The organism is Pseudomonas sp. ICMP 561, from assembly GCF_002699985.1.
Classification (GTDB): Bacteria; Pseudomonadota; Gammaproteobacteria; order Pseudomonadales; family Pseudomonadaceae; genus Aquipseudomonas; species Aquipseudomonas quasicaspiana.
The window spans coordinates 170,266-227,936 of record NZ_LKBT01000067.1 but is presented as its reverse complement, the minus strand read 5'-3'; the positions used below and the strand labels follow the sequence as shown (position 1 = coordinate 227,936).

47 protein-coding genes, 1 tRNA gene and 1 riboswitch (2 of these 49 only partly in view) are annotated in these 57,671 nt (G+C 58.5%); of the genes, 29 read left to right on the top strand and 19 right to left on the bottom strand.

The features are described 5' to 3' along the window. The 4 genes from AO242_RS26520 to AO242_RS26505 form a co-directional block, all read left to right on the top strand. Window positions 1-102, top strand: the 3' portion of a protein-coding gene (locus AO242_RS26520) for an alpha/beta fold hydrolase (protein ID WP_099271004.1). 762 nt of this gene lie to the left of the window's left edge; the window shows 102 of its 864 coding nt (coding positions 763-864); its start codon lies beyond the left edge, outside the window; it ends in the stop codon at window positions 100-102. 99 nt (window positions 103-201) lie between these two features. After that, complete coding sequence (locus AO242_RS26515) at window positions 202-1,416, top strand: efflux RND transporter periplasmic adaptor subunit (RefSeq protein WP_099271003.1); 1,215 nt, start codon at window positions 202-204, stop codon at window positions 1,414-1,416. Further along, window positions 1,413-2,513 (top strand): efflux RND transporter periplasmic adaptor subunit, encoded by a 1,101-nt coding sequence (locus AO242_RS26510; RefSeq protein ID WP_257153513.1) that lies wholly within the window; start codon window positions 1,413-1,415, stop codon window positions 2,511-2,513. Before AO242_RS26515 ends, AO242_RS26510 begins: the two co-directional genes overlap by 4 nt. Then, window positions 2,510-5,551 carry an efflux RND transporter permease subunit gene (locus tag AO242_RS26505; protein WP_099271002.1) on the top strand — a complete coding sequence of 1,014 codons (3,042 nt, stop codon included), beginning with the start codon at window positions 2,510-2,512 and terminating at the stop codon, window positions 5,549-5,551. The genes AO242_RS26510 and AO242_RS26505 overlap by 4 nt, the downstream gene beginning before the upstream one ends. 277 nt (window positions 5,552-5,828) lie before the next feature. Here the strand turns inward: AO242_RS26505 and AO242_RS26500 are convergent, their stop codons facing one another. After that, a complete protein-coding gene (locus AO242_RS26500; RefSeq protein ID WP_099271001.1) occupies window positions 5,829-7,223 on the bottom strand; it encodes an ATP-binding protein in 1,395 nt (464 codons plus the stop codon). Continuing rightward, window positions 7,220-7,882: a response regulator gene (locus AO242_RS26495; protein ID WP_099271000.1), complete on the bottom strand. Its 663-nt coding sequence runs from the start codon at window positions 7,880-7,882 to the stop codon at window positions 7,220-7,222. The genes AO242_RS26500 and AO242_RS26495 overlap by 4 nt, the downstream gene beginning before the upstream one ends. A gap of 169 nt (window positions 7,883-8,051) precedes the next feature. Between AO242_RS26495 and AO242_RS26490 the strand changes: the two genes are divergently transcribed. The 6 genes from AO242_RS26490 to mntP all read left to right on the top strand — a co-directional run bounded on the left by AO242_RS26490 (window position 8,052) and on the right by mntP (window position 13,955). Continuing rightward, window positions 8,052-8,321 (top strand): PepSY domain-containing protein, encoded by a 270-nt coding sequence (locus AO242_RS26490; RefSeq protein ID WP_027900126.1) that lies wholly within the window; start codon window positions 8,052-8,054, stop codon window positions 8,319-8,321. After that, window positions 8,321-8,866 carry a cytochrome b/b6 domain-containing protein gene (locus AO242_RS26485; RefSeq protein ID WP_099270999.1) on the top strand — a complete coding sequence of 182 codons (546 nt, stop codon included), beginning with the start codon at window positions 8,321-8,323 and terminating at the stop codon, window positions 8,864-8,866. The genes AO242_RS26490 and AO242_RS26485 overlap by 1 nt, the downstream gene beginning before the upstream one ends. Before the next feature lie 38 nt (window positions 8,867-8,904). Continuing rightward, on the top strand, window positions 8,905-10,203 hold the full coding sequence (locus AO242_RS26480; RefSeq protein WP_099270998.1) for a sialidase family protein: 1,299 nt from the start codon (window positions 8,905-8,907) through the stop codon (window positions 10,201-10,203). Next, window positions 10,200-10,829: a hypothetical protein gene (locus AO242_RS26475; protein WP_099270997.1), complete on the top strand. Its 630-nt coding sequence runs from the start codon at window positions 10,200-10,202 to the stop codon at window positions 10,827-10,829. Before AO242_RS26480 ends, AO242_RS26475 begins: the two co-directional genes overlap by 4 nt. A gap of 23 nt (window positions 10,830-10,852) precedes the next feature. Then, the gene (locus AO242_RS26470; RefSeq protein ID WP_099270996.1) at window positions 10,853-12,886 is read left to right on the top strand and encodes an LTA synthase family protein; all 2,034 of its coding nucleotides are present in this window, start codon (window positions 10,853-10,855) and stop codon (window positions 12,884-12,886) included. Window positions 12,887-13,210: 324 nt separating this feature from the next. Next, window positions 13,211-13,383: riboswitch (yybP-ykoY riboswitch) on the top strand. A 5-nt stretch (window positions 13,384-13,388) separates the two neighbouring features. Then, window positions 13,389-13,955 (top strand): manganese efflux pump MntP, encoded by a 567-nt coding sequence (gene mntP / locus AO242_RS26465; RefSeq protein WP_099270995.1) that lies wholly within the window; start codon window positions 13,389-13,391, stop codon window positions 13,953-13,955. Between the two features lie 148 nt (window positions 13,956-14,103). Here the strand turns inward: mntP and AO242_RS26460 are convergent, their stop codons facing one another. The 4 genes from AO242_RS26460 to AO242_RS26440 form a co-directional block, all read right to left on the bottom strand. Beyond that, window positions 14,104-15,609 (bottom strand): methyl-accepting chemotaxis protein, encoded by a 1,506-nt coding sequence (locus tag AO242_RS26460; protein ID WP_099270994.1) that lies wholly within the window; start codon window positions 15,607-15,609, stop codon window positions 14,104-14,106. A 310-nt stretch (window positions 15,610-15,919) separates the two neighbouring features. Continuing rightward, the gene (locus tag AO242_RS26455) at window positions 15,920-17,218 is read right to left on the bottom strand and encodes an NAD(P)/FAD-dependent oxidoreductase (RefSeq protein ID WP_099270993.1); all 1,299 of its coding nucleotides are present in this window, start codon (window positions 17,216-17,218) and stop codon (window positions 15,920-15,922) included. A 282-nt stretch (window positions 17,219-17,500) separates the two neighbouring features. Further along, window positions 17,501-18,010 carry an MOSC domain-containing protein gene (locus AO242_RS26445; protein WP_099270992.1) on the bottom strand — a complete coding sequence of 170 codons (510 nt, stop codon included), beginning with the start codon at window positions 18,008-18,010 and terminating at the stop codon, window positions 17,501-17,503. Continuing rightward, entirely contained in the window at window positions 18,007-18,636 is a 630-nt protein-coding gene (locus AO242_RS26440; RefSeq protein ID WP_027902141.1) for a DUF1780 domain-containing protein, read from the bottom strand. The genes AO242_RS26445 and AO242_RS26440 overlap by 4 nt, the downstream gene beginning before the upstream one ends. 429 nt (window positions 18,637-19,065) lie before the next feature. Between AO242_RS26440 and AO242_RS26435 the strand changes: the two genes are divergently transcribed. Further along, window positions 19,066-19,533 carry a hypothetical protein gene (locus AO242_RS26435; protein WP_099270991.1) on the top strand — a complete coding sequence of 156 codons (468 nt, stop codon included), beginning with the start codon at window positions 19,066-19,068 and terminating at the stop codon, window positions 19,531-19,533. A 37-nt stretch (window positions 19,534-19,570) separates the two neighbouring features. On the opposite strand, the gene yacG is transcribed toward AO242_RS26435, so the two are convergent. From yacG to pilB, 5 genes are read right to left on the bottom strand one after another with little or no spacing between them, the layout of a single operon-like run. Further along, entirely contained in the window at window positions 19,571-19,771 is a 201-nt protein-coding gene (gene yacG / locus AO242_RS26430; RefSeq protein ID WP_027902143.1) for a DNA gyrase inhibitor YacG, read from the bottom strand. Beyond that, on the bottom strand, window positions 19,768-20,391 hold the full coding sequence (gene coaE / locus AO242_RS26425; protein WP_099270990.1) for a dephospho-CoA kinase: 624 nt from the start codon (window positions 20,389-20,391) through the stop codon (window positions 19,768-19,770). The genes yacG and coaE overlap by 4 nt, the downstream gene beginning before the upstream one ends. Beyond that, window positions 20,388-21,260, bottom strand: coding sequence for a prepilin peptidase (locus AO242_RS26420; protein ID WP_099270989.1), 873 nt, complete (start codon window positions 21,258-21,260; stop codon window positions 20,388-20,390). The genes coaE and AO242_RS26420 overlap by 4 nt, the downstream gene beginning before the upstream one ends. Window positions 21,261-21,262: 2 nt before the next feature. After that, window positions 21,263-22,483: a type II secretion system F family protein gene (locus AO242_RS26415; RefSeq protein ID WP_099270988.1), complete on the bottom strand. Its 1,221-nt coding sequence runs from the start codon at window positions 22,481-22,483 to the stop codon at window positions 21,263-21,265. 2 nt (window positions 22,484-22,485) lie between these two features. Continuing rightward, entirely contained in the window at window positions 22,486-24,180 is a 1,695-nt protein-coding gene (gene pilB / locus AO242_RS26410) for a type IV-A pilus assembly ATPase PilB (protein ID WP_099270987.1), read from the bottom strand. Between the two features lie 224 nt (window positions 24,181-24,404). On the opposite strand from pilB, the gene AO242_RS26405 reads away from it, so the two are divergent. Both AO242_RS26405 and AO242_RS26400 read left to right on the top strand, forming a co-directional pair. After that, a complete protein-coding gene (locus AO242_RS26405; RefSeq protein WP_099270986.1) occupies window positions 24,405-24,839 on the top strand; it encodes a pilin in 435 nt (144 codons plus the stop codon). 61 nt (window positions 24,840-24,900) lie between these two features. Further along, a tRNA-Thr gene (locus AO242_RS26400) sits at window positions 24,901-24,974 on the top strand. 356 nt (window positions 24,975-25,330) lie between these two features. Here AO242_RS26400 and nadC read toward each other — a convergent pair. Continuing rightward, on the bottom strand, window positions 25,331-26,179 hold the full coding sequence (gene nadC / locus AO242_RS26395) for a carboxylating nicotinate-nucleotide diphosphorylase (protein ID WP_099270985.1): 849 nt from the start codon (window positions 26,177-26,179) through the stop codon (window positions 25,331-25,333). A gap of 358 nt (window positions 26,180-26,537) precedes the next feature. Here nadC and AO242_RS26390 point away from each other — a divergent pair, with 358 nt between their 5' ends. The 3 genes from AO242_RS26390 to ampE all read left to right on the top strand — a co-directional run bounded on the left by AO242_RS26390 (window position 26,538) and on the right by ampE (window position 30,436). Continuing rightward, window positions 26,538-28,790: a DUF1631 domain-containing protein gene (locus AO242_RS26390; protein ID WP_099270984.1), complete on the top strand. Its 2,253-nt coding sequence runs from the start codon at window positions 26,538-26,540 to the stop codon at window positions 28,788-28,790. Between the two features lie 244 nt (window positions 28,791-29,034). Continuing rightward, window positions 29,035-29,583, top strand: coding sequence for a 1,6-anhydro-N-acetylmuramyl-L-alanine amidase AmpD (gene ampD, locus AO242_RS26385; protein ID WP_099270983.1), 549 nt, complete (start codon window positions 29,035-29,037; stop codon window positions 29,581-29,583). 16 nt (window positions 29,584-29,599) lie between these two features. Next, window positions 29,600-30,436 carry a regulatory signaling modulator protein AmpE gene (gene ampE, locus AO242_RS26380; protein WP_099270982.1) on the top strand — a complete coding sequence of 279 codons (837 nt, stop codon included), beginning with the start codon at window positions 29,600-29,602 and terminating at the stop codon, window positions 30,434-30,436. Window positions 30,437-30,570: 134 nt separating this feature from the next. On the opposite strand, the gene AO242_RS26375 is transcribed toward ampE, so the two are convergent. After that, window positions 30,571-31,356 (bottom strand): TatD family hydrolase, encoded by a 786-nt coding sequence (locus AO242_RS26375; RefSeq protein WP_176560701.1) that lies wholly within the window; start codon window positions 31,354-31,356, stop codon window positions 30,571-30,573. After that, window positions 31,353-32,348, bottom strand: coding sequence for a catabolite repressor/activator (cra, locus tag AO242_RS26370; RefSeq protein ID WP_099270980.1), 996 nt, complete (start codon window positions 32,346-32,348; stop codon window positions 31,353-31,355). The genes AO242_RS26375 and cra overlap by 4 nt, the downstream gene beginning before the upstream one ends. Window positions 32,349-32,675: 327 nt before the next feature. Here cra and ptsP point away from each other — a divergent pair, with 327 nt between their 5' ends. From ptsP to AO242_RS26345, 5 genes are all read left to right on the top strand, one after another. Continuing rightward, a complete protein-coding gene (ptsP, locus tag AO242_RS26365; RefSeq protein WP_099270979.1) occupies window positions 32,676-35,537 on the top strand; it encodes a phosphoenolpyruvate--protein phosphotransferase in 2,862 nt (953 codons plus the stop codon). After that, window positions 35,537-36,478 (top strand): 1-phosphofructokinase, encoded by a 942-nt coding sequence (gene pfkB / locus AO242_RS26360; protein WP_027902208.1) that lies wholly within the window; start codon window positions 35,537-35,539, stop codon window positions 36,476-36,478. Before ptsP ends, pfkB begins: the two co-directional genes overlap by 1 nt. A gap of 149 nt (window positions 36,479-36,627) precedes the next feature. Then, window positions 36,628-38,358 carry a PTS fructose-like transporter subunit IIB gene (locus AO242_RS26355; protein ID WP_099270978.1) on the top strand — a complete coding sequence of 577 codons (1,731 nt, stop codon included), beginning with the start codon at window positions 36,628-36,630 and terminating at the stop codon, window positions 38,356-38,358. Window positions 38,359-38,770: 412 nt separating this feature from the next. Then, window positions 38,771-40,333, top strand: coding sequence for an alkaline phosphatase D family protein (locus AO242_RS26350; protein ID WP_099270977.1), 1,563 nt, complete (start codon window positions 38,771-38,773; stop codon window positions 40,331-40,333). 263 nt (window positions 40,334-40,596) lie between these two features. Then, complete coding sequence (locus tag AO242_RS26345) at window positions 40,597-41,538, top strand: AEC family transporter (RefSeq protein ID WP_099270976.1); 942 nt, start codon at window positions 40,597-40,599, stop codon at window positions 41,536-41,538. Here the strand turns inward: AO242_RS26345 and AO242_RS26340 are convergent. From AO242_RS26340 to gatC, 5 genes are all read right to left on the bottom strand, one after another. Next, window positions 41,535-42,602: a calcium/sodium antiporter gene (locus AO242_RS26340; RefSeq protein ID WP_099270975.1), complete on the bottom strand. Its 1,068-nt coding sequence runs from the start codon at window positions 42,600-42,602 to the stop codon at window positions 41,535-41,537. The two genes, AO242_RS26345 and AO242_RS26340, sit on opposite strands and share 4 nt — an antisense overlap. Window positions 42,603-42,631: 29 nt before the next feature. Beyond that, window positions 42,632-43,009, bottom strand: a complete 378-nt coding sequence (locus tag AO242_RS26335) for a septal ring lytic transglycosylase RlpA family protein (protein WP_099270974.1) — start codon at window positions 43,007-43,009, stop codon at window positions 42,632-42,634. A 150-nt stretch (window positions 43,010-43,159) separates the two neighbouring features. After that, entirely contained in the window at window positions 43,160-44,605 is a 1,446-nt protein-coding gene (gene gatB / locus AO242_RS26330; RefSeq protein WP_027902214.1) for an Asp-tRNA(Asn)/Glu-tRNA(Gln) amidotransferase subunit GatB, read from the bottom strand. Between the two features lie 12 nt (window positions 44,606-44,617). Continuing rightward, window positions 44,618-46,069, bottom strand: coding sequence for an Asp-tRNA(Asn)/Glu-tRNA(Gln) amidotransferase subunit GatA (gene gatA, locus AO242_RS26325; protein WP_099270973.1), 1,452 nt, complete (start codon window positions 46,067-46,069; stop codon window positions 44,618-44,620). Window positions 46,070-46,084: 15 nt separating this feature from the next. Next, a complete protein-coding gene (gene gatC, locus AO242_RS26320) occupies window positions 46,085-46,372 on the bottom strand; it encodes an Asp-tRNA(Asn)/Glu-tRNA(Gln) amidotransferase subunit GatC (RefSeq protein ID WP_027902216.1) in 288 nt (95 codons plus the stop codon). Between the two features lie 208 nt (window positions 46,373-46,580). On the opposite strand from gatC, the gene mreB reads away from it, so the two are divergent. From mreB to tldD, 8 genes are all read left to right on the top strand, one after another. Beyond that, window positions 46,581-47,618 carry a rod shape-determining protein MreB gene (gene mreB, locus AO242_RS26315; RefSeq protein ID WP_020292894.1) on the top strand — a complete coding sequence of 346 codons (1,038 nt, stop codon included), beginning with the start codon at window positions 46,581-46,583 and terminating at the stop codon, window positions 47,616-47,618. 219 nt (window positions 47,619-47,837) lie between these two features. Continuing rightward, window positions 47,838-48,923, top strand: coding sequence for a rod shape-determining protein MreC (mreC, locus tag AO242_RS26310; protein ID WP_231675241.1), 1,086 nt, complete (start codon window positions 47,838-47,840; stop codon window positions 48,921-48,923). Further along, window positions 48,916-49,407: a rod shape-determining protein MreD gene (gene mreD / locus AO242_RS26305; protein WP_027902218.1), complete on the top strand. Its 492-nt coding sequence runs from the start codon at window positions 48,916-48,918 to the stop codon at window positions 49,405-49,407. The genes mreC and mreD overlap by 8 nt, the downstream gene beginning before the upstream one ends. Window positions 49,408-49,479: 72 nt before the next feature. Beyond that, on the top strand, window positions 49,480-50,079 hold the full coding sequence (locus AO242_RS26300; protein WP_099270971.1) for a Maf family protein: 600 nt from the start codon (window positions 49,480-49,482) through the stop codon (window positions 50,077-50,079). Then, complete coding sequence (gene rng, locus AO242_RS26295; RefSeq protein ID WP_027902220.1) at window positions 50,076-51,533, top strand: ribonuclease G; 1,458 nt, start codon at window positions 50,076-50,078, stop codon at window positions 51,531-51,533. Before AO242_RS26300 ends, rng begins: the two co-directional genes overlap by 4 nt. A 177-nt stretch (window positions 51,534-51,710) precedes the next feature. Then, complete coding sequence (locus tag AO242_RS26290; protein ID WP_099270970.1) at window positions 51,711-55,529, top strand: YhdP family protein; 3,819 nt, start codon at window positions 51,711-51,713, stop codon at window positions 55,527-55,529. 202 nt (window positions 55,530-55,731) lie between these two features. Continuing rightward, window positions 55,732-56,583: a carbon-nitrogen hydrolase family protein gene (locus AO242_RS26285; protein ID WP_099270969.1), complete on the top strand. Its 852-nt coding sequence runs from the start codon at window positions 55,732-55,734 to the stop codon at window positions 56,581-56,583. A 2-nt stretch (window positions 56,584-56,585) separates the two neighbouring features. Beyond that, window positions 56,586-57,671: the 5' portion of a metalloprotease TldD gene (gene tldD / locus AO242_RS26280; protein ID WP_027898155.1), read on the top strand. 354 nt of this gene lie beyond the right edge of the window; only the first 1,086 of its 1,440 coding nucleotides appear in the window; its start codon is at window positions 56,586-56,588; its stop codon lies off the right edge, out of view.

Genomic DNA, 57,671 nt, shown 5'->3' with positions numbered 1-57,671 from the left:
GAGAGCAAGGCCGCCTGGCTGAACTCGCAGAAAATCGTACTGAGTTTTCTCGGTGCACAGAAAGAAATCAGTCATGCCTGGCCTGAAGCCGCGATTGCCTGAGGCGCAGAACGGCCCTTTGGCTGTTTGGTAGCGGGTCTTCGTTCTGACACCTGGTCTTCGGGTGTGGCGATACTTCATTGGGCTGTGGCTTTGTCGTTGATGAATATTTCTTGTGCTGTGCATTTGTGCGGGTGTTGTCGTGTGGCCGGAAATTCCCGGTTTTTGAATCCTGGAAGGGTTGTTCGCCAGCCTTGGCTGGCGCTGGGACTCAACGTTTTGCTGTTGCTTTCCCTCAGTGGCTGTTCTGACGATAAGCCTGTGTCGAAAACACTGGTCCGTGTGGCGGTTCAGGAAGTGGTTTCTTCCGACATCCTGACCAGCGTCGAGCTGACAGGCGATATCCAGGCGCGCAAGGTCACGGAGCAGGCTTTTCGGGTGTCCGGCAAGCTGGTGCAGCGCTTTGTCGATGTGGGCGATCGTGTGCGAGCGGGGCAGCGGTTGGCAAAGCTCGACCCGCGAGAGCAAAACACTGAACTGGCGTCGGCCGATGCAGAAGTTGCCGCCAGAGAATCGCGACTGCGTTTGGCGCAAACCAATTACCAGCGTCAGCAAACGTTGCTGCCCAAGGGCTATACCAATCTCAGCGAGTATCAAAAAGCGCAGTCTGCGCTGGAGAGTGCGCGGGGCGATCTTGCCGCGCTGAAAGCGCAGCAGGCCAATGCGCGCGACCAATTGAGCTACACCGAACTGGTTGCGGTGGCCGACGGAATCATCACGGCACGTCATGCCGAAGAAGGTCAGGTGGTGCAGGCCGCCACACCTGTTTTCAGTCTTGCCCATGATGGCGAGCGAGAAGCGGTATTCGCGGCCTACGAATCGTTGCTGGAATCTGACCAGCCAGGTCGCCGCGTAAGTGTTCGCGGGCTGGGCAATCCGGCCCTGACGCTGTCCGGCAGGATCCGTGAGATCACTCCGATTGTCTCTTCCGCCAGCGGCACCCTGCGGGTACGGGTCGCGCTGCAAGACGCTCCCGCCAATCTTGCTCTGGGTACCGTGGTCAGCGCGAAGCTGGATTCTCAGGCCCGCAAGGCTTTCACTCTGCCATGGTCGGCTCTGAGTCGCAGTCACGGCAAACCTGCAGTCTGGCGCGTAGACGAGCAGAGCCGTGTGCGTCTGGTTGAAGTGCAGGTGTTGCGTTATGAGCAGGGTCACGTAGTCATCGCATCCGGAGTAGCAGAGGGTGACTGGGTGGTATCCCGCGGTCTGCAGTTTTTGTATCCGGGGCAGAGAGTCGATGTCGCTGCGCGCGAGGGCCATGACAAGAACGATGACAACAGCAAGGTCATCGCCTTGGCAGCGGAGACGAGTCGATGAAGGTCACCGTCATCCGTATCCTTTTGATCTGCAAAGTCTGGTTGTTTTGCATCATTTTCATGATGGTCGCAGGCTGCCGTGACAAGCCTGTACGCGAGGTTGTCGAGCGGCCTGTGTTGTTTATCGAAATGGTCGACGCGCAGCAGCATGTTCATGGGCGCTTTGCGGGCAGCATTCAGCCTCGCTACGAAGTCGAACTGGGTTTTCGAGTGGCAGGCCGCATTGCAACGCGTCACGTCGAGATCGGTGACAGGGTTCGTCGGGGCGATCTTCTCGCCACCCTTGAGCCCGGCAATCAGCAAAACCAACTGCGTGCCCGGCAGGCAGAACTGAACAAGGCCCAAGCGACCTGGCAGCAATTGAGCGTAGAGCGGCAGCGCTATCAGCAACTGATCGCGCGGGGCGTGGGGGCTCAGGCGCGACTGGATCAGATGAGCGGTGATTTGCAAACCCAGGACGCCATTCTCAGTCAGGCCCGCAATGCGTTGCAGCAAGCTACTGATCATCTGTCCTACACCCGTTTGCTGGCTGAGTTCGATGGCGTGGTCACTGATTGGCATGGCGAGGTCGGCCAGGTGGTCGCGACCGGGCATCCGGTCGTCAGTCTGGCCCGCCCTGAGAGCCGCGAAGCCGTGGTTGATCTGCCACTGGATCTGGTTGCCACACTGAGTCAGGACATTCGGATTCAAGTGATTTCCCAGCTCAACCCACACGCTTTTGTCGCCGCCCATTTGCGTCAGTTGTCGCCACAGATTGATCCGACAACACGCACCCAGCGTGTACGACTGACGCTGGATGCCGTGCCGGACAGCTTTCGGCTGGGTTCAACGGTGAGCGTTGAGATCAGCAGTGCCGCCTCTTCCTTTCGCGAACTGCCAGGCAGCGCCGTGCTTGAACGCGAGGGCCAGGCGCAGGTGTGGGTCGTTGATCCGCAGTCTGCGACCGTGAGCTCCCGCGATGTAACCATTTTGGCCCGACACGGTTCTTCGGTGCGCGTGCAGGGTGAGTTGCATGATGGTGACAAGGTGGTCATCGCCGGAGTCAACGGTCTGAGAGCAGGACAGAGAGTTCGTATGGATCGCGAGGTCAGTTTGTGAGGGAGCGTTTTAACCTGTCTGCCTGGGGGCTTCGGCACCGCACACTGGTCTGGTACATGATGTTCGTTTCGCTGCTGATGGGAAGCTGGTCGTTCATGAATCTTGGGCGTGAGGAAGATCCCTCGTTTGCCATCAAGACCATGGTCATTCAAGCCCGTTGGCCCGGTGCGACGCTGCAGGAGACCTTGCAGCAGGTCACTGACCGCATGGAAAAGAAGCTCGAGGAAATCGATGCGCTGGACTATGTGAAGAGCTACACCCTGGCCGGTGAGTCGACGCTGTTTGTCTTCCTCAAGAGCGACACCCACAGCGCTGACATTCCCGCCGCCTGGTATCAGGTGCGCAAGAAGATCATGGACATTCGGGGTGAACTGCCCGAAGGCATTCAAGGGCCTGCGTTCAACGACGAGTTCGGTGATGTCTTCGGCAGCATCTATGCGTTTACCGCCGACGGGCTTTCTTTTCGTCAGTTGCGCGACTATGTCGAGCAAGTCAGGGCGGACATCCGAAGTGTGCAGGACCTGGGCAAGATCGAGTTGTTGGGGGCGCAACGTGAAGTGATCTACCTGAACTTCTCCATGCGCAAGCTGGCGGCGCTGGGGATTGATCAGCGGCAGGTCATCGCCAGTCTGCAAGCGCAGAACGCAGTAACGCCGGCCGGTGTCATCGAATCCGGTCCGGAAAGGATTGCAGTGCGCACCAGCGGCCAGTTCACGGATGAAAGTGACCTGCAAGCCGTCAACCTGCGCTTCGGTGAGCGCTTCTTTCGCCTGAGTGATCTGGCGACGGTGGAGCGCCGTTATGCCGATCCACCAAGCTCGATGTTTCGCTTCAACGGCCAGCCAGCGATTGGTCTGGCCGTGGCCATGAAGCAGGGCGGCAATATTCAGGATTTCGGCATGCGCTTGCAGCAGCGTATGGATGCGCTGACCAGCGAGCTGCCGTTGGGTATCGATGTGCATCTGGTGTCGAGTCAGGCCGAGGTGGTGGACAAGGCTATCGGCGGCTTCACGCGTGCGTTGTTCGAGGCGATTCTGATTGTGCTGGTGGTGAGCTTCCTGAGCCTGGGCATCCGTGCCGGGCTCGTCGTGGCGTGTTCAATCCCGCTGGTGTTGGCGCTGGTTTTCGTCTTCATGGAGTACAGCGGCATTACCATGCAGCGTATTTCTTTAGGGGCGTTGATCATCGCGCTGGGGCTCTTGGTGGACGACGCGATGATCACCGTAGAAATGATGGTGACCCGGCTTGAAGCCGGCGACTCATTGCAGCAGGCGGCCACGTTTGCCTATACCTCCACGGCATTCCCGATGCTGACAGGCACGTTGGTGACGGTCGCCGGTTTCGTGCCGATTGGCCTGAACTCCAGCTCGGCGGGTGAGTACGTCTTCACCATGTTTGCAGTGATCGCAGTGGCGTTGCTGCTTTCATGGCTGGTGGCGGTGTTGTTTGCGCCGCTGATTGGCGTGCACATCCTCAAAGTACCCAAAGCTCATCAGCATGCGGGCGGCGTCTGGATGTCGGGATTCAGGCGGGCGTTGTCAGGAGCACTCAAGCATCGCTGGTGGGTAATCGGCTTTACCGTGCTGGTGTTCGTCGGGTCGCTGTTCGCGGGCAAGTTACTGCAAAACCAGTTTTTCCCGGATTCGGATCGTCCGGAAATTCTCGTCGATATCTACATGCCTCAGAATGGCTCCATCGACGGTACGCGTCAGGTCATGGACCGCCTCGAAGCCACGCTCAAGGACGATCCGGATGTGTTGCACTGGAGTTCCTACGTTGGCAAAGGCGCGGTGCGTTTTTACTTGCCGCTGGATCAGCAATTGAGTAATCCGTTTTATGGCCAACTGGTTATCGTCAGCCGTGGCGGGGAAGGGCGAGATCAGTTGATCGAGCGTTTGCGTCAGCGTTTTCGCGATGACTTCGTGGGCGTTGGCGGCTATGTGCAACCGCTGAACATGGGGCCTCCGGTGGGGTGGCCTGTGCAATATCGGGTCAGCGGTCCTGATATCGAGCAAGTCCGCAGCCAGGCCATGGCTCTGGCGGCCATCCTGGATGCCAACGCAAATATCGGGCAGGTCATCTACGACTGGAACGAGCCAGGCAAAGTACTGAAGATTGATATCGCTCAAGACAAGGTGCGCCAGTTCGGCCTGTCTTCCGAAGACGTGGCGCAGATTCTCAACAGCCTGGTGTCCGGCACCAGCATCACCAAGGTTCGCGATGATACCTATCTGGTCGATCTGGTCGGGCGTGCCGAAGCCAGTGAGCGGACCTCGCTGCAAACCTTGAGCAACCTGCAGATTCCGGTGCCCGGCGGGACCAGTGTGCCATTGATGGCCTTCGCCAGTTTGAGTTACGAGCAGGAGCAACCGCTGGTCTGGCGTCGCGACCGGCTGCCGACCATTACCCTGAAAGCCAACGTACTTGGCCATCTGCAACCGGCGGCGCTGGTGCGTGAGTTGCGTCCGCAGGTCGAGGCGTTCAGTGCGGCTTTGCCCGTGCGCTATTCGGTGGCTACCGGTGGAGCGGTCGAAGCCAGCGCTCGTTCTCAGGGGCCGATTCTGAAAGTTGTGCCACTGATGCTGCTGTTGGTTGCGACCTTTCTGATGATTCAGTTGCAGAGTGTGAAGAAACTGATGCTGGTGGTCAGCGTGGTGCCGCTAGGGTTTATCGGAGTCGTTGCTGCGCTGTTGTTGACGGGGTACCCGCTGGGTTTCGTGGCGATCCTCGGGGTGCTGGCGCTGATCGGGATCATCATCCGTAACTCGGTGATTCTGGTCACGCAGATCGACGAGTTCATGGCGGCTGGAGAAGAGGCGTGGACCGCTGTGGTCAAGGCCACCGAGCATCGCTGTCGCCCGATCCTGCTGACGGCGGCGGCGGCAAGTCTGGGCATGATCCCGATAGCGCGAGAGGTATTCTGGGGGCCGATGGCCTACGCCATGATCGGCGGCATTGCGATTGCTACCGTCCTGACACTGTTTTTTCTGCCCGCGCTGTATATGGTTTGTTACGGCATCAAACCGCCCAGGGCATAGGCGATTCTTGCGGTCGCACGCAGTTGAATCTGAGCCGGGCGCAAACCCCGTAGGAGCGAATTCATTCGCGAAAATCCGGTACATTCGATGTATCTGTGTCCATCAGGAATGCCGCCTTCCCGAATGAATTCGGTCCCACGGGATCTGCATGAACCTGAGATGTGCGCAATTCCTGTGGGAGCGAATTCATTCGCGATGAGGCCGGTACATCCGCTTCAGGTTTATTGCCTGTAAGACCGCCTTCCCGAATGAACTCGGTCCTACCGTTGATCTTATTTCAGGCCGGAGCGTTCAGCTTCAGCTCTACAAGACTCCTGAGCCGCAACTGCGCACAGCACCCGCCATCCGGGCGGTTGCCGATCTGCAGGCTGCTGTCGAGTTTTTTGACGATCATCTCGACGATGGCCAGCCCCAGTCCTGCGCCGTTGCTATGGCCATTGGTGTAGAAACGCTCCAGCAAGCGCGGTGCATTTTTTTCGTCAATGCCCGGCCCGCTGTCCTCGACGCGCAGCTCGGCCTCGCCGTTTTGAGCCCGGTCGAGAATGACCCGGATCTCACTGTTGGCCGGAGCGAAGTTAAGGGCGTTGGTCAGCAGGTTCTGAAAGGCGACGGTGATGGCCGCTGGATCACTGTGTAACCGGAAGTCCTCGACGCCATCGAATACCAACTCGACTTTTTTCTCGGCTGCCAATGGCGTTAGTTCGGCGAGTTCCTCACGGACCAGACTGCCCAGGTCGAAGGTCTGCAGTTCATCGTGTTTTATCTTCGGCTCAAGGCGCGCCATGGTCAGCAATTGACTGGCGATGCGCGTCGCGCGGTCGACGCCATGCACCAGATAATCCAGCGCTTCTTCGCGTTGTTCAGGCAGTTGCGCCTGTTTGGCGTTTTGCGCGTGGATGCGCAGGATGGTCAGTGGGGTGCGTAATTCGTGTGCCGCATCCGCGATAAAACGGCGCTCTCGATCCAGCAGATTTTCGATCTGGATCAGCAGGCGATTGAGTGCGGTCTGCATAGGCTCCAGCTCTTTAGGCAGAGGTGACAGGTCCAGCGGCTCAAGGCTTTCCGGCTCGCGTCGACGGATGACGCTGGCCATGAATTGCAGGGGACGCATCCCCCAGCCAATCGCCAGCCAGATGGCTATGGCGAGAAGCGGCACACCAATCACCGTTGGCCAAAGGGTATGGCGAACGATGCGTTGAATCAGATCCTGACGCACGTCGTCACGCTCGCCAACCCAGATCAACAGCCCTTGCTGGGCATCGACCAGCAGGAAACCACACCAGTCATTGCCGTCTTTCAGGAAGTCATGCGAGCCCTCGGTCGCGGGCGGGCCGTCCAGCTCCGGTGCTTCGGCGGAACGCACCAGAAGTTCTCCGGTGTTGCGCCAGATCTGGAACGTCAAACGGGTTTCATAAGGATGTGCGGCTTCACCACCGCCCACTCGACTCATGGCTTCGTCGAAAGCCTGATACAGCCGATCAAGGTCTGTTTCGCCTGGAGGCCTTTGGCGCAAAACGCCTTGCAGCAGACGCGCGCTTTGCGCGAGTTGAGCGTCGTACACCTCTTCGATTTCGGTGTGGCTGTCGCGCAACGCCAACCAACTGATGGTCAAGTCGCCCAACAGCAGCAGGAGCAGCACGGGGATGAGGATGCGCGCGCGAACTGAACTCATGACAGAGTCTCGATCCGGTAGCCCACGCCGCGCACGGTGCGGATCAATTCAGCGGAGAGTTTTTTGCGCAGGTTGTGGATCAACACCTCCAGCGTATTGCTCTCCACCTTGTCTTGCCAGCCGTAGAGCGTGGACGACAAACGCTCGCGGGTCACGACTTTGCCGGGGCGGATCATCAGTTGATGAAGGAGTTGATACTCCATGGGCGTCATGGCGATTTCTACGCCGTTGAAGCTGACTTGCTGGGTCGAAGGATCGAGGCTGATTGGCCCATGCTCCAGCAACGGTTGCGCACGTCCCTGACTGCGGCGCAGCAGCGCACGAACCCGAGCCTTGAGCTCATCCACGTCGAACGGTTTGACCAGATAGTCATCGGCACCGGCGTCCAGCCCGGCAATTCGGTCCGGCGTACCGTCCCGTGCGGTCAGGATCAGGACGGGCAAAGACTGTTGTTCCGCGCGAATCTGGCGCAGCAAGTCGAGACCGTCCAGACGCGGCAGGCCAAGGTCGAGCAGCAGCAAATCAAAGCGTTCGCTGCGCAGGGCATGAAGAGCGCTTGCGCCATCTTGCAGCCAGTCCAGCGTATAGCCTTCGCTGCCGAGGGCGACGCGGATGCCCTGGCCTACGGCACGGTCATCTTCCACAAGGAGCAGGCGCATAAGGTGTTCCGTATTGGTTTCAGCCGGTGAGGGCGCACATGATGCCGCTACGCCTGCGCTTCGGGCAGAGCCTTGTGTCGGAGAAGATGTAACGGTCTGTTGCGTCCTAAGCTTTCGCTAAGCTTTGTTTCGCACAGTAGCGCCTCCTTAGTTCTTACGAGTGTCTGCCATGCGTAAAGTCCTGTTGCTGGTTCCCTTTCTCCTCGCCAGCCCGCTGGCCCTTGCCGGACCACAATGCACCACCGCCGAACGCTCCACCTGGCAGGATCAGGGCAAATTCCAGGAGCAACTCAAGGCTCAGGGTTACGAGATCAGCAAGTTCAAAGTCACTGACGGCAACTGCTACGAAATCTACGGCTTCGACAAAGACAAGCGCAAAGTCGAGATCTACCACGATCCGGTCACCGGCAAAGCCGTTAAGACCGAGATCAAGGGCTGATGAGCCGTCCCACCCTACGCCTGTGGGACCCGCTGGTGCGGCTGTTCCACATTTCCCTGGCCGGTGTGTTCGTCGCCAACTACTTCTTCAATGAGGCTGGTGATGATTGGCATGTCTGGCTGGGTTACTACGCGGTTGCCTGGCTGGTGGTGCGTGTGGTGTGGGGTTTCATCGGACCGCGCAGTGCGCGCTGGTCCGATTTCTGGCCGACGCCTGCGCGTTTGCGTGCCCATGTGAGTTCGCTGCTCAGGCGTCAGCCGGAACATCGGCTGGGGCATTCGCCGCTGGGCGCGCTGGTCATGGTGCTGATGATGGTGATGATTTTCGGCATCGGTCTGACGGGATGGTTGATGACCGAAGTAGATGCCTTGTGGGGCGCAGACTGGCCTCAGCAGATTCATGAAACGCTGGCTGACGGCCTGGCGTGGGTGGTGTGCCTGCATATAGCGGCGGCACTGTTTGAGAGTTATCAGGTGAAGGACAACCTGCCGTTGTCAATGATCACCGGCCGACGGCGGCCTCTCGCCGACGAGTCTCGTGATTGAGTCCAGACATTTTGCCTTCGCGGTTGTGATCAATACCCATGCGACTGACTTCTTTCAATGTACCTGTCTTGAGTGCATATCTTGCGCTCGCTCTGGTTTTCCTCGGCGCCTGGCTCAGCCATCCGCAGCACAGGCTGTCCGGTTTCGCCGTTGCCCCGGTCCTCACACCGGCTTCAGGCGTTGCGGCTAAAGCCATTTATAACACCCGCTTCGCATCGTCTGACCTTGATGACTTCGTACACTCCTCGGCAGTGACCGCATTGCCCGGTGGCGACCTGATGTCGGTGTGGTTCGCGGGCACTCGTGAGGGGGCGGGCGATGTCGAAATTCGCGCCTCGCGATTCGATGCGAGCTCAGGCGAGTGGGGCGATGAGCAGGTGCTGGCAACCCGTCAGTCTACTCAGGAGGGCACCGGTAAATATATTCGCAAACTCGGTAACCCTGTGGTCGCCCTGGCACCGGACCAGCGCTTGTGGCTGTTCTATGTGTCCGTATCGGTGGGCGGCTGGGCAGGCAGTTCAGTCAACGTGATGGTCTCCGAGGACATGGGCAAAAGCTGGTCTCAGCCACGGCAATTGGTCACCTCGCCGTTCCTCAATATCAGCACCTTGGTGCGTGCTGCGCCGGTGTTTCACGCCGACGGTTCGATAGGCCTGCCGGTTTATCACGAGTTTCTGGGCAAGTTCGCCGAATACCTTTACCTGAGCGCCAATGGCGATGTGATCGACAAATTCCGCATCAGCCGCGGCAAGAACTCCCTGCAACCAACCGTGGTGCCGCTGGATGACAAGCGCGCGGTTGCGTTGCTGCGCTACGCGGGCAATACGCATCACAAAGTGCTCGCCAGTCGCACCGAAGATGGCGGTCAGACCTGGAGCGAGCCGCTGCCCCTTGCGCCGAGCAACCCCAACTCTTCGCTGGCGGCCGTCGGTACCCCTGGCCGCGGCTTGTTGGTTGCGCTGAACGACCTGCGCGACGGTCGTTTCAAATTGAGCCTGTACGGCACGGACGAGCAGATGGATCACTGGACCTCTGTGATCGATCTCGACAAGTCCCCCGATCCGCAGGGCAATCCATTTTCCTTTGATGCCTACAAGGAAATCATCGGCGAAGGTTTCCGGGCCTCCAGTGGTGAACGCCGTCATCCGTTGGAGGAGGCGTTCCTGAGCAACCTCGATCAGCGCGTTTGCTCACCGCAAGGCTGCGATTTCGAGTACGAGTACCCGTACTTCATCCGCAGCCCTGAAGGCATCTACCACTTGGTGTATTCGTGGAATAACACCTTCATCAAACACGTCAGCTTCAATGAAGCCTGGCTGGCGGAGCAACTGCTGTGATGTCTCTATGGCAAGCCCATCTGTTTTTCAGTCTGGCGCTGTTCCTTCTGGTTACGCCGTTGGCACCGAGTCTGAAGTCACGCCTGATTATTCTGGCGGGATTTTCAGCCTTGGGCTTTGTCAGCCTCAATGGTCTTTCGCTGGCGGCCTATGTACGCAGCTTTACCGATGATCTGGCGATCACCACCGCGATTGTCCTTGTCTGGTTCAGCTTGCAGCGCCTGGGTATGAAACTGCCAGGAGTGGCTCGACCTGGCGCCGTCGTGGTGGTTGTTTTTGCTGCCCTGGCATTGGTCCTTTACCCGGCTACTTTGGGCCTCAGCTACAGCGATCCTTATCGTCTGGGCTTTAATCCGCGGCCCCTGATCATTGCTGTTGCGGTCATCGCGTTTGGCTTGTTGTACCTGCGTAATGGCCTGGGTGTGGTGATGCTGGCAGGCGCAACACTGGCCTTCGCGGTGCGCGGCAAACCTTCGGAAAACTACTGGGACTACCTGATCGACCCGTTGCTGGCGTTGTATTGCTGTGTGGCGCTGGTAGTGATGGTCGTGCGTGGCATCTATCGTCGCTGGCGCATTCGCCAGCCATTAACGCTATCAAACGGCAAGCCGGTTTCGGGCTTGTGAGTGCGACGTTCAAGGGGATGAAAATGGGGTGGCTGCAATCACGGCGCTTGCTGTATTGGCTGGGCGTGACCGTGCTGTTTTTCGTGCTGCTGAGCGTGTTGCGGCTGGTGTTTTTCTTCGGTTTTTCCGGCGTTGATCCTGCCAGTCTGAGCACTGACAACACGGTCGCACAGACGCTGGGCATCGGCTTTCGTTTCGACTTGCGTCTGGCTTTGCTGTTGGCGTTGCCCCTCGTCGTGCTGCTGTGGATTCCTCGCTGGAACCTGCTGAACGTCAAAACGATGCGTTGGTTGGCGCGGGTGTATCTGGCCGTCGCATTGGCGTTGGTCACCCTGGTTTACATCGTCGATTTCGGTCATTACGCGTATCTGGGTGTGCGGATCAACGCCAGCGTTATGCGTTATCTGGACGACGCGCAGATTTCCCGGGACATGCTCTGGCAAACCTATCCGGTGCTGTGGATCACCGCCAGTTGGCTCGCCGGTATCGGGGTCATAATCGCGGCCTTCATCGGGTTGGAGCGGCTGACCCTTGAGCGTCAGGCCAGGCCGATCAAGCGTTGGTCAGTCGCGTTTGGCGCAGTGCTCGTGACGTTGGCCACTTTGTTGGGGCTGCTGGGCCGCGTTGAAAACCTCAATCTGGAAAATCCGGTACCGCTGCGCTGGAGCGATGCGTTCTTTTCCGGCAACAGTCAGGTTGCCGCGCTGGGGTTGAACCCGGTGCTTTTCCTTTATGACACGCTCAAAGTCGGGCAATCGCGTTACGACGAAGACGTGGTGCGTGAGCACTATCCAGTGGTCGCTGATTATCTGGGCGTCGATAAACCAGACCCGCAAAGCCTGACCTTCAAGCGTCAGCAAGATGTGCAGCCATACAACGTAGCTGCCACGCGGCCGCCGAACGTGGTGTTTGTCATGCTTGAGTCCTTGGGCACCAGTGCCGTGGGGGCGTATGGCAACCCGCTCAACCCGACCCCAAATCTGGATCGGCTGGCTCAGCAAAGCTGGTTCTTCCGGCATTTCTATGTGCCCGTGACGGGAACGGCCAAAACTGTATGGGCAAGCATTACCGGGGTGCCCGATGTGACCCGTCAGGAAACCGCAACCCGGCATCCGATGTTGACCCGGCAAAACACGCTGATCAACGATTTCAAGGGCTACGAGAAGCTGTACATGATTGGCGGCAATTCCGGGTGGGCCAATATGAACGCGCTGATCCGCCGCAGCATCGTTGACATTCGACTGTATGACGAGCGTGACTGGCAATCGCCGGTGGTGGATGTCTGGGGGATTTCCGATCTGGATCTGTTCAAGGAAGGCGACCGAATCCTGCGCGCGCTGCCCAAGGACCAGCCGTTCTTCGCCTATTTGCAGACGGCGGGCAATCACCGGCCGTTTACCATTCCCAAGGAAAACGACGGTTTTGAAGTCAGCAAACTGAGCCTTGAACAGGTGCAGGCAGCGGGCTCACGCAGCGTCGAGCAATACAACGCGGTGCGCTTGCTGGACTTCAATATCGGGCGGCTGATGGAGCTGGCCAAGGCGGGCGGTTACTACGAGAACACGATTTTTGTCCTGTTTGGAGACCACAACACCCGTATCAGCCAAATCCCGCACATGCCTCCGGCCTTTGAACAGTTAGGCCTGGAGAGCAACAACGTGCCGATGTTGATTCACGCCCCAGGCTTGATAGGGACGAAGGTAGTGGAGGAGGCGGTCGGGTTGGCGGACTTGTTGCCCACCGTGGCAGGTATGGCGGGTATTCCGTTCAGCAATGGCGCCATGGGGCGGGACATCCAGCAACCTGCGCCGGAAGGAGAGCGTGTCGTGCCATTGGTACTGCGCGAGGGTACGTTCCCGTTAATTGGTGGCGTGACCCGGCATTTCCTCTTGCAGATGGAGCACGACGGCACATCACCGACGCTGCATGACCTGGCCTCGGCAACCCCGTTGGAGGACGTTGCGGGTCAGCATCCGGAGGAGTTCAGTCGCTTGCGTGCGTTGACCCTTGGGCTACATGAGAGCGCTCGAATGATGTTGTACCGGAATGTGCAGTGAGCCTGGGCGTGGCTATGTCATCGCTTAGTCACTGCAATTCGATTGCTTGAACTGCAATGCATTTACCCGTGGGAGCTGGGCTTGCCCGCGATAAGATCGACGCGACTTGTTGGAGCGAGGCTTGCCCGCGAATTCATCCGCCTTGGTTTGTCAGAGGTACCAAGTGATCGTTCTTCGCGGGCAAGCCTCGCTCCAACAGATATACGCGACCATTTGCTTGGCCAACATAGATTCCCCACGGGATTAGTGTCTTCAGATACATCGCGTATGCTTGAAATTTGTGAACCGTTTGACGATATTTTCATGCCCTTTACAGGTATGATGCCCACCTTCGTTGGGGAGTAGCCTGCTGCTGAGTTATCTCAGGAGCGTTCGTATCAACATTCTCGGCAGCAGCCGTGGTACGAACACCTTTTTTGGTTGGCGAGACCAGCGACATATCCATGCCTAAAGTCGGGCGTGTGGATGTGTCGTTGACTCATAGCCCGACTGGAAGTAAACCGTGAATCCCATTTCCCTCATATTCCTTGCCCTGGCCATGTCCACGGACGCTTTTGCAGCGGCCATCGGTAAAGGCTCCAGCCTGCACAAACCCCGTTTTATCGAAGCGCTACGCACCGGTGTGATTTTCGGTGTGATTGAAGCCATCACGCCTGTCATCGGCTGGGCCATCGGTAATGCCGCCAGCAGCTTCGTTGAAAGCTGGGACCACTGGATCGCCTTCACGCTGCTGCTGATTCTCGGCTTGCACATGATCTACAACGGCGTGAAGCAGGATGAGGAAGAGCCCGAGGAAAAAGCGGGTCAGCATTCGTTCCTGATTCTGGCTGTTACTGCTTTCGCTACCAGCATCGACGCGCTGGCCGTCGGGGTTGGCTTGGCATTTGTAGACGTGAATATTCTGGTCGCAGCGGCGGCAATCGGTCTGGCGACCATGACCATGGTCACCATTGGTGTGATGCTGGGCCGGGTGTTGGGCACCATGGTCGGCAAGCGCGCCGAGATTATTGGCGGTGTGGTGCTGATACTGGTCGGCGCGACGATCTTGTATGAGCACTTGTCGGCGTAGTCAACGCGAGCATTTTGTAGGAGCTGACGAGCAGCGCGAGGCTGCGAAGCATTCATCCTGGCAGACCGCAATCGCAGCCTTCGGCAGCTCCTACAGGTCCAGTATTTGCCGCGAGACAGCGCGGCAGAAAGAGATAGCGTCTCAGCAATTACAGCTGTTTTTTCACCGCAAACGCCGCGCCCAGCGCCTCAAGCCGGTTCGCCATCGGCGACAGGTCTTTGCTGCACTGGATCAGGGTAACGACATCCGTGGCATTGTTCTGCGCAATGGCGTGGACCGCGGTCAAGCGATCATTGATACCCACCGATGCCGCGGATTGCTGCTCTGTGGTGCCTGCGATCAGTACGTTCAGCCGGCGGATCTCCAGCACATCGGCAACCGTACTTTTCAATAGCTCAGAGCCCAGTTGACTGGCCTGTACGCAACGACCGACTTCTTCGCCGCTGGTACGCATCGAGTCGGCTGCGGTGCGGCTTTCCTTCTGCAACGATTCAACGATCTGGCGAATTTCGTCCACCGAGCCTGCTGTCTTCTGCGCCAGGCCGCGAACCTCATCGGCCACTACGGCAAATCCGCGGCCCTGCTCACCGGCGCGGGCAGCCTCAATGGCGGCATTCAGCGCCAACAAATTGGTTTGCTCGGCGATTTCACGGATCACGTTGATCACCTTGCCAATCTTTTCTGCCTGTTCGGCCAGCGACTGCACGCTCAGATTGGCTCCGCTGATGGAGGACTCCAGGTTGGCGATATCCTTGCTGGCCTGATCCACCGACTCACGGCCTTTCACCAACTGCTCATTGGCTTTATTGGCACCCTGATGTGCCTGGCTAGCATGTTGCGAGATGTCGTCCAGAGCCGTGGTAAGCGATTGCATAGCGTCGACCATACGAGTGATTTCCGCCAGTTGCTGCTGCGCGCCTTTGTCCAGAGTTTCGCCGGTGACAGAGAGCTTGCGACCCATGTCGCTCAACCCGCGGGTCTCGTGAATGACGCCGCCAACGGTGTGGGTGATTAACGTCAGGAAATCATCAAAGCGCTGTGCCGAGTGTGTGCCGGCACGATTTTCAGTGACGGCCGTTCTGTTATCCAGGCGCGTTGCCGCCTGCAGGATCTTGTCCAGCAGATCCTGGCTTTCTTTGGCCGCGCTATAGCTGTGAATGGCGAGATAAATCAGGATGGCGCTTTCCGCGACGACATAGGCCGCGTGAATGAAGATCACACCCCAGCCGCCGTGATGTTGCATCACGTACACCGGGTAGCCTTGATGTTGCAGCACATGGAACAACAGATGGTGAACCGCAATGGTGGCCGCTGCGACAACGATGGGCAGCCAGTCCCGGTAAAACGTCAGGACGGCCAGCAACGCGAAAATCCCGAAGTGGACTTCAATGACGCCTTGGGTCTGGTTGATGTGCAGGCCCGCCATGACCATCAGGGCCACGCCCGTCAGGCAACGAAACAAGCGGGTGCCACGCAGTGTCGGGTAAAGCGCGGTCATCGCCAGAGCGGTGCCGCCACCGACCAGAATGGCCTGGCCAAAGGTCGAGTAAATAGTCGCCAGCCCCAGGGCGTAGACAAAACATATCCACAGCAGCCCTAGCATGATGCGGTCGGCTTTACGGTAATGATCAGTGAAACGGGGCACCGTCGACATAACGCAAATCCTCAACATCCATTTCATGGAACCGCCTGGACGCCGAGTATGCCTGTGTCGGTTGGACTAAAGAAGCGGAATGCCATTACTGGTGCAGTTGCTGCACACAATGGATATGGAGGCGCGTCGCTGTCGTGCGCCAAACGTTAGATCTGTAGGAGCGCACGAGCACCGCGAGGCCGCGATGGCGGTGTATCAGCCAGACCGCCATCGCTGCCTCGCGGTGCTCGTGAGCTCCTACAGAAAAATAGCGGTATGTCAGCGTAGAGCTATCGCAGCCTTCGGCAGCTCCTACAGAAAAGAGCAGTTATTAATGCAGCTTCATCCGCGGCTCGGTCCCTTTGCCGATACGGCTGCCGAGCATCAGCATCAGCGTGCGGAAGGTGCCGTAAAGCGCCATCTGGTGCATGCGGTACAGGGAAACGTAGAACATCCGCGCCAGCCAGCCTTCGAGCATGACGCTGCCGGTCAGGTTGCCCATCAGATTACCCACTGCCGAGAATTTCGACAGAGAGATCAATGAGCCGTAATCGGTGTATTTGTATTCCGGCAGCGACTTGCCTTCGATGCGCAGCTTCAGGGATTTGACCAGCAGTGACGCTTGCTGATGAGCCGCCTGCGCGCGAGGCGGGACGTTACGGTCCGAGCCTTTCTGCGGGCAGGCTGCGCAATCGCCGAACGCGAAGATGTTTTCATCGCGGGTGGTCTGCAGCGTTGGGAGCACCTGCAGCTGGTTGATGCGGTTGGTTTCCAGCCCGTCGATTTCCTGCAGGAAGGCCGGTGCACGAATGCCTGCGGCCCAGACCTTGAGCGTGGCTGGAATCACCAGCCCGCTGGCGGTGATCAGCGAGTCGGCCGTGACTTCACTTACGGCAGCATCGGTCAGCACCGTAACGCCGAGTTTCTCCAGGGTTTTATGCACCGGCCCACCGATGCGTTCAGGCAATGCAGGCAACACCCGCGGGCCTGCTTCGATGACCGTGATGCGCAGGTTTTCCGGTTTGATCTTGCCCAATCCGTAAGCCGCGAGTTCGTGAGCCGCGTTGTGCAGTTCAGCCGCCAGCTCGACGCCAGTCGCACCTGCACCGACGATGGCCACGGTGATTTCCTGGGTGTGGTCGACTTGCCCGGCGTGAGCGCGCAAATAGTGGTTGAGCAACTGCTGGTGGAATTTCTCGGCCTGCTTGCGCGAATCAAGAAACAGGCAGTGCTCGGCCGCACCCAGCGTATTGAAGTCGTTAGTGGTGCTACCTACCGAAATCACCAGCGAGTCGTAATCCAGGCTGCGCGCAGGAACCAGTTCCAGACCGTTTTCATCCAGCGTGGCGGCCAGATGAATTTGCCGCGCCTCACGGTTCAGTCCCGTCATTTTGCCGAGCTGGAACTGAAAGTGGTTCCACTTGGCCTGAGCCACATAATTCAGCTCATCCTCATAGGAGTTGAGCGAACCTGCCGCGACTTCGTGCAGCAGCGGTTTCCAGATGTGGGTCAGGTTGGCGTCGACCAGGGTCACGCTTGCCGTGCCTTTCTTGCCCAGGGTTTTACCCAGGCGGGTCGCCAGCTCCAGACCGCCAGCGCCGCCGCCAACGATGACAATACGATGAGTCATAGGGATATCTCATAAGGTTTAAGGAATTCGGGGGGAGTGAGTTGATCCTCGCGAGCGCTGTCTTGCTGCTGCTCAGAGCGTCAGATAACTCAACAAAAGGCTCGACACGTCCAGGCCAACCACCATTGCAGCCACCCCGAAAAGGAGCAGCCAGGGACAAAAGGCCGGCGCTCGACTTGGTCGTGGGGGCTTGCAGGTACTCATCGACACATGCTTCGACACGCGTTTGGTCGTTGGGTTTCAGGCGACTGGACATGAGCGTCTCAGAAAAGGGCGCAGCGGTTATTCGGCAATCAGTTCCAGCGGTTCGACCCGCAGCGAATCGTCCAGACGAATGATGCCGCTTTGTATCACTCGCGCAGTAATTCCGCCATGCCCACGTACTGCCTGAAAGGTGCCGTGCCCAAGACGCTGCTCCAGCCGGGCGCAAGGCTGGCACCAGCCAGTGGTTTCCAGAACGGCCTGACCGATCTTGAAGCGACGCCCTTTGAGGCTGAACAGATTGATGCCGCTGATCACCAGATTGCGGCGCAGGTCCTGAGGCACGATGGGTTGATCTTCGGGTCGGTTCAGCAAGGAGCTGACCACCGCCAGATGCTCCCATTGAATCAACGTGACCTGCCGCGCATTGCGTGGGCCGGGGCGCGCATGGTCGCCGGTCAGGCCGGCTTCGCGGCGTGCTTCCACCGCATCCAGCTCGACCATGTCGCCACGGGATTCAGGACGTACGCCAATCCAGCGCACCTGGCCGGTTTGCGGTACGTCGGCCAATAGTTCTTGCAGAGGGCTCATAAGCTGATTCCAACATCGAAAACCACGCTGCGACCCAGGTTGGTTCGCAGAAAATCCGGAGCACCCGGGTGGGCAAATAACACTCGGGCAAAGGTTGGGCCCACCAGTGACAAGGAACGCCAACCCTGGCGCAGATACTCGGTGGGCGGCGGGAAATGGCTGTTCAAGTCGAGTACTTCGCGCTTTAGGCTGGCGAAGGCGATGATGTCCAGCCCACTCAGGTCGATACCGCGTTCGTTGTAATTGGTGGCTTTTTTGCGAAGTGTGGGCCCCAGCCGTTGCAGCAGATCGCTTGCAGGAATGCGTTTGGGCTTGGCTTCGCGGCGCACCAGTTGGCTCAGGGAAAATGCGCCACGCCTGCGCGCCAGCTCCTCGCGCCACTCATCGTTGAGGCGACGGCCTTCATCCAGGACGAAGAACACTTCAAAACGCGCGTCACGAAACAGCACGTCGGGCGGTTCCTGCACGGCTGCGGTGAAGTCTTCGTGACGATGCGTAATGTTCAGGCCTTGCAGCAGACGCTCACAAACCCATCGCTCACGCTCCCACTTTCGCGCATTGGAAAGAAACGCGTTGGCTTGTTCGGCCTGGATCGTGAGCAGGCGTAGGTAGTCTGAGTCATCCATGGGCCAAGCTTAGCGTTCTAATAGCTACAACTGGAAGATGCTGCTGTGCATTTCGAATACAACGCAGGTAGGAGCGGCCCTGCTGTCTCGCGGCAGACAGAGGGCCTGTAGGAGCTGCCGAAGGCTGCGATCGCGGTGTGCCTGGATAAATGCTTCGCAGCCTTCGGCAGCTCTTACAGAAAATCTATTTCAATCCAGCAGTTTGCATGGTGTTTGATAAGAGCGCTTGCCCGCGATCACGTTGGCACGGGCGCTAAATATGTTTGGCCATGAAATCGAATCGCGGGCAAGCGCGCTCCTACGGCAGATTGCGTTAATTACGCTTCAGACCAAGCCAAAGGAAGGCGCGTCGGTGTTACGACCAGCCAACCCAACGCCCATTTCCGCTATGGTGTTGGCTTTTCCACTCCACTCAGGAGAGTTGCACCCTTGAAACTCTGGCCCATTCTGCTGTTGATCCTGTTGCCGTTTACCGCGCAGGCCATTGAAATCGGGGATCCGGTGCCGACCTGGAGTCTGTTCGACCAGTTTGATGAGCCGTATGTGATGGACCCGCAAAAGACCCAGACCATTCTGGTCGCCAGCAGCATGAGCGCGGGCAAGATCATGGAGAAGGCACTCAAAGACAAACCCAAAGGTTTTCTGGAGGTCCGGCACACTGTGTTCATCGCCAACATCGAGCCGATGCCTGCGTATGTCACCAAGTTTTTTGCCGTGCCGAAAATGCGCAGGGTTTACTCGTATCGGGTAGCGCTGGACCGCGAAGCGCAGATCGCGCCGGGTTATGGCGGGGATGCAGCGGCCGTTCAGTGGTTGCAGATCAAGGATGGCAAGTTGCTGGAGCGGCAAGAATTCAACGGACCGGACGCGCTTCGCGAAGCGCTGGAGAAGCCGTGAGCCGAGCCTGATCAGGTCAGGCTCAGTCACGTACAGATCAATGCCTGTCTGGCAGATCGCCGGAAAACATTTCGTCTTCGGCATCCGGGCTGACCGGAATCGCATGTTCTTCCGACGCCCATGCGCCGAGATCGATCAGCTTGCAGCGTTCAGAGCAGAACGGCCGGGCAGGGCTGGCGGCGCTCCATTCCACAGGGGCGCCACAGGTTGGGCAATCGACGGTCATTGGTTGGCTCATGATTGGCCTCCGGACAAAGTTAAATAAAAGTGGTGCAGCCGCTGGACTTCGCTTCGCAGCCAGGCAGCGTCCCGGTCATTGACCAGCACATCATCGGCACGACTCAATCGATCTTCGCGACTGGCCTGGGCCTTGATAATCGCCTCGACCTGCTCCTGACTGGAACTGTCGCGCAGCATGGTGCGCTGGACTTGCACGTTTTGTGGGACATCAATGACCAGCACGCGCTGAGTGATTTTCCACTGGCCGGACTCGACCAGCAGGGGCGAAACCAGAATCGCATAAGGCGAGGTGGCGCTGGCCAGATCGCGCTGGATTTCGGTGCCGATCAGCGGGTGCAGCAGGGCTTCGAGCCAGCGGCGTTGTTCGGCATTCTCGAAAATCAAGCCGCGCAGGGCACCTCGATTCAGCGTGCCATCGGCATGCAGCACCGTCGGCCCGAAGTGTTCTGCGATTTGTGCCAGCGCCGGACGGCCGGGTTCAACCACCCAGCGCGCGGCGTGATCGGCGTCGACCACATGAATGCCCAGATCAATGAAGCACTGCGCTGCGGCGCTCTTGCCGCTACCGATGCCGCCGGTAAGGCCGAGAATCCAGGGTTTTTGAGCGGTTGGGGTCATCTGAAACCGGCAAATTGCAAATAGGAGTCGGTTATTTGACCACCCCAGAGCAAAGCGATCCAGCCTGCGATGGCCAGATAGGGACCGAAGGGGATCGGCGTGCTGGTTTCGACATTACGCAAACGCAGCATGATCAGGCCCAATATGGCCCCGACCAGCGATGACAGCAGGATGGTCAACGGCAGGATCTGCCAGCCACCCCAGGCCCCCAGCATGGCCAGCAATTTGAAGTCGCCATGGCCCATGCCTTCTTTGCCGGTGATCAGTTTGAACAGCCAGTACACCGACCACAACACCAGATAACCGGCTACTGCGCCCCAGAGCGCGTCGCTCAGGTTGGTGAACAGGCCGAACGAGTTGACGATCAGGCCCATCCACAGCAGCGGTAAGATCAGGTCGTCAGGCAGCAACTGGTGGTCGGCATCGATCAGACTCATGGCCAGCAGGCCCCAGCTCAGCACCAGCATCGCTGCCGCAGGCCAGCCAAAACCGAAGTGCCAGGCGATGTAGCCGGACAGCAGGCCACAGGTCAGTTCCACCAGCGGGTAACGTTTGCTGATCGGTGCTTTGCAGCTTGAGCATTTGCCACCCAGAAACAGGTAGCTGAGCACTGGCAGGTTTTCCCATGGGCGGATCTGATGGGTGCAATGCGGGCAACGGGAGTGCGGCAGTATGAGGTTGAAGGTCTCGCCTTCAGGCTCGGCGGGCAGTTTGAGCATTTCCCGGGACTGAGCCTGCCAGTCGCGCTCCATCATGATCGGCAGGCGATAAATCAGCACATTGAGAAAACTGCCCACCAGCAAGCCAAGAATCAGTGCGGATAAAACAAAGGCCAGCGGTGAGCTGGCCAGGAAATCAACAAGCAGCATTGTCAGACTGCGCCTCCGAGTTTGAAGATCGGCAGGTACATGGCGATCACCAGACCGCCAACGATGACGCCGAGCACGCCCATGATCAGCGGCTCCATCAAGGCGGTCAGATTGTCTACCATGTTATCGACTTCATCCTCGTAATAAGTCGCGACCTTGTCGAGCATCGAGTCCAGTGCGCCCGACTCTTCGCCGATGGCGGTCATTTGAATGGCAAGGCTGGGGAATACGCCGGTGGCACGCATGGAGAAGTTGAGCTGCATGCCGGTAGAAACATCCTGCTTGACCTTGTTTACTGCGTTGCGGAAAACCACGTTACCGGTTGCGCCTGCTACTGAGTCCAGCGCTTCCACCAGCGGCACACCGGCAGCGAAGGTGGTGGACAGGGTACGAGCAAAGCGCGCGACCGAAGATTTATAAATCAACGGGCCGATAACCGGGACTTTCAGCAGGCTGCGGTCGACGCTATCACGGAAGTTCTGTGAGCCTTTGTAGCTGCGTCGAAACAGGAAAGTACTGGCGAATATCAGTCCCAGAATGATCAGCCACCAGTCCTGAACGAATTTTGACAGGCCAATTACCATTAGGGTGAACGCCGGCAGCTCTGCGCCGAAACCAGCGAAGATGTCCTGAAACTTCGGCACTACATAAAGCAGCATGATCCCTGAAACGACAAAGGCCATGAGCATCACCATGATCGGGTAGGTCATGGCCTTCTTGATCTTGGCTTTGAGTTTTTCGGTTTTTTCCTTATAGGTCGCCACTCGATCCAGCAGGGCTTCCAGCGCACCGGCCTGCTCACCGGCGTCTACAAGGTTGCAGTACAGGTCGTCGAAATATTGCGGCTTCTGCCGTAGTGCAGTGGCGAAACTGTTACCGGCTGCGACCTCGCTTTTCACTTCTTCGATCAGCTTGCGCATGTTCGGGTTTTCCGAACCTTCGGCGATGATGTCGAAGGACTGCAGCAGCGGCACCCCGGCTTTCATCATGGTTGCCATCTGGCGAGAGAAAAACGCGATATCCAGCGGTTTGATTTTCTTCCCGGCGCCACCAAAGATCGAAACCGGTTTCTTGCGCACTTTGGTCGGGTTGATGCCTTGCTTGCGCAACTGCGCCTTGACCAGCGCCGGATTATGGCCGGTCAGTTCGCCGGTCATCTTCGCGCCTTTCTTGTCGGTGCCTTCCCACGTAAAAACGATAACTTTCGCCGCTTTGCTGGCCATGATCAGTCCTTGGTCACGCGGTTGACTTCTTCGAGGCTGGTGACGCCCTGCATGGCTTTGATCAGGCCGGAGGTGCGCAGGTCATTGAAGCCGTCCTTGCGCATTTGCACGGAAATATCCAGTGAGTTGCCTTCTTCCATGATGATGCGCTCCAGAGCGGGGGTCTTCTTGACCACTTCGTAAATCCCCACGCGGCCTTTATAGCCGCCATTGCACTGGTCGCAGCCTACCGGCGTATAGACCTTGAACGTGCCGATTTTGTCTGCCGGGAAGCCTTCCGATATCAACGTGTCGTGAGGAATGTCCGCCTCCTTCTTGCAGTGCGGGCACAGCTTGCGCGCCAGACGCTGAGCAATGATCAGGTTGATGGCGGTGGCGATGTTGAACGCAGCCACTCCCATGTGGTGCAAGCGAGTCAGGGTTTCGGCGGCGCTGTTGGTGTGCAGCGTGGACAAGACCATGTGCCCGGTTTGCGAAGCCTTGATGGCGATTTCCGCCGTTTCCAGATCGCGAATCTCACCGACCATGATCACGTCAGGATCCTGACGCAAAAAGGCCCGAAGTGCCTGGGAAAAGTCCATTCCTTGACGGGGATTGACGTTGACCTGGTTGACGCCTTCCAGGTTGATTTCAACCGGATCTTCGGCGGTGGAAATATTGATATCCACGGTGTTGAGGATATTGAGGCCGGTGTACAGCGACACGGTTTTACCCGAGCCGGTAGGGCCTGTGACCAGAATCATGCCTTGCGGTTGTTTAAGTGCTTCCAGGTACAGGGCTTTCTGCTCAGGCTCGTAGCCCAATGCATCAATGCCCATTTTTGCCGTGGTCGGATCCAGCAGACGCATCACGATCTTTTCCCCCCACAGCGTCGGCAGGGTGTTCATCCGGAAATCAATAGCCTTGGTTTTCGATATGCGCAGCTTGACCCGGCCATCCTGCGGTTTGCGTCGCTCGGAAATATCCAGGCTGGCCATGACCTTCAGACGCGCTGCAATGCGGCTTGCAAGGTGGATAGGGGGCTTGGCGACTTCATGGAGAATGCCGTCCGTGCGCAAGCGAACCCGAAAGGTCTTTTCGTAGGGCTCAAAGTGCAAGTCGGACGAGCCGAGGCGGATGGCGTCCATCAGCATCTTGTTGACGAAGCGCACCACCGGCGCATCGTCGGCGTCATCCTGTCCTAGGGACGTCTCCTTGGATTCTCCGCCTGACACCACCTCCAGGCTGAGATCGACATCGCCTAAATCCCCAAGAGAGGTGTGACCATCGAAAAACTTTTCGATGGCGTCGCTGAGCTTGTCGTCTTCTACCAGAATCGCTTCGATGGCGAGCCCGGTGTTGAACTGCAGATCGGTGATGGCTTGCTGGTTGGCCGGGTCGGAGATACCGATATAAAGCTTATTGCCGCGCTTCCACAGCGGCAGGGCATGGTGCTGACGGATGAGCTTTTCACTCACCACACCTCTGGGCTGCTCTTCTTTATTAAGGCAATTGAGGTCGAGAAACGGCAGACCGAACTGGTCCGACGACATTTCCGCCAGAGCCAGGGCCTTGACCAAGCGGTTTTGCACCAGATAACTGATCAGCGAAACCTTGTCGCGCCGGGCTTGCAGAAACGCCTGCTGCGTCGCTTTTTCAGTCAAAAGTTCGGCAGCTACCAATTGCTTGGCCAAACCGGTCAGGACAACGTCACTCATAAATCCACCAACCCCATACAGTCATGGGTTTATAGCCTAGTCGGGCGACGCTGCCAATGATGCAAGACAAGGTGACGTAAATTGTCCGCCAGTAATCCGGCAGGGACTTGCGGTTACGCCGTTGGCTAGAGAATTAGCAATAAAGGAGGGTTGAAGAGTATTTGGCATGACCTATGCTTTGGGACAGGCACGCAACACCTTATTGACGCACCGGAGCAGTACCAATGAAAAAAGTACAAAAAGGTTTCACGCTGATTGAGCTGATGATTGTCGTGGCTATCGTTGGCATCCTTGCAGCGGTGGCCATCCCCGCATATCAGGACTACACAATCCGCGCACAGGTTTCTGAGCTAGTGGCGCTCGCGGATGGTGCTAAGGTCGCCGTTGCAGAGGCTTATCAGACTAATGGCGTGTTTCCTGCCACTAATGCTGCCGCTGGCTATGGCGGCGCATCGGGTACCTACACTGCTTCTGTCGTAATCGGAGCTGGCGGTGTTATTACTGCTACAGCAGGGCCCGGTGCGCCTGTAAACACTATTATTCGCGGTCAGACCTTTGTATTGACTCCTGGGCAGGGCGTGAACAACAGCGTAACTTGGGGTTGCACCGCGACCAGCACCATCGCTGCCCAATACCGCCCAGCCAACTGCCGCCCTTGATGACTTGAGATGATGCAGTGCGCTGACCACCTAGCTGCTAGCTTTACCTATTGAGGTGATCGCCGAAATAGCTCAGCCCGGTAGAGCAGCGCACTCGTAACGCGAAGGTCGCAGGTTCGATTCCTGTTTTCGGCACCGCAGACCCAAAAAGCCCGATCCATCTGGATCGGGCTTTTGCGTTTGTGCGGTATAGCTGATGCGTGAGGCATTCGTGCTGAGCAGGTCGAATCCAGATGAATCCGGTGATCCCGCGTCAAATGCTGGACCTGTAGGAGCTCACCGAGGTTACGAGGCCAGCGATAGCGGTTTGTCTGACACTCCGCCATCGCTGGCCTCGTAACCTCGGTGAGCTCCTACAGGGGCGAGTGAATCCCAAAGATGGTTGGCGAATGACTCTCCGCCATCGCGAGCAAGCTCACTCCTACAGGGGGCGTGTTTGCTGCGCGACGGAGTTACAGATTTTGCGTCGTTGTGGGAGTCCGGGGTCTACCTCAAAGACTCAACCGCATCGACAAATCTACCGCTTTCACATCCTTGGTCATCGCCCCAATCGAGATGTAATCCACGCCGGTTTCGGCAATTACCAGCAATGTATCGTCGTTGATCCCGCCGCTGGCCTCCAGTTTCGCCCGGCCTGCATTAATGCGCACGGCTTCGCGCATGTCGTCGAGGCTGAGTTCGTCGAGCATGACGATGTCGGCCCCGGCGTCCAGCGCTTCGCGTAACTCGTCGAGACTTTCTACTTCGATCTCTACCGGTTTACCCGGCGCGATCTTGTGCGCGGCGGTGATGGCCTGGGCAATGCCGCCACAGGCTGCAATGTGGTTTTCCTTGATCAGGAAGGCGTCGAACAAACCAATGCGGTGGTTGTGGCAACCGCCGCAGGTTACGGCGTATTTTTGTGCGAGGCGCAGGCCTGGGAGGGTTTTGCGGGTATCGAGTAATTTGACCTGAGTATTGGCGACGATGTCAGCGTAATGCCGGGCTTTAGTTGCAACCCCTGAGAGCATTTGCAGGAAGTTAAGTGCGCTGCGCTCGCCCGTCAGCAGTGAGCGAGCCGGGCCCTCGACATGGAACAGCGGCTGATTGGGCTGCACCCGATCACCGTCCATCACCTGCCAGTGCACCGCGACCCGCGGATCCAGCTGCCGGAATACCGCATCTACCCACGCCGTGCCGGCGATAACCGCAGCGTCCCGGGAGATCACCGTGGCTTTGGCCAGGCGTTCAGCGGGAATCAATTGGGCGGTGATGTCGCCACTGCCGACGTCTTCCAGCAACGCACGACGTACGTTGGCTTCGATTTCTGCGGTGAGGGTGGCGAGTTGTAGATTCGGCATGGCGGACTCCATTCAGGTGAGCCGAGTATAAGGCACGTTGCCCACGGAACTCACTGCACCCTATCTACTGCGGGCGTTTGCCAGTCCATGAACGGATGACAGTTGGTCGGTTTTTTACATTTCATTGCGATAGAACGCGTTTTTCGCGGTCTACCTCTGCACGCGTCAATCCGCTAGCCGGAGACGAAATGTAAAGAACAAGACATCTCTGGCAGATCGGATATATTTTAAATGTTGCGACTTGTATTTGACGTCACAGGTTTGACATGTGGCGAAATGAATCGGGGGGTTGCTTCACATGCCCGGGATATGGCCCGGCTTGTGATGGGATCGATGACGTTGCCTGGCAGGTGGCTTGATGCAAAACGACGAGAATGTTGTGCCGTTAACTAAAGCTAATCCCGACCTGGCGTCTCATTCGCCCCTTGCGCGCCTGCCTGTTGTATTGCTGCAGGTTCGTGACAAGGCCGCTCAGCAACTCAAGGAAGCGTTGCAGGAACTGTTCGATAACGCCGACGACACGCTGTTTGACATGGCGGACCGTGCGCAGAGCAATTCCGAACAGAACAATTTCTTTGAAGCCATGCGCGACCTGCGTCTCAAGCGCAAAAGCATCGAGCGCGCGTTTCTCGACAAGTTTTATGACGCCTTCTTGCGCCTGGGTCAGTATCAGGTCTCCGAGCCCGTAATCGCGACGCCGGTGTCATTCGACAAGCTTTCCTTGGTTCATAACGACGACCTGGAAAAGACTGTGGCCGTCGATGCGATGGTCACTAAGGTGCTCAGCCGTGACGGCACTGCGCTTGCCCAGTTGACCACCCGTCTGAACCAATTGGTTACTCAGCCCCTGACCAACGAAGCCAACCCTATGGGGCCGGCGATGCTGTGTGATTACTTCCTGCAGGCCGGGCGCAGCCTTGGCGTGGGTATCAAGGTCAAGCTGATCGTGCTCAAGCTGTTTGAGAAGTACGTTCTGGCTGACACCGATGATCTGTACAGCGAGGCTAACCAGCTTTTGATCGCTACCGGCATTTTGCCTGAGCTCAAAGCGGTGCCAGCGCGTCGCTCCACTGATCGCAGCGCTCGTCCTGGCCGTAGCGTCGAGTCTTTTGCCGACCCGCTTCTGGCGCAGACCGCAGACAAGCTGGACAAAGGTGTGCAGGACGCTTTCTCTGCACTGCAGGAGCTGTTGTTACAAGTGCGCGGTAATCTCGTACCGCGTCATGAGGCCAGTGCGGAAGCCCGGCCGATTTCCAGCCAGGACCTGCTGCGTCTGTTGTCGCACATGCAGCAATATGTTCCGTCGTCGGAGATGCCGGAAGACTTCGATCTGCGCAACCAGCTGGAGCAATTGCTGACTCGTGTCAGCGTCAAGAGCGGCAAATTCCGCGTGGTGGGCGTAGGTGACGAAGACGTCATCAACCTGATCGCCATGCTGTTTGAATTCATTCTCGATGACCGCAATCTGCCGCCTTCACTGCGTGCGCTGATCGGCCGTCTGCAAATCCCGATGCTCAAAGTCGCGGTGATCGACAAGAGCTTTTTCAGCCGCGGCAGCCATCCAGCGCGGCGTCTGCTCAACGAAATCGCCTCTGCCGCATTGGGTTGGGGCGGTCGTGATGACTATCAGCGCGACTCGCTGTATGTCCGCGTCGAGCAAATCGTGCAGCGTCTGCTGAATGACTTTGTCGATGACCCAGCGATTTTCTCTGAGCTGTTGGTGGATTTTCTCGCTTTCACCAGCGATGAGCGCCGCCGTAGCGAATTGCTTGAACAGCGCACCCGTGATGCCGAAGAAGGCCGTGCGCGCGCCGAGCTGGCCCGTCAGCGGGTGCAGCAGGAATTGAATCAACGTCTGCTCGGCAAGGTGTTGCCTGAAGTGGTCGTGCGTTTGCTGCAGGAAGCCTGGAGCAAAGTATTGCTGCTGACTTGCCTCAAGCATGGCGATGATTCTCCCGAGTGGGAAGCTGGACTGGCCGCCATGGATGATCTGGTCTGGAGTGTCGAGCTGCATGAAGAGCCTGAAGCCAGGCAGCGTCTGCTGGACCTGGTGCCTGGCTTGCTGAAGGCACTCCGTGAAGGCCTGACCAGCGCCGCGTTCGATCCGTTTGCGACCAGCGAGTTCTTCAGTCAGCTGGAAGTGCTGCATGTACAGGCGTTTCAGCATTTCTCGCGCGCTCAGGACGATGCGGCCAACGGCTCTTCCGCATCTGCTGAAGCCGAGGAATCGCACGGCCCGGCGATGATTCAGGTGGTTGAAGAGATCGTTTTGATTGCTCCGGGCGAGCAGGTTTTCAACGAGCCTGTTTCGTCGCGTCTTCCGGAAGACGATGCGGGTCTGGCTCAGGTCGACAAGTTGCGTCTGGGCGGGTGGGTAGAAATTCAGGAAGACGAAGAACATAAATTGCGCTGCAAGCTGGCGGCTATCGTCGAGCCAAGCGGTCGTTATGTATTCGTTAACCGCACCGGCATGAAAGTCCTGGAAAAGACCCGTGTGGGTCTGGCCATGGAGTTCCGTCGCGGCACCATCCGCGTGCTCGACGATGCGCTGTTGTTTGACCGGGCGCTGGAGTCGGTGATGGGTAACTTGCGTAAGCTCAAGGGCGCGTAGTCCGAGCCGCCACGAACCGTAGGACCGGCTTTAGCCGGGAGGACATTTGCCCGAAGCTAACGTGGTGAATGTGCCGACCCTCTCCCGGCTAAAGCCAGTCCTACGGGGTTTTGTATTTCAGTCGCTCATCGGGATGTCTTAACTCCAGACTCTTCCTACCCAATCCTCATCCATTTACACCCTCCCTATTTTTTTCATAGCGGGCATACTTGTCCCTGTCGATTTATCCGTGCAAGGAACATTCATGCAGCTCGATTGTGCAAGCGGCTGGTGCCATGGCATCCATCACTGCCCATCGCCCAACTTCAATGCGCGCCCTGCGGGTGAAATCTCTTTATTGGTGATTCACAACATCAGTTTGCCGCCTGCCCAGTTCAAGACCGGCAAGGTGCAGGCTTTTTTTCAGAATCAACTGGATGTCACCGAGCATCCGTATTTTGAAGGGATTGCGGATCTGCGCGTGTCAGCGCATTTTCTGATCGAGCGGGACGGGGAGGTGACTCAGTTCGTTTCCTGTCTGGATCGGGCCTGGCACGCAGGCGTATCGGTTTTCGAGGGGCGGGAAACCTGCAACGACTTTTCCGTTGGCATCGAGCTTGAGGGCACTGACGAGCAGCCGTTCACGGATGCGCAATACGCCTCCCTGATTGATTTGACCCGTCAGCTACAGTCAGCGTATCCGGCGATCAGCAGCGCACGCATTTGTGGCCATAGCGACATCGCGCCGGGTCGGAAGACTGATCCGGGGCCGTTTTTTGACTGGTCGCGTTTCAAAGCGGCCTTGCAGGCTTGAAGTGAGGGACAGGTAAATGAGTTTTCTGGTGTTACTGCTGGCGGTCTTGATCGAGAAGTTTTCGGCGCTGCGTGAGCGTGTCCAGCGGGATGGTATCTGGCGGGCTGAACTGGCCAGGCTTGAAGCCAGTCCGCGGATGGCGTCGCACCCCTGGTTGATTCTTGGGCTGAGCGTGTTGCTGCCGGTCCTGCTGGTGGCATTGATTGTGGTGGTACTGGGCTCGGTCGCCAATGGCTGGCTGGCACTGCCGGTGCATCTGCTGGTGTTGATTTACAGCCTGGGGCGTGGCGATCTGATTGCCGCGCTCGGGCCGTTTCGTGACGCTTGCCGCCGCGGAGACGAGCAGGCTGCGGTACATGTTGCCGAGCGCGACATGGGTGTGCTGGCCGACAACAGCGAAGATTTGCTCAAAGGCGTGCAGGGCCACTTGTTATGGCAGGCCTATCAAAGTTTCTTTGCGGTGATTTTCTGGTACTTCCTGCTGGGGCCGGTAGCCGCATTAGCCTACCGCTTGCTGGCCTTGGCTGCCGAGCATGGCAAGACCCCGGGCGTGGCAGAAAACGCTGCACAACTGCGCCATGCCTTCGACTGGATTCCGGTACGTCTGCTGGCGGCAAGCTTCGCGCTGGTGGGTAACTTCGTCGCGGTCACTCGGGTGATGCTGCATGAACTGCTCAACTGGGATATCAGCGCCGCTCAGCTGATTGCCAAAGTCGGCTGCGTGGCCGGTGAAGTTCCTGCTCCGGTGGTGGGGGCGGAAGGCGTCAACAGCCTGGACGTGCTCTGGGAGTTGCTCATCCGCGCCGCGATTGTCTGGTACGCCGGGTTTGCGTTGTGGACGTTGTTGGTTTAACGATTATTTATCGACGGGCTCAAGCCTGTGGGAGCGAATTCATTCGCGAAGAGGCAGGTTCAGACGCTGATAATTTATTGCCTGAAATACCGTATTCGCGAATGAATTCGCTCCCACAGGCAGACCGTTTTCAATCAAATCCAGGCAAATAGCTCTTTAGCATTCCGGGTACTCGCCTTAGCCAACTGCTCAGGCGCAATACCCATCAATCCGGCCAACGCCGCACAGATATCCGGCAAATGCTCCGGGCTGTTGCGCTGACCCGGATACATGGCAGGTGCCATGTCCGGCGAGTCGGTTTCCAGCACGATGCTGTCCAGCGGCAGATCGGCGATGACCCGGTGCATGCGTAACGCCTGAGGCCAGGTCGCGGCCCCACCGAGGCCGAGTTTGAAACCCAGTTTGATGTATTCCCGTGCTTCTTCACGACTCCCGGCAAACGCATGAATAATGCCGCTGCGCTTGAGCTTGAAGCGTTTGAGGGTGGCGATCACGTCGGCGTGGCTGCGACGGACATGCAACAGTGCGGGCAGGTTGAAGTCGGCAGCCAGTTGCAGCTGTGTCTCAAAAACCTGCTGCTGACGCTGACGGTCCAGGCTTTCGACGTAGTAATCCAGGCCAATTTCCCCTACCGCACACAACTGCGGATGACCTTGCAGGCGAGTCAACCAGTCAGCCAGTTGATCGAGATGTTCCGGCTGATGCTCGTCGATGTACACCGGATGCAGGCCGAATGCGGCGTACAGCGAGGGATTCTCCAGCGTCAGGTCCCAGAGACGCTGCCAGTTGCGCTCATACACCCCCAGCACCGCCATGCGCTCGACGCCGAGCAGTCGGCAGCGGTCAAGAACTGCTGCTCGATCTGCATCGAAATCGTCGAAGTCCAAGTGCGTGTGGGTGTCAATGAGCGTCACATTCAGTCCTCGTGAATGCGTTGTTTGAACGTCCGCACGATGGCATGTACACCCGGCTCGTACTGATTTTTTTCAATCGCAGCCAAAGCCAGATCCAGTGCAGCGCTTGCAATCAACTGATGCTGTTGAGCCATGGCATTGACCGGCAAAGGCAGGAAGTCCAGCAATTGCGTATCACCAAAGGTGCCTAGATGAAATTGCGCCGGGTTCACGGCGCGACTTTGCAGCGCATCGAAAACACCCTGCAACAGGACGTATGAGGTGGTGATCAGCGCGTCCGGGAAATCGCCCAGTCGCTCAAAAATATCCTGCATCAATTGCTGGCCGCATTGCCGGCTGAACGCCTCGCCGTGCTCGATGATCACCGAACCTTCAAAGCCCGCCAGCGCATCCTCGAAACCGCTGGCCCGGGCACGGCTGATGCTCAGCTCGGGTCGGGCGCCAATCAGCGCGATGTGTCGGGGTTTCGTTTGCAGCAGGCTACGGGTCAGTTGCAGGCTGGCGTCGTGGTCGTCGCTGACGACTGAGCAAAAGTGTCGGGCGTCCATTTCCCGGTCGATGGCGATGACCGGCATGCCTTTATCCTGCAGCTCGCGATAGCTGTCATCGCTGGCGGGCAGGCAACTGGCAACAAACAGTGCGTCACAGCGACGGGCGCGGAATAGCTGAAGTAATTGCAGCTCGCTGACAGGGTCGTCGTCGGAGCTGGCGATCAGCAATTGGTAGCCGTGCGCCCGAGCGCCCTGTTCCAGCAGTTTGGCAATCCGCGCGTAACTGGGGTTTTCCAGGTCGGGCAGGATAAATCCCAAGGTGCGGGTGTGGCGGCTGCGCAAGCCTGCGGCCTGAGGGTTGGGGCGAAAGCCGTGCTCTTCAACAACCGCCTGAACGCGCTCGACGGTGGCATTGCTGATGCGCTGTTGTTCGGCCTTCCCGTTGATCACGTAACTGGCCGTGGTGACGGACACTCCCGCCAGACGTGCAATATCACTGAGCTTCACTCGTGATTCCTTTTGTTATGGATGCCTCATCAGAGAAGATTCTCACCGAAAGCGGCCGATCTGCACAGCAGACCATCGTCCACCCTCAATGTTCTCAGGTTTATTTGCGTTAGCCGGGCTACATTGGACCTCGTGCTCTTCAACCTGCAGAGATAATCGAGTAACGTGCGGCAACTTAGATTAAACGTTTCAGCAACTTTTTTCGTTGCTGTTGTCATAGGCATACCTTTGATCGTTTATCTGTTTCATCACCTAAGCTGTCGATCAAACCGTGATCGTCCTTAAAACAAGAATCAGGCGCGTGCCCGCGCTGTACAGGAGACAGGCATGCTCGAGCTCACTGTTGAGCAAATATCCATGGCCCAGACGGCCGCGGATAAACCCGCCGCTTTGCAACTGCTTGCTGACCTTCTGGTTGCCGATGGCCTGGTTGCCGACGGCTACCTGACCGGTTTGCAGAACCGCGAGAAACAAGGTTCGACCTTCCTCGGTCAGGGCATCGCAATCCCCCACGGAACCCCCGAAACCCGCGATCAGGTCTTTTCCACCGGCGTGCGCCTGATGCAGTTTCCCGAGGGCGTGGATTGGGGCGACGGCCACATGGTCTATCTGGCCATTGGTATCGCTGCCAAATCCGACGAGCATTTACGCCTCTTGCAACTCCTGACGCGTGCCCTTGGCGAAAACGATATTGGCGAAGCCCTGCGTCTGGCCGAGAGCCCTGAAGCGCTGCTCAAACTGTTGCAAGGCGCGCCGCAAGAGCTGGCCCTTGATAGCCAGTTGATCAGCCTTGGGGTTACCGCGGACGATTTCGAGGAACTGGTCTGGCGTGGTGCTCGTTTGCTACGTAAGGCCGATTGCGTCGATAACGGCTTCGCTGCCGTGCTCCAGCAGGTTGAAGCCTTGTCTCTGGGTGATGGCCTGTGGTGGTTGCACAGCGAACAGACCGTCAAACGCCCAGGCCTGGCGTTCGTCACGCCGGACAAACCGATTCGTTATCTTGGTCAGCCGCTCACCGGGTTGTTCTGCCTCGCCAGTCTGGGCGAAGCGCACCAGACGTTGCTTGAGCGTTTGTGCTCCCTGCTGATTGAAGGTCGAGGCCACGAACTGGGCCAGGCCACCAGCAACCGTGCGGTGCTTGAAGCATTGGGCGGCGAAGTGCCCGCTGAATGGCCAACACAACACGTGACGCTGGCTAACGCCCATGGCTTGCATGCGCGTCCGGCGAAGATGCTTGCGCAACTGGCCAAGGAGTTTGAAGGCGATATTCGCGTTCGTGTGCTGGACACCGGCGAGAGTGCGGTCTCCGCCAAAAGCTTGAGCAAGCTGCTGAGCCTGGGCGCTCGCCGTGGCCAGGTGCTGGAGTTCATTGCCGAGCCGAGTGTCGCCGCCGATGCGCTGCCTGCTTTGCTGGCTGCCGTCGAGCAAGGTCTGGGCGAAGAAGTCGAACCGCTACCGACCGCAACTTCGCCGACACCCGTTGCCGCAGTCGTTGCTCCGGAAACGCCAGCGCCGCTGGATGGTGCTCAGATCACTGCGGTCCCGGCATCGCCGGGCATCGCCATCGGCCCAGCACATATTCAGGTGCTGCAAGCTTTTGATTACCCGCTGCAGGGCGAGTCGGCGGCCATTGAGCGCGAGCGTCTGGAAAAAGCCCTGACCGAAGTGCGTCAGGACATTCAGGGTCTTATTGAACGCAGCAAGGCCAAGGCGATTCGCGAGATTTTCATTACCCACGTCGAAATGCTCGATGACCCTGAGTTGATCAACGAAGTCATTTTGCGCCTTAAACAGGGCGAGAGCGCTGCGGCGGCTTGGGACAATGTGATCGACAGCGCGGCGCGTCAGCAAGAACAACTGCAGGACGTGCTTCTGGCTGAGCGGGCAGCGGATTTGCGCGACGTTGGCCGTCGCGTACTGGCACAGATTTGCGGTATCGAAAACGTCGCTGCCCCGGACGAACCCTACATTCTGGTGATGGACGAAGTCGGGCCCTCTGATGTGGCGCGACTGGATCCCGCTCAAGTGGCTGGCATCCTGACTGCGCGTGGCGGTGCCACGGCGCACAGCGCGATTGTGGCCCGTGCCTTGGGCATCCCTGCGCTGGTAGGTGCCGGTGATGGCGTGCTGTTGCTCAAGCCTGGAACGGTGCTATTGCTCGACGGCCAGAAAGGTCGTCTGACTGTCGCGCCAGATGCCGAGACGCTGCAGCGCGCCGCTGAAGACCGCGACAACCGCGAACAACGTCTGCAGGCTGCTGCCGCCAAACGCATGGAGCCTGCACTGACTGTCGACGGTCACGCGGTTGAAGTGTTCGCCAACATTGGCGACAGCGCCGGTACACCGGCTGCGGTAGAGCAGGGTGCGGAAGGCATCGGGCTGTTGCGCACCGAGTTGCTGTTCATGGCTCACTCGCAGGCACCGGACGAGGCCACTCAGGAAGCTGAATACCGCCGCGTCCTGGACGACCTGCAAGGCCGCCCGTTGGTGGTTCGTACGCTGGACGTCGGTGGCGATAAACCACTGCCTTACTGGCCCATCGACAAAGAAGAAAACCCGTTCCTCGGTGTGCGCGGCATTCGTCTGACCCTGCAACGTCCGCAGGTCATGGAAAGCCAGCTGCGCGCCTTGTTGCGCGCTGCTGACAATCGTCCGCTGCGCATCATGTTCCCGATGGTCGGCACCGTTGAAGAATGGCGTCAGGCGCGGGACATGACGCTGCGTCTTCGGGAAGAAATCCCGGTTGCGGACTTGCAGATCGGCATCATGATCGAAGTACCGTCGGCCGCGTTGCTTGCTCCCTTGCTGGCCAAAGAAGTGGACTTCTTCAGTGTTGGCACCAACGACCTGACCCAATACACCATGGCCATCGACCGCGGCCACCCGACCCTGTCGGCGCAGGCTGACGGCCTGCACCCGGCGGTGTTGCAGCTGATCGACATCACCGTGCGTGCGGCCCATGCCAATGGCAAGTGGGTTGGTATCTGCGGCGAACTGGCGGCGGATCCGTTGGCAGTGCCGGTGCTGGTCGGCCTTGGCGTGGATGAGTTGAGTGTTTCAGCGCGCAGCATCGGTGAAGTAAAGGCCTGCGTGCGTGAATTGAATTTGAGTACGGTGAAGCAACTGGCGCAGAACGCGCTGACGGTGGGCAGCGCCGCCGAAGTGCGTGCCCTTGTGGAGGCTTTGTAATGGCCAAGATACTGACCCTGACCATGAACCCCGCGCTCGACCTGACTGTGCAGTTGGGACCGTTGCAGCTCGGGCAAGTCAATCGCAGTGAAGCCATGCTCAGCCATGCGGCGGGTAAAGGTTTGAACGTTGCCCAGGTGTTGGCTGATCTGGGGCATCAAGTAACCGTCGCTGGCTTTCTCGGCGTCGACAATCAGCAACCGTTCGAGGCGTTGTTTACGCGTCGCGGCTTTGTCGATGAGTTCGTTCGCGTGCCGGGGGAAACCCGCAGCAACATCAAGCTGGCGGAGCAGAGTGGACGCATCACCGACCTGAATGGCCCCGGCCCCATGGTCAGTGAGGACGCACAGCAAGCGTTGTATGCCCGTGTTGAGCAGATCGCGACGCAGTTTGATGCCGTCGTGGTTGCGGGCAGTCTGCCGCGCGGTGTCAGCCCGGAATGGCTGCACAAGTTGCTGGTCCGTCTGAAAGATCTTGGTCTGAAAGTCGCCCTGGACAGCAGTGGCCTGGCCTTGCGTGCCGGTCTCGCGGCAGGTCCGTGGTTGATCAAACCCAATACTGAAGAACTGGCCGATGCGCTGGACGCGCCGATCATTTCCATCGCCGCTCAGGCCGAAGCCGCAGCCAGCCTGCGCGCCCGAGGCATTGAGCATGTGGTGATTTCGCAGGGTTCCGAAGGTGTGCATTGGTTCAGCGCCGAGACCGCGTTGCAGTCGTTGCCGCCGAAAGTCACCGTCGCGAGCACGGTAGGTGCCGGGGATTCGCTGCTGGCGGGCATGGTGCACGGTTTGCTTAGCGGCCATCCGGCTCAGCAAACCCTGCGCACTGCTACGGCAATTGCCGCCATGGCGGTAACCCAGATCGGGTTTGGCATTACTGATAATGCACAGCTTAAAAAGCTCGAAGGCGGCGTGAACGTTCGCACTTTGGCGGAAAGATAAAGGAACCGGCCACTGCATGGTCGGTGTAGGAGCTGCCGAAGGCTGCGATCAGGTGTGTCAGACACGCCGCTTTCGCAGCCTTCGGCAGCTCCTACAGAATGCATTCCAATCAACTTGGTTATGCGCTGTTTAATAAGAGAGGCCAGGTAATGAAATTAGCCATTGTGACAGCCTGCCCGAACGGCAAGGTCAGCAGCGTTCTCAGTGCGAGGCTGCTGGATGCCGCCGCCCAGCGTATGGGCTGGAGCACCTGCGTCGAGGTCTTTGATCCGCGCAACCCGACACAGGTTTTGTCTGCTCAGGAAATTGCTGACGCCGACTGGATTCTGGTGGTCAACACCGGTGAAGTCGATCTGTCCCGCTTTGTGGGCAAGCGTCTTTTTCAAGACTCTCCCGCTCACGCGCTGCAAGACGTGGACGGTTTCCTGCATCGGGCGTCCGAGCAGGCCAAAGTCTACGAGGCATCTGCTGCCGTAGCGCCTGCAGCGACTGGCGAAGTACCGCGCATCGTTGCGGTTACCGCATGCCCGACGGGCGTTGCGCACACCTTCATGGCCGCTGAGGCCATTCAGCAGGCAGCCAAACGTCTGGGTTATGAGCTTCAGGTTGAGACTCAAGGCTCGGTGGGCGCACGTAATCCTCTGAGTGCCCAGGCGATTGCCGATGCTGACGTGGTGTTGCTGGCGGCCGATATCGAAGTGGCTACCGAGCGCTTTGCGGGCAAACGTATTTACCGCTGCGGCACCGGTATTGCCCTGAAGCAATCCGACGCCACGCTGAAAAAAGCGCTGGCTGAAGGTCAGGTGGAGTCTTCTGGCAGTGCATCGACCGCACCGGCCAAGCAGGAGAAAACCGGCGTCTACAAACACTTGCTGACGGGTGTGTCGTACATGCTGCCGATGGTGGTGGCGGGCGGTTTGCTCATCGCACTGTCGTTTGTTTTCGGCATTGAAGCTTTCAAGGAGCCAGGCACCCTGGCCGCAGTTCTGAAACAGGTGGGTGATGCTGCCTTTACGTTGATGGTGCCTCTGCTGGCCGGTTACATCGCCTACTCCATCGCCGATCGTCCAGGCCTGGCCCCGGGCATGATCGGTGGTCTGTTGGCGAGCACCCTCGGCGCAGGTTTCATTGGCGGGATTGCAGCTGGTTTCATCGCGGGCTATAGCGCCTGGGCCATCAATCGCTACGTGCGTTTACCTGCCAGCGTTGAGGCGCTCAAGCCGATTCTGATTATTCCGTTGCTGGCCAGTCTGATCACCGGCCTGCTGATGATTTACGCCGTGGGCGGGCCTGTCGCAGGGCTGCTCGAAAGCCTGACAGTGTTCCTCAACAGCATGGGCACCACCAACGCCATTCTGTTGGGCGTGTTACTCGGGGCGATGATGTGTGTCGATCTGGGCGGGCCGATCAACAAAGCGTCTTATGCGTTCTCGGTAGGTTTGCTGGCGTCCCAGAGCTACGCTCCCATGGCAGCTGCGATGGCTGCGGGCATGGTTCCGCCGATTGGTATGGGCATCGCCAGCTTCATCGCCCGCCATAAATTCGCCCAGAGCGAGCGGGAAGCGGGCAAGGCCGCGTTTGTTCTGGGGCTGTGCTTCATTTCCGAAGGCGCGATTCCATTTGCTGCGAAAGATCCGCTGCGGGTGATTCCGGCAAGTATTGCCGGTGGCGCGCTGACCGGTGCGTTGTCGATGTACTTCGGCTGCAAGCTGATGGCTCCGCATGGCGGCCTGTTCGTGATGTTGATCCCGAATGCCATTAATCATGCGCTGCTGTATCTGCTGGCAATTGTCGCGGGCAGCGTGGTGACAGGCGTGACCTACGCGTTGCTCAAGCGTCCGGAAGTGGCTGAGATGGAGGTTGCGCCAGCGCAGGCGTGATTTACACCTTGCCCTGATAATGCGACGTCCTGGTAGGAGCGAACTTGTTCGCGAGGCGATTTGACAGACACACCGCCTCTCGCCAACAAGTTGGCTCCTACCTGTTCAGTGTTGGCCCCGCTGTCATATTTCCCCCGCCGTCCCCGGTAGGAGCGAACTTGTTCGCGAGGCGATTTGACAGACTCACCGCCTCTCGCCAACAAGTTGGCTCCTACCGGTTCAATGTTGGCCTCGCTGTCATATTTCCCCCACCGTCCCTGGTAGGAGCGAACTTGTTCGCGAGGCGATTTGACAGACACACCGCCTCTCGCCAACAAGTTGGCTCCTACCGGTTCAATGTTGGCCCAACTGTCATATTTTCCCCATCTTGCACTGCTAGCTTTCCCCTTTACCTTCAACAAGGGGACCCTCCATGACTCAGTTCGACCCGACACGTCGCCGCATCATTCAGGCAGCTGGCGCAGGTTTGCTTTTGCCCGGTCTGGCTCCAGCCGTTATCGCTTCGATTCAGGACCGGCCGAAAATCACCGACGGGGTGCAGTCCGGTGACGTGTTGGGTGATCGGGCGATGGTCTGGAGTCGCAGTGATCGCCCGTCGCGCATGGTCGTGGAATGGGACACCCGCAGCATGTTCACCAACCCGCGTCGTGCGGTCTCAGCCCTCGCTGACCAACGCACCGATTTCACCGCGCGAGTCGAGCTGAGCGGTTTGCCGACCGATCAGGCGATTTTCTACCGGGTAATGTTTGAAGATGCGCAATCAGGCGTGACCAGTGAACCCTGGTTCGGCCATCTGCGCAGCGTCCCGCAACAGCGTCGGGACCTGAGGTTTGTCTGGAGCGGCGACACGGTCGGCCAGGGTTTCGGCATCAACCCGGACATAGGCGGCATGCGTATCTATGAAGCCATGCGTCTGCGTCTGCCGGATTTCTTTATCCACAGCGGCGACACCATCTATGCCGACGGCCCGGTTCCGGCGCAGATCGTCGCGGAAGACGGGCGCATCTGGCGCAACCTCACCACCGAAGCCAAGAGCAAGGTCGCGGAAACACTCGACGAGTATCGCGGTGCTTATCGCTATAACCTGATGGATGAGAACCTGCGCCGCTTCAATGCGGAGGTGCCGCAAATCTGGCAATGGGACGACCACGAAGTGACCAATAACTGGTCGTCGAGCAAACAGCTGGATGATCGCTACAAGGTCAAGGACATCCAGTTGCTGGCTTCCCGTGGCCGACAGGCGTTTCTGGAATATGCGCCCATGCGTTTGCAGGAAGCGGATAACGGCGGACGCATCTATCGCAAGATGAGTTACGGGCCGATGCTGGATGTGTTCGTGCTGGACATGCGCAGTTATCGGGACGGCAACGATTCAAACCTGGCGAATAAACCGGGACCTACCACGGCTTTTCTGGGGCGTACGCAGCTGGACTGGCTGAAAAGCGGGCTCAAGAACTCCACCGCACAATGGAAAGTTATCGCAGCCGATATGCCGATTGGTCTGGGTGTACCGGATGGCGAAGTCAGCCCTGGCGTCGCGCGCTGGGAGGCCATCGCCAACGGGCAGGACGGCCCTGCGGCTGGACGCGAGCTGGAGGTCGCCGAGTTGTTGACCTATCTGCGCGCGCAGAAAATCCGCGACTGCGTATGGCTGACCGCCGATGTGCATTACTGCGCGGCGCATCACTACCAACCGGATCGCGCTGTGTTTCAGGACTTCGACCCGTTCTGGGAATTCGTTGCCGGGCCGTTGAACGCTGGCAGCTTTGGCCCTAACGCGCTGGACAAGACCTTCGGCCCCGAACTGGTTTTCCAAAAGGCCCCGCCTGCGCAAAATACCTCACCATTTGCCGGTTTCCAGTTTTTTGGTGAAGTGAACATCGACGGCCAAAGCTCGGAGATGACCGTGACCTTGCGGGATCTGGACGGGGTGTCGGTGTTCGAGAAAAAACTGGTGCCCGCGCGGGATGCTTAGAGGCGCATTTCTGAATTTGGAATGAGACACTGCCCGGAATCTGGCTCCGCTCTTGATGTTGTAGGACTGGCTTTAGCCGGGAGAGCGGTATTTCTGCCTGGGCGAATTTAGAGGACGTCAAGACGTCCTCCCGGCTAAAGCCAGTCCTACGGGATTGTGGGGATCCCGTAGGCGGGCTGTCAGAGGCCTTCCGAAATTCTCTGTAACGTTCTCGTCTATGCTGGCTTATCATTAGCCACCTAACGACGGGGCAGGGTTCGACGATGCTGGACATTTTCTATCAGACCCTGGCCATCACCGCGCCGGTTTTCGCCATGCTGTTTCTGGGTGTGCTGCTCAAGCGCATCAACTGGATTGACGACAATTTCATCATGACTGCGTCGAGTCTGGTGTTTAACGTGACCATGCCCGCGCTGTTGTTTCTCGGCATCATCCACGCAAATCTGCGTGAAGCGTTGCAGCCCTCGCTGCTGATTTTTTTCACCATCATCACCCTGGCCGGTTTCGCCTTTGCGTGGGCCTGGGCCATCTGGCGCGTGCCGCTGGCAGACCGTGGCGTTTTTGTTCAGGGCGCCTTTCGTGGTAATAACGGCGTGATCGGCCTGGCGCTGGCCGCCAGCATGTACGGCGATTACGGTATCTCTCTGGGGGCGATTCTCGCCGCCCTGGTCATTCTGTTCTATAACGCGCTTTCGACCATCGTGCTTGCGGTGTACAGCCCGGTAATCAAATCCGATCCGTGGAGCCTGTTCAAAAGCGTGCTGGGCAACCCGCTGATCATCAGCATCATGCTTGCCTCGCCGTTTGCCTACTTCAAGATTGGCTTGCCGCACTGGATCGAGACGTCGGGCAATTACCTTGCGCAAATGACCCTGCCACTGGCGCTGATCTGTATCGGCGGCACGTTATCGCTGAGTTCGCTGCATCAGAGTGGCAAGCTGGCTGTCAGTGCCAGCTTTATGAAGATGGTCACTTTGCCGGTGCTGTCTACGCTGGCAGCCTGGCTGTGTGGGTTCCGCGGTCCGGAGCTGGGGATTCTGTTCCTGTACTTCGCCAGCCCGACCGCTGCGTCCAGCTATGTCATGGCCCGGGCGGCCAATGGCAATCACGTGCTGGCGGCAGCGATCATCGTGATCACAACGCTGGCGGCCGCAGTGACCACCAATATCGGGATTTTTATCCTGCAATGGGGCGGCTGGATCTAGTGCTGGCGTCGCCATGCCCGGATGGTGCTGAAGGTAATCATCACCGCGAACACCGGCAGAACAAATTGCACCATCAGTCGCTCAAGTTTATCGGCGAGCGGCATGCCGGTGGTGAACGACACAATGTGCAACCCATAAGCCAGATACAGCGCCAGCAGCATTAGCCCTTCAATCCGGGTGATCCGGTAGCCTGAGTAGAACAACGGCATGCACAGCGCCGCTACCCCGAGCATCACCGGTAAGTCAAAATCCAGCGCATTGGGTGAAACAGACAGTGGGGCTGGTGCGATCAACGCGGTGATGCCCAATACGCCCAGCAGATTGAACAGGTTGCTGCCAATCACGTTGCCCACGGCGATGTCACGCTCGCCACGCAGGGCCGCGATCAATGAAGTGGTCAGGGCGGGCAGGGACGTACTGACCGCGATCACCGTCAGGCCAATCACCCGTTCGGACAGACCAAGGTCTATGGCGATCACCACTGACGCTGCCACCAGCAGGTGACTGCCCAGTACGACGCAGGCTATGCCGGTAAACAACGCTCCGAGACGCAGCAGCACTTGGCCGGTTTTGCGGGAGTGCTCGGATCCGCTTGACTGGCGATAGGCAAAACGCTGCCCGGATTGTCGCAAAACGATCAGCAGATAGCCCAGCAAGCCCAGCAGCAGAATCGCGCCATCGAGCGCGCCCAGCACGCCGTTCCAGGAAAGGGCCAGCACCAGTGCGCTGGCGACAACCATCAACGGGATCTCCAGGCGCACCAACTGCCGGGTCACCCGCAACGGAATGATCAAGGCGCACAGCCCAAGAGTGACCAGTACATTGAAGATGTTGCTGCCCACCACGCTGCCCACGGCGATGTCGGCGCTGGAAGTAAAGGCTGCTTGCAGGCCGACTGCCATTTGCGGCGCGCTGCTGCCCAGTGCGACAAATGTCAGACCGATGAACAAAGGGCGCACGCCAAGGGTGGTTGCCAGGCTCACCGCGGCGCGCACTGAAAGTTCGGCACCGATCAGCAGTAACAGCAGGCCACATATCCACTGAAGGACATCGGGAAACGGCAGGGATGAGAGTTCGAGAATTCGGGGCGTCCTTAGTCGCTCAGACTTTGTACGCGCACAGGCGCGGTGCCACTGCGCAGCATACCGATTTGTTCGGCGGCAGCACGTGACAAATCAATCAATCGACCACGGGTATGAGGGCCGCGATCATTGATCCGGACGATCACGCTCTTGTCGTTATCCAGGTTGGTGACTCTGGCCCGGGTACCAAAAGGCAACTGGCGATGGGCCGCAGTGAGTCCATTCTGGTCAAAGGGTTCGCCGCTGGCGGTACGCTTGCCGTGATGCCGGGCGCCGTAATAGGAGGCGTTGCCGGTTTCGTTGTAACCGCGAGCATCGATGGTCTGATTCTGGCTGGCGCAGCCAACCAGAAAGGTGAACAGAGCTGTGGTGCCGAGAAGCCGCAGCATGGGGTGCGATCCTTGAATGCCTGGACGCAATCTGTAGGAGTGAGCTTGCTCGCGATAGCGTCAGGCCATTCGATAGATACGCTGGATGGCATACCGAATCGCGAGCAAGCTCACTCCTACAGGTCGTTGTGACTATTAGAGTTTTTTAAATCAACCTTCCAGCTTTTTCTTCAGCAGTTCATTGACCTGCTGCGGGTTGGCCTTGCCTTTCGAGACTTTCATCGCCTGACCGACGAAGAAGCCGAACATCTTGCCCCGTTTGGCTTCATCCGCCGCGCGGTACTGTTCGACCTGTTCGGCGTTGGCTGCGAGCATCTCGTCGAGCATCGACTCGATGGCGCCGCTGTCAGTCACTTGCTTCAAGCCGCGTTTTTCGATGATCTCATCGGCGCTGCCTTCACCATTGGCCATGGCCTCGAAAACCATTTTCGCGATTTTGCCGGAAATGGTGTTGTCGGTGATGCGCTTGAGCATGCCGCCCAATTGCTCGGCGCTGACCGGCGATTCTTCGATTTCCAGGCCTTGCTTGTTCAGCAGGCTGCCCAGTTCAACCATGACCCAGTTGGCGGCCAGTTTCGCATCGCCGCTGATGCTGACCACTTGCTCGAAGTAGTCCGCCTGCTCGCGGCTGGAGGCCAGCACGCTAGCGTCATAGGCCGACAGGCTGAACTGACTCTGGAAGCGCTCGCGCTTCTGCGGAGGCAACTCCGGGAGCGTGGCGCGGGTTTCTTCGATGAATGAATCTTCGATCACTACTGGCAGCAGGTCTGGATCGGGGAAGTAACGGTAGTCGTTGGCTTCCTCCTTGCTGCGCATGGCGCGGGTTTCGTCTTTGTTCGGGTCGTAAAGACGGGTCTGTTGAATGACCTTGCCGCCATCTTCGATCAGGTCGATCTGACGCTGGATTTCGCTGTTGATCGCCTTCTCGATGAAGCGGAACGAGTTGACGTTCTTGATCTCGCAGCGTGTACCGAATTCAACCTGGCCTTTGGGACGAATCGACACGTTACAGTCGCAACGCAGCGAGCCTTCCGCCATGTTGCCGTCGCAGATGCCCAGATAACGAACCAGCGCGTGCATGGCTTTAACGTAAGCCACTGCTTCCTTGGCCGAACGCATGTCCGGCTCGGAAACGATTTCCAGCAGCGGAGTGCCAGCGCGGTTCAGGTCGATGCCGGTCATGCCGCTGAAGTCTTCGTGCAGGCTTTTGCCGGCGTCTTCTTCAAGGTGGGCGCGGGTGATGCCGACGCGTTTCACCGTGCCGTCTTCAAGGGTGATGTCCAGGTGGCCTTTGCCGACAATCGGCAATTCCATCTGGCTGATCTGATAGCCCTTGGGCAGGTCAGGGTAGAAGTAGTTTTTGCGGGCAAACACGTTGTGCTGGCCGATCTCGGCGTCTACCGCCAGGCCGAACTTTACAGCCATGCGCACGGCTTCTTTGTTGAGCACCGGCAAAACGCCCGGCATGCCCAGATCAACCAGGCTGGCCTGCGTGTTGGGCTCGGAGCCGAACGCGATGGCGCTGCCGGAGAAAATCTTCGATTGGGTCGAAAGCTGGGTGTGAATCTCCAGCCCGATAACGACTTCCCATTGCATTGTGTTTTCTCCTTAGAAGCCGTCAGGCCTGCGCAGATGCCAATCGGTGACTTGCTGATATTGATGTGCAACGTTCAGCAGGCGGCCTTCCTGGAAATACGGGGCGAGCAATTGCACGCCTACCGGCAGACCATCGGCAAAGCCCGCAGGCATGGACAAGCCCGGCAGACCCGCGAGGTTGGCGGTGATGGTGTAGAAGTCTTCCAGATACTCGGCGACCGGGTCGTTGGTCTTGGCGCCGATTTTCCAGGCCGGGTTAGGCGTGGTCGGGCCGAGGATCACATCGACTTCGGCAAAAGCGCTCATGAAATCGTTCTTGATCAGGCGACGGATTTTTTGCGCCTGCAAGTAGTAGGCGTCGTAATAGCCAGCTGAGAGCGCGTAGGCACCCACCAGAATCCGGCGTTGTACTTCCGGGCCAAAGCCTTCGGCGCGGGAGCGCTCGTACAGATCGGTGAGGTCTTTTGGCTCTTCGCAGCGATGGCCGAAACGCACGCCGTCAAAGCGCGACAGGTTGGAAGAGGCTTCAGCCGGAGCGATCACGTAATAAGCCGGGATGCCGTGTTGCAGGTTCGGCAGGCTGATTTCCTTGACCACGGCACCGAGCTTTTTCAGCTCTTCGACGCTGGCCATGACCATATCTGCAATGCGCGGATCGAGACCGGCACTGAAATACTCCTTTGGAAGACCGATGCGCAGTCCCTGCAGCGAGCCGTTGAGGCTGGCGCTGTAATCTGGAACGGGTTCGTCGATGCTGGTGGAGTCCAGTGGGTCGAAACCGGCCATGCCTTGCAGCAGCAGCGCACAGTCTTCAGCGCTGCGTGCCAACGGACCGGCCTGATCGAGGCTGGACGCATAAGCGATCATGCCCCAACGGGAAACACGACCGTAGGTCGGTTTCAAGCCGGTCAGGTTGGTCAGTGCGGCCGGTTGGCGAATCGAGCCGCCGGTATCGGTGCCGGTGGCGGCAGGCAGCAGGCGCGCAGCTACTGCAGCAGCCGAACCCCCTGAGGAGCCGCCCGGCACATGGTCAAGATTCCACGGGTTTTTCACCGCGCCGTAGTGGCTGGACTCGTTGGCCGATCCCATGGCGAATTCGTCCATGTTGGTCTTGCCAAGGGTCACGGTGCCCGCTGCGGCCAGCTTGGCAACAACGGTGGCGTCATATGGCGCCTTGAAGTTATCGAGCATCTTCGACGCGCAGCTGGTACGGATACCTTGCGTGCAGAACAGGTCCTTGTGAGCCAGTGGTGCGCCCAGCAATGGATTGTTTTCACCGGCAGCGCGACGTGCGTCAGCGGCCTGCGCCTGAGTGATGGCCAGGTCTTCGGTGAGGGTAATGAAGCTGTTGAGCTGTGGATCGAGCTGCGTGATACGCGCGAGCAGGACACGGGTCAATTCTTCGGAAGAAAACTTTTTATCGGCGAGTCCGCGGGCGATCTCGGCCAGAGTCATTTGATGCATTGAAGGCACATTCCCTTAGTCGATGACTTTTGGAACCAGATAAAGGCCGTCTTGGACCGCTGGTGCGATGGCTTGATAGGTATCCCGACGATTTCGCTCGGTAACCACATCTTCGCGCAGGCGTTGGGAAGCTTCGAGGGGGTGGGCAAGGGGTTCAATACCGGTGGTATCGACCGCTTGCATCTGATCAACCAGCCCAAGAATGCTATTAAGTGCTTCGGTAGTACGTGGGACATCGGCGTCATTCAGGCGAATTCGCGCCAGATGAGCGATCTTTTCCACGTCGGAGCGATCAAGCGCCATGGGGTTCTCCAGTGGAATGCCTACGGATTGGATCCGTGTGGTAGATTGAGGAACACTATCGCATTTCTACGGTCAGAAGGCCGCGAACGTCGAGGGTCGTGCTCGGAAAAACCGCTAATTTAGCATATTGGCTCCTTGCCCAAAATCCCTGTCGTTGTTAGAGTTTGCCGCACTTTTTTACCCACGCGTTCCCTAGGGTCCCTTTCCCATGTTCAAGAAACTGCGTGGCATGTTTTCCAGCGATCTGTCTATCGACCTGGGCACTGCCAACACCCTTATTTACGTGCGTGAGCGCGGCATCGTTCTGAATGAACCATCAGTTGTGGCCATTCGGACCCACGGAAACCAGAAAAGCGTCGTTGCTGTCGGGATGGAAGCCAAGCGCATGCTCGGCCGTACCCCAGGCAACATCGCCGCTATTCGCCCAATGAAAGACGGCGTTATCGCCGACTTCAGCGTTTGCGAAAAAATGCTGCAGTACTTCATCAACAAGGTTCACGAAAACAGCTTCCTGCAGCCAAGCCCTCGGGTGTTGATCTGCGTACCGTGCAAATCCACACAGGTTGAGCGACGCGCGATTCGCGAGTCGGCCCTGGGTGCTGGTGCCCGTGAAGTATTCCTGATCGAAGAGCCAATGGCTGCTGCCATCGGTGCCGGTCTGCCGGTCGAAGAAGCACGCGGTTCGATGGTTGTCGACATCGGTGGTGGTACTACTGAAATCGCTCTGATCTCGCTCAATGGCGTGGTTTATGCCGAATCCGTACGGGTTGGCGGCGACCGCTTCGACGAAGCGATCATCACCTACGTGCGTCGTAACTACGGCAGCCTGATCGGCGAATCCACCGCCGAGCGCATCAAGCAGGAAATCGGTACTGCCTACCCAGGTGGTGAAGTGCGTGAAGTCGACGTGCGTGGCCGTAACCTGGCTGAAGGCGTTCCACGTGCTTTCACCCTGAACTCCAACGAAGTGCTGGAAGCGTTGCAGGAATCTCTGGCAACTATCGTTCAGGCCGTGAAAAGCGCGCTGGAGCAGTCGCCTCCGGAACTGGCATCCGACATCGCCGAGCGCGGTCTGGTGTTGACCGGTGGTGGTGCCTTGCTGCGTGATCTGGACAAATTGCTGGCTCAGGAAACAGGTTTGCCGGTAATCGTTGCCGAAGATCCACTGACCTGCGTAGCGCGTGGTGGTGGCCGTGCGCTGGAAATGATGGATAAGCACACGATGGATCTGCTCTCCAGCGAGTAACTCGCCGGCAGGACCTATCATGCATCCTTATGTGTACAGGTAGCGATTTGGCTACCTGTATGCGTTAGGCTGACGCCAAAATATGGCGTTACTTTTTCTACCTGTTCAAGCCGGTTGCATATCTCATGAATAACAACAGCCGATTGAAATCCTGCTTCGGAGGAGCGGCCTATTAAACCGCTTTTCGCAAAAGGCCCCTCATTGGGCGTGCGCCTGTTGGTGCTGGTCGTTTTATCGGTGGCGCTGATGGTCGTTGATGCGCGGTTCACCGTGCTCAAGCCCGTGCGCAGCCAGATGTCGCTGGTACTGATGCAGTCGTACTGGATCGTCGATCTGCCGCAGCGTTTGATACAGGGTGTGGCCAGCCAGTTTGGCAGCCGTACCGAGCTCATCGCTGAAAACGAAAAACTCAAGACTGAAGCCTTGCTCCTTCAAGGGCGCCTGCAAAAGCTCGCGGCCCTGACCGAGCAGAACGTGCGCCTGCGCGAGTTGCTCAACTCGTCGGCACTGGTCAACGAGAAGGTTGAAGTGGCCGAACTGATCGGCATGGATCCCAATCCGTTTACCCATCGAATCATTATCAACAAAGGCGAGCGCGATGGCGTTGTCCTGGGTCAGCCAGTGCTCGACGCACGTGGCCTGATGGGGCAAGTGGTCGAGTTGATGCCTTACACCTCGCGTGTACTGCTGCTGACCGACACGACTCACAGCATTCCAGTGCAGGTCAACCGCAACGGGCTTCGTGCGATTGCCAGCGGCACGGGTAACCCGGAACGTCTGGAGCTGCGCCATGTCGCGGACACCGCTGACATCAAGGAAGGCGACCTGCTGGTCAGTTCCGGTCTGGGTCAGCGTTTTCCTGCCGGATATCCGGTCGCAACCGTTAAAGAAGTCATCCATGACTCCGGACAACCGTTTGCTATCGTTCGCGCCGTGCCGACAGCCGCATTGAACCGCAGCCGTTACCTGCTGCTGGTGTTCTCCGACGGCCGCTCGCCGGAAGAGCGCGCCGCCGATGCCGCACGTGCCCAGGAGTCCATCGAGAAAGGTGTTGATCCGGCAGCCGTCCCGGCGACTGTTCCTGTCAATAACGCAGCCGCTCCTGCCGGGACGACACACGCCGCGCCTGCCGCCCACGGTGCTGCTGCTCCGGCCGCTGCTCCGTCCGCCGCGCCAGCTGCAACACCTGCCGCAACGCCGGCCACGCCAGCACCCAAGCCCGCCAGCAAGCCGCCTGTAAAGCCTGCGGCGACCAAGCCACCGGCCACCGCGCCTGCCGCCACTCGGGAGAGAATCGATGGCTAGTCATGCCCCGGAACGTAACGGGTGGGTCGTGTGGTTCACTTTCGTCGTCGGTTTGCTGTTGAGCGTTTCGCCGCTGCCGCAGTTCATGGAAATTTTTCGTCCGCTCTGGCTGGCGCTGCTCGTGACCTTCTGGGCGCTGTATCTGCCCCATAAGGTCGGCATGACCACCGCATGGCTGTTGGGTCTGATGGAGGACGTGTTGTACGGCACACTGCTGGGGCAGAACGCCCTGACGTTGTGTCTGATCACCTTCCTGGTGATGTCCCTGCAGCAGCGTTTGCGCATGTTCCCCATGTGGCAACAGTGTCTGATTCTGCTGGTTATCTATGGGCTGGCCCAGTTGGCCCAGCTCTGGCTCAGCGCTCTGACCGGCAATCGACAGCCGACACTGGCGTTGGTGTTGCCTGCTTTGGTCAGTGCGTTGTTATGGCCTTGGGTCAGCTATGGCCTGCGAGGCTTGAGCAAGCGTTTGAAAATCAACTGACGCAGCGTGCAGCCCCGGGTAAGCATCTCTGGCTCGGGGCCGCATCACGATCTTTGACACGGAGATGTCCCAATGCCCCCGCTTTTTCTGGCCTCTGGCTCGCCGCGCCGTCGGGAATTACTGACCCAGATCGGCGTTCGCTTCACGGTGCTCAGCGCACAGATTGACGAAACTCCCCATAGCGAAGAAACCCCGACGGCCTATGTCGAGCGTCTTGCCCGTGGCAAAGCGCAAGCCGGATTGGCGTTGCTGACCGATGATCAGGGCTGCGTGTTGGGGGCTGACACTGCTGTGGTGCTCGACGGTCATATCCTCGGCAAGCCTCGGGATGAAGCGGATGCCCAGAGCATGCTGACGGCGTTGTCGGGGCGTGAACACGAGGTGTTGACGGCGATTGCGCTGGTCAGTCAACAGCGTTGCGAAACCCGCGTCGTCTCCAGTCGGGTGCGTTTTCGCTCGATCTCTACTGCAGAAATCCAGACTTACTGGGCCAGTGGCGAGCCTCAGGACAAGGCAGGCAGCTACGCTATTCAGGGCCTGGCGGCGATTTTCGTCGAGGGTTTGCACGGTAGTTATTCCGCAGTGGTGGGCTTGCCGCTATGCGAAACCGCAGAACTGCTGAGCCGTTTCGGCATACCCTGTTGGCAAGGCCAGGAAGGTGACAAGTCATGAGTGAAGAGATTCTGATCAACATCACGCCAATGGAATCACGCGTGGCAGTGGTGGAAAACGGTGTTTTGCAAGAGGTTCACGTCGAGCGGACCCAGCGTCGCGGCATCGTGGGCAACATTTATAAAGGCAAGGTTGTCAGGGTGTTGCCCGGCATGCAGGCCGCGTTCATTGATATCGGGCTGGACCGTGCAGCGTTCATTCACGCCTCGGAAATCTCCATGCGTGAAGGCTCTGCCGTCGAAACCATCAGCGCGTTGGTGCACGAAGGTCAGAGCCTCGTCGTTCAAGTCACGAAGGATCCGATTGGCAGCAAAGGCGCGCGACTAACGACGCAGCTGTCAATTCCTTCGCGCTATCTGGTGTACATGCCCAAGACGGCGCACGTCGGGATTTCTCTGAAGATCGAGGACGAGGGCGAGCGTGAGCGACTGAAAAAAGTGGTCAGCGATTGCGTAGCCCTCGAAGGCATCAAAGAGGTTGGCGGCTTTATCCTGCGTACTGCGGCCGAAGGTGCCGGGGCTGACGAAATCCTTATGGACATTCGTTATCTGCGCCGCCTCTGGGATCAGATCGGTGAGCAGATCAAGACCGTCAGCCCGCCCAATGTGATCTACGAAGATCTTGGTCTGGCGCTGCGCACGTTGCGTGATCTGGTCAGCCCGCGTATCGAGAAGATCCGCATCGACTCCCGGGAAACCTTCCAGAAAACCACGCAATTCGTGGCTGAGCTGATGCCTGAGATCGCTGACCGCCTGGAGCATTACCCTGGCGAGCGGCCTATCTTCGACCTCTACGGCGTTGAGGATGAGATCCAGAAAGCGCTTGAGCGCAAGGTTCCTCTCAAGTCCGGCGGCTATCTGGTGATCGATCCGGCCGAAGCAATGAGCACCATCGACGTCAACACTGGCGCCTTCGTCGGGCATCGCAACCTCGAAGAAACCATCTTCAAGACCAATCTGGAGGCGGCAACGGCCATTGCCCGTCAACTGCGCCTGCGTAATCTGGGCGGCATCATCATCATCGACTTCATTGACATGGAAGACGGTGAGCACCAGCGTCAGGTCCTGCGTACCCTGGAGAAACAACTGGAGCGCGATCACGCCAAGACCAACATCATCGGCATCACCGAGTTGGGGCTTGTGCAGATGACCCGCAAGCGAACCCGTGAAAGCCTTGAGCAGGTGCTGTGCGAGCCTTGTCATGCTTGCCAGGGGCGCGGCAAGCTGAAGACGCCGGAAACCGTCTGCTACGAGATATTCCGGGAAATTCTGCGTGAGGCCCGTGCCTATCAGGCGGTGGGCTACCGGGTACTGGCCAATCAGCGAGTTGTAGACCGCCTTCTGGACGAAGAGTCGGGTAATGTGGCGGAACTGGAAGCGTTCATCGGCCGCACTATTCGTTTTCAGGTAGAAACCATGTATTCACAGGAACAATACGATGTCGTGCTGCTCTGACAGTGCACCTGATAGATTGAATTGTTAACGGTGCCTCAGGGCCAGCGGCATGCATGCCGTCACAAGCAGAGAACTATGCGTGGTAAATGAGCTAACCCCTGGCAGTATCAGCACCATTAAGTGGGGCCATTTCACGCAAGCCGATTGGCGCGCATACCGTTCCGGAGGCTCGCTGAAATGGGGCGTCTGACACGTTTGGCCTCGCTCCTGACGCGCTGGGGTCTGAGTCTCTGCGCATTGGTTCTGATCCTGGCGGCTCTGTATGTCAGCGTCGGTCGTGAGCTGACGCCACTGGTCGCGGGTTACCGTGTTGAAGTCCAGAGCAAGGCGCAGGCTGCAGTCGGCATGCCCTTGGCTATCGGCAGCCTTGAAGGCAGCTGGCGTGGCTTTTCACCGGTTTTCGTCGCCAACGATGTAATGGTCGGCGAGGGCGCAAACGCTGTGCGTCTTGATGAAGTTCGCGCCGAACCTGATCTCTGGGCCAGCTTGCTGGCATGGGATGTGCGACTTTCCCACGTTGAAGTCAACGGTTTGCAGGTGATCCTCAAGGAGGATCAGGACGGTCATTGGGCGCTGCAAGGTTTGCCGGTCCAGGATGACAAAACGCTTGATCCCGAGCAGATTCTCAACCAGATGCAGGTTGTATCGCGCCTCTCTCTGCTCAACAGTCAGGTCACCCTGCAGCCTTTTGAGCAAGCACCGCTGACCCTGACTTATGTGAACATCAGTCTGGCGACGGGCAGCACCCATCAGCGTCTTGATGCGCGGTTGACACTCCCGGATGGTCAACCACTTGCCCTTAACGTTCGCTCGCGGATTCAGGCCAGCGCGTGGAAGGAGGGTGAAGCCGATATCTACCTGAGCCTGCCACAAAGCGACTGGGCGAAGTGGCTGCCCAAAACCCTGACCCGCGAATGGAAAGTATCGACCCTGAAGGCGGGTGGCGAGTTCTGGCTGAGCTGGGGCAAGGGCACTGTGCAAAGTGCTGTCGCACGCCTCAATGCGCCGACGCTGAAAGCGGCTTATGCCGAGCGAAAATCGTCGAAGATCGACAATCTGGCGCTCAACGCGTGGCTTGAACGAAACGATAGCGGCTTTGAAGTGAACCTTGGCTCTCTGGCCATGGACCTGAACGGCCAGCGCTGGGAAAGCCGCATTCAGCTTGAGCAGAAGATCGCCACCAGCGATCAGGAAGAAACCTGGCATGTTCAGGCTGACCGGCTTGATCTGACTCCGGTGACGCCTCTGTTGAAGTCTCTGGCTCCGTTGCCGGACACCTTCATGCAGGTCGTTGATAACCTCAAGGTGACGGGTGCACTGCGTAACGCACTGGTGGATTACCGCCCGCAAGCGGTGGGTGACAAGCGCCTGAGCTTCGCCGCCAATCTGGAAAGCATCGGGTTTAATGCTTATCACGGTGCTCCTGGGGCGGGAAATGTCAGCGGCGCGATCAGTGGTGATCTGGGGCAGGGTGAACTGCGCCTCGACAGCGACAACTTCATGCTGCACCTGTATCCGATTTTCAAAAACGAGTGGACCTATCCCAAAGCCAATGCTCGCCTGACCTGGCGTCTGGATGACGAGACTTTCACGCTGATCGCGCCCTACATCAAAGTGCTGGGCGACGAGGGCAAGATCGCTGCGGACTTCCTGATTCGACTGCATCTGGAGCATGAGCGGGCGGATGAGGACTACATGGACCTGCGCGTGGGCATGGTCGATGGCGACGGCAGTTACACCAGCAAGTATCTGCCGGCTGTCCTCAGCCCGGACCTGGACAAGTGGCTGCGTACGGCGATCATCGGCGGCAAGGTTGATCAGGGTTTCTTCCAGTACCAGGGGTCGCTGAGCAAGAACGCGGCTGACACCGCCCGGGTTATCAGTTTGTTTTTCAAGGTGCGTGACGCGACGCTGGACTTCGAACCCGGCTGGCCGCAGCTGACTGGCGTGGACGGCAAGGTGTATGTCGAGAACAGTGGCGTGCGTGTCAAAGCCAGCAAGGGCAAGCTGCTCAATACCGATATCAGCAAGGTACAGGTCAATATTCCCCACACTCCAGCCGGACAACCCAGCCATTTGCTGGTAGACGGCAACTTTTCCGGTCAACTGGCCGATGGCGTGAAGATTTTGCAGGAGGCGCCTATTGGTACTGCCAGTACCTTCGCGGGCTGGCAGGGCACGGGTCCGCTGGATGGCAAGCTGAAGCTGGATATCCCGTTGGTCAAAGGGCAGGAGCCGAAAATCGCTGTGGACTTCAGCACCCAGGGCGCACGTTTGAAACTGGCTGACCCGGCGCTGGATCTGACCCAATTGAAAGGCGAGTTTCGCTTTGATAATGCCAAGGGGTTAAGTGGTAAGGGTGTTCAGGCGCAGGCGTTTGATCGCCCTGTCACTGCGGAAATCGCAGCGGAAGGCAAGCCCGGCGCCAATCTTACTCGTGTGGTTGCCAACGGTCAGGTCACGGTAAAACGTCTGACTGAATGGTTGGGCGTTACCCAGCCGTTACCTGTTTCTGGCGATATTCCGTATCAGCTGCAACTGACTCTGGGCGCAGATAGCTCGTTGCGGATCAACTCCAGCCTGAAAGGCGTAGCAGTGGATTTGCCCGCACCGTTCGGCAAGTCGGCTGAAAGTAGCCTGGACAGCGAATTCCGCATGACCCTTCAGGGCGCTGAACGGCGCTTTGGTTTTGCCTACGGCAAGCTGGCCAATCTGGCTTACGCCGCGACACCGGACAAACTGGGCGACGGGCGTGGCGAGGTGTTTCTCGGCGACGGCGGCGCCATTGTCCCGGACGCCAAAGGCCTGCGTGTCAGAGGCTCACTTTCGGAACTCGATGTCGCGCCCTGGCAAGCAATGGTTAAACGTTACGCCGGTGATAATCCCGGTAGTAGCGCCAAGCAATTGGTCAATAACGTCGACCTGCAGATTGGCAAGCTGACCGCCATGGGCACCACGCTGGACAACGTCAGTGTTCAACTCAAACGCAACACCGACAACTGGGCGCTTTCGCTGGATAGCCAGCTTGCCAAGGGTACTGCGACGCTTCCTGACGTGAAGACCGCACCTATTGGTATTGACATGCTTTATGTCCGACTGCCTGCGCCTGATCCAGCCGCAGTAGTTGTAGAGAATGCACCAGACCCACTGGCCGATATCGATCCGAGCCAGATTCCGGCGCTTGATGTGAAGGTCACGCAGCTGTTTCAGGGCGAGCAGTTATTGGGCGCATGGGCCCTCAAGATTCGTCCGACGCCCACAGGTATTCGTCTGTCTGACATGGACCTGGGTCTCAAGGGCATACGTTTGAAAGGCGAGGGTGGCTGGGAAGGCACGCCGGGTTCAACCAGCAGTTGGTACCGGGGCAATGTTGAAGGCAAGAACCTCGGGGATATCCTCAAGGCATGGGGGTTTGCCCCAACGGTCACTGCCGAAAAACTCGAATTGAACGCCGATGGTCGTTGGCCCGGATCACCGGCCTGGGTGGCGCTCAAGCGTTTCTCCGGCAGCCTGGATGCCAAGCTTGAAAAAGGCCAGTTTGTCGAGGTGGAAGGCGGAGCACAGGCATTACGAGTATTTGGCCTGCTGAACTTCAACTCCATCGGCCGCCGCTTGCGTCTTGATTTCTCCGACTTGCTGGGCAAAGGGTTGAGCTACGATAGGGTCAAAGGCCTGCTGATCGCGAGCGATGGTGTTTATGTCACGCGCACGCCGATTACCCTGACGGGGCCTTCGAGCAATCTGGAGTTGAACGGGACGCTGGACATGGTCAAGGATCGAGTCGATGCCAAGCTGCTGGTGACGCTGCCGGTCACTAATAACCTTCCGATCGCTGCTTTGATTGTCGGTGCTCCCGCTATTGGAGGGGCGTTGTTCCTGGTCGATAAGCTGCTGGGCGATCGTGTCGCACGATTCGCCAGCGTTCAGTACAAGGTCGAAGGGCCCTGGAAAGAGCCGAAGATCACGTTCGACAAGCCGTTTGAAAAACCTCAATAGTTCGTCATGGAGTACAGTGGGAGCCATTACGAGGGCTACCGTCCAGACACCGCAAGACTCTGTAGGAGCTGACGAGCACCGCGAGGCTGCGATAGCGGTGTATCAGATTGACCGCTATCGCAGCCTCGCGGTGCTCGTCAGCTCCTACAGAGAAAATGCATTCCGGTTCGGGTGGGCGCGTGTTGTTTGAGGAGAGGCCGCCATGTCTTTTGCCGTGATTCAAATGGTTAGCCAGAGCGACGTGCCGGGCAATCTGGCTCAGGCCCGGCGCCTGCTGGAACAAGCTGCTGCTTCCGGAGCGCGCCTGGCGGTACTGCCGGAAAACTTTGCTGCCATGGGCCGTCGCGATGTCGCGGATATCGGCCGGGCGGAAGCTTTAGGCCAGGGGCCAATCCTGCCATGGTTGAAACTGGCCGCTCGCGACCTCAAGTTATGGATAGTTGCCGGAACCATACCTTTACCGCCGATTGATAATCCTGAAGGCAAGATTACCGCGTGTTCATTGTTGATTGATGAGCATGGCGAGCACGTGGCGCGTTACGACAAGCTGCACTTGTTTGATGTGGACGTGTCAGACAGTCGTGGACGTTATCGGGAATCCGACGACTATGCTCATGGCAGCAATGTGGTGGTTGCCGACACGCCAGTGGGGCGTCTCGGTTTGACCGTATGCTACGACTTGCGCTTCCCTGAGCTGTACACCGCTCTGCGAAAGGCAGGGGCTGAATTGATTACTGCGCCGTCGGCCTTTACCGCCGTTACCGGCGCAGCGCACTGGGACATTCTGATCCGTGCGCGAGCCATTGAAACCCAGTGCTATCTGCTGGCGGCCGCGCAGGGCGGAGTTCATCCGGGACCTCGGGAAACATATGGGCATGCAGCGATCGTCGACCCCTGGGGGCGAGTCCTGGCCGAACAGGCGCAGGGCGAGGCGGTGCTGCTGGCCGAACGGGACAACGAAGAACAGGCGTCCATCAGGGCGCGGATGCCGGTGTCCAGTCACCGGCGATTTTTTACGCAGGACGCCGTGCGGCCTGTGCAGACCTCGGAGTGAATATGAGCGACTTGTCCTCTGTCAGCGAACACCTTCTGGCACCTGGTGGCTTGAACCTCGACAGCCTTCAATCGGTGTTGGGCGAGCTGGCCGGTCCAGGCATTGATGCCGCTGACCTGTATTTCCAGGGGCAGATTTCTGAGTCCTGGTCGCTGGAAGACGGCATCGTCAAAGAGGGCAGCTTCAACCTCGATCAGGGAGTTGGCGTGCGTGCCCAATCGGGTGAGAAAACCGGTTTTGCCTACAGCAATGCAATCACTCACGAAGCCCTGACCACGGCAGCTCGCGCTGCGCGCTCGATTTCCCGCGCCGGTCAGAATGGCACCGTGCAGGCTTTCACTGCACAGGACGTGGCCCAGTTGTATGCGCCGGATAACCCACTGGAAGTGATGACCCGCGCGGAGAAAGTCGAACTGCTCAAGCGGGTTGACGTTGCCACCCGTGCACTGGATACGCGTATTCAGCAGGTCACGGTGAGCATGGCGGGCGTTTGGGAACGTATTCTCGTCGCTTCCACTGATGGCAGTCTGGCGGCCGATGTGCGCCCTCTGGTGCGTTTCAACGTCAGCGTCATCGTCGAGCAGAACGGCCGTCGGGAGCGTGGCGGTCATGGCGGCGGCGGGCGTACCGATTACCGTTATTTCCTCAGCGATGACCGCGCCATGGGTTATGCCCGGGAAGCGTTGCGTCAGGCGTTGGTCAACCTCGAAGCGATTCCTGCCCCGGCGGGCACGCTGCCCGTTGTTCTCGGCTCCGGCTGGTCCGGTGTCTTGCTGCACGAGGCGGTTGGTCACGGCCTGGAAGGCGATTTCAATCGTAAAGGCAGTTCGGCCTACAGTGGCCGTATGGGCGAGATGGTTGCTTCAAAGCTTTGCACCATTGTCGATGACGGCACCCTGGCTGGACGTCGCGGCTCGTTGAGCGTCGATGACGAAGGCACACCGACTGAATGCACGACCCTGATCGAAAACGGTGTGCTCAAGGGCTACATGCAGGACAAACTCAATGCACGTCTGATGGGCGTAGCGCGTACCGGTAATGGTCGCCGTGAGTCCTATGCGCACCTGCCGATGCCACGGATGACCAAT

Excerpts from the sequence above, each read along its gene's own strand:
- AO242_RS26515 (WP_099271003.1), top strand. The coding sequence starts at position 202 with ATGAATATTTCTTGTGCTGTGCATTTGTGCGGGTGTTGTCGTGTGGCC.
- AO242_RS26510 (WP_257153513.1), top strand. The coding sequence starts at position 1,413 with ATGAAGGTCACCGTCATCCGTATCCTTTTGATCTGCAAAGTCTGGTTG.
- AO242_RS26500 (WP_099271001.1), bottom strand. The coding sequence starts at position 7,223 with ATGAGTTCAGTTCGCGCGCGCATCCTCATCCCCGTGCTGCTCCTGCTG.
- AO242_RS26495 (WP_099271000.1), bottom strand. The coding sequence starts at position 7,882 with ATGCGCCTGCTCCTTGTGGAAGATGACCGTGCCGTAGGCCAGGGCATC.
- AO242_RS26490 (WP_027900126.1), top strand. The coding sequence starts at position 8,052 with ATGCGTAAAGTCCTGTTGCTGGTTCCCTTTCTCCTCGCCAGCCCGCTG.
- AO242_RS26485 (WP_099270999.1), top strand. The coding sequence starts at position 8,321 with ATGAGCCGTCCCACCCTACGCCTGTGGGACCCGCTGGTGCGGCTGTTC.
- AO242_RS26480 (WP_099270998.1), top strand. The coding sequence starts at position 8,905 with ATGCGACTGACTTCTTTCAATGTACCTGTCTTGAGTGCATATCTTGCG.
- AO242_RS26470 (WP_099270996.1), top strand. The coding sequence starts at position 10,853 with ATGGGGTGGCTGCAATCACGGCGCTTGCTGTATTGGCTGGGCGTGACC.
- AO242_RS26460 (WP_099270994.1), bottom strand. The coding sequence starts at position 15,609 with ATGTCGACGGTGCCCCGTTTCACTGATCATTACCGTAAAGCCGACCGC.
- AO242_RS26455 (WP_099270993.1), bottom strand. The coding sequence starts at position 17,218 with ATGACTCATCGTATTGTCATCGTTGGCGGCGGCGCTGGCGGTCTGGAG.
- AO242_RS26445 (WP_099270992.1), bottom strand. The coding sequence starts at position 18,010 with ATGAGCCCTCTGCAAGAACTATTGGCCGACGTACCGCAAACCGGCCAG.
- AO242_RS26440 (WP_027902141.1), bottom strand. The coding sequence starts at position 18,636 with ATGGATGACTCAGACTACCTACGCCTGCTCACGATCCAGGCCGAACAA.
- yacG (WP_027902143.1), bottom strand. The coding sequence starts at position 19,771 with ATGAGCCAACCAATGACCGTCGATTGCCCAACCTGTGGCGCCCCTGTG.
- coaE (WP_099270990.1), bottom strand. The coding sequence starts at position 20,391 with ATGACCCCAACCGCTCAAAAACCCTGGATTCTCGGCCTTACCGGCGGC.
- AO242_RS26420 (WP_099270989.1), bottom strand. The coding sequence starts at position 21,260 with ATGCTGCTTGTTGATTTCCTGGCCAGCTCACCGCTGGCCTTTGTTTTA.
- AO242_RS26415 (WP_099270988.1), bottom strand. The coding sequence starts at position 22,483 with ATGGCCAGCAAAGCGGCGAAAGTTATCGTTTTTACGTGGGAAGGCACC.
- pilB (WP_099270987.1), bottom strand. The coding sequence starts at position 24,180 with ATGAGTGACGTTGTCCTGACCGGTTTGGCCAAGCAATTGGTAGCTGCC.
- AO242_RS26405 (WP_099270986.1), top strand. The coding sequence starts at position 24,405 with ATGAAAAAAGTACAAAAAGGTTTCACGCTGATTGAGCTGATGATTGTC.
- nadC (WP_099270985.1), bottom strand. The coding sequence starts at position 26,179 with ATGCCGAATCTACAACTCGCCACCCTCACCGCAGAAATCGAAGCCAAC.
- AO242_RS26390 (WP_099270984.1), top strand. The coding sequence starts at position 26,538 with ATGCAAAACGACGAGAATGTTGTGCCGTTAACTAAAGCTAATCCCGAC.
- ampD (WP_099270983.1), top strand. The coding sequence starts at position 29,035 with ATGCAGCTCGATTGTGCAAGCGGCTGGTGCCATGGCATCCATCACTGC.
- ampE (WP_099270982.1), top strand. The coding sequence starts at position 29,600 with ATGAGTTTTCTGGTGTTACTGCTGGCGGTCTTGATCGAGAAGTTTTCG.
- ptsP (WP_099270979.1), top strand. The coding sequence starts at position 32,676 with ATGCTCGAGCTCACTGTTGAGCAAATATCCATGGCCCAGACGGCCGCG.
- pfkB (WP_027902208.1), top strand. The coding sequence starts at position 35,537 with ATGGCCAAGATACTGACCCTGACCATGAACCCCGCGCTCGACCTGACT.
- AO242_RS26355 (WP_099270978.1), top strand. The coding sequence starts at position 36,628 with ATGAAATTAGCCATTGTGACAGCCTGCCCGAACGGCAAGGTCAGCAGC.
- AO242_RS26350 (WP_099270977.1), top strand. The coding sequence starts at position 38,771 with ATGACTCAGTTCGACCCGACACGTCGCCGCATCATTCAGGCAGCTGGC.
- AO242_RS26345 (WP_099270976.1), top strand. The coding sequence starts at position 40,597 with ATGCTGGACATTTTCTATCAGACCCTGGCCATCACCGCGCCGGTTTTC.
- AO242_RS26335 (WP_099270974.1), bottom strand. The coding sequence starts at position 43,009 with ATGCTGCGGCTTCTCGGCACCACAGCTCTGTTCACCTTTCTGGTTGGC.
- gatB (WP_027902214.1), bottom strand. The coding sequence starts at position 44,605 with ATGCAATGGGAAGTCGTTATCGGGCTGGAGATTCACACCCAGCTTTCG.
- gatA (WP_099270973.1), bottom strand. The coding sequence starts at position 46,069 with ATGCATCAAATGACTCTGGCCGAGATCGCCCGCGGACTCGCCGATAAA.
- gatC (WP_027902216.1), bottom strand. The coding sequence starts at position 46,372 with ATGGCGCTTGATCGCTCCGACGTGGAAAAGATCGCTCATCTGGCGCGA.
- mreB (WP_020292894.1), top strand. The coding sequence starts at position 46,581 with ATGTTCAAGAAACTGCGTGGCATGTTTTCCAGCGATCTGTCTATCGAC.
- mreD (WP_027902218.1), top strand. The coding sequence starts at position 48,916 with ATGGCTAGTCATGCCCCGGAACGTAACGGGTGGGTCGTGTGGTTCACT.
- AO242_RS26300 (WP_099270971.1), top strand. The coding sequence starts at position 49,480 with ATGCCCCCGCTTTTTCTGGCCTCTGGCTCGCCGCGCCGTCGGGAATTA.
- rng (WP_027902220.1), top strand. The coding sequence starts at position 50,076 with ATGAGTGAAGAGATTCTGATCAACATCACGCCAATGGAATCACGCGTG.
- AO242_RS26290 (WP_099270970.1), top strand. The coding sequence starts at position 51,711 with ATGGGGCGTCTGACACGTTTGGCCTCGCTCCTGACGCGCTGGGGTCTG.
- AO242_RS26285 (WP_099270969.1), top strand. The coding sequence starts at position 55,732 with ATGTCTTTTGCCGTGATTCAAATGGTTAGCCAGAGCGACGTGCCGGGC.